This window comes from Streptomyces sp. NPDC001744 (assembly GCF_042892575.1).
Classification (GTDB): domain Bacteria; phylum Actinomycetota; class Actinomycetes; order Streptomycetales; family Streptomycetaceae; genus Streptomyces.
Genome location: NZ_JBIAUG010000006.1, coordinates 173,015 through 230,053 on the forward strand (window position 1 = coordinate 173,015; position 57,039 = coordinate 230,053).

The following is a 57,039-nucleotide window of genomic DNA, read 5'->3' on the forward strand; positions in this document are numbered from 1 at the left end:
ACGTGGGGATGGCCGTGCGGGTCGTCGTAGACGAGGACGATCGAGCCCGGGGTGTGCCCGACGAACCGGCGCGCGGTCAGTTCGACCCGGCCCACCCGCAGCGTGTCGCCGTCCTCGACGGGCACGTCGGTCGGGACCGGGATGCCCTCGGCGTCGTACGCGCCCGCGTAGGTGCGCGCGCCGGTCGCGGCGACCACCTCGGCCAGGGCCTGCCAGTGGTCGCCGTGCCGGTGGGTGGTGACGACGCCGGTGACGCCGTCGTCCCCGATCAGCGTGAGCAGGGTCCCGGCGTCGGCGGCCGCGTCGATCAGCAGCTGCTCGCCGGTCGCGCGGCAGCGCAGGAGGTACGCGTTGTTGTCCATCGGGCCGACCGCGACCTTCGAGATCATCAGGTCCGTCAGTTCGTGCACGTCCGCCGGGCCGCCGACCCTCACCGCTCCGCTGTACGTCATGCGCTCAGCCTATAGCGGGGGGAGGGAGGGGAGTCCGTCGCCGGAGAGCACGGTGAGGCGGGCGCCCTTGTCGCCGCGGCCGGACAGCCAGCCGAGCAGCTCGGGGCCGGTGCCCGCCAGGACCACGGGGGCGCCTTCGCCGCCACCGGTCCGCCAGGTGGTGGCGCCGGACGCGTCGTGGCCGAGGCGGAGCGTCACCGGGGGGACCTCCGGGCGGCCCGCCCAGCGGTCGGCCAGGAACGCGGTCTCCCGCAGGACGAACTCCTCCGGCAGGTCCTCCAGCTCGTAGCCGGCGCCCAGGTCGACGTGGTGCAGGTCCACCTCGGCCCAGCGGCGGAAGGGGACCCGGGCGGCGCTGTCGGTGACGCCGTTGCGCAGCTCGACCGTCCGGCCCCAGTCGGCGGGCTCCTCGCAGACGGCCCGCAGGCGGTCGGCGCTCTCGCGCACGTCGGCGAGCTGGACGTCGAGCGGCCGGCCGGCGTCGCGCTCGATGTCGGCGTCGCGGGTCGCGGCGTCCGGGTACATGGGACGCCCCCGGAGGACGTTCACCAGGGCGTCGGCGTTGCGGGCGACGTGCGCGAGGACGTGGCCGCGGGTCCAGCCGGGGAGCCGTGACGGCTCGGCCGTCGCGGCGTTGTCCCAGGAGGCGGCCGTGGCCAGGAGGCGGTCGGTCGCCTCACACAGGGAAACAAGATCACGCTCGTGGTCGATCATGGCGCCGACCTTAGCGAGCGCCCGCCGGGCCGGACCACTCGTTCGGGTGAAGAGGTCGGCGGAGCGCCAGAAATCGAATGTACGTGCTATAGGCTCGATGGAAGCATCCGTCCTCCTCGGTTGTTGGCATGTAGGCACATCCGCTCTCTCAAGAAAGGTGCGGACCGGCGTGGCCGACCGTCTCATCGTCCGTGGCGCTCGCGAGCACAACCTCAAGAACGTCTCCCTCGACCTCCCGCGTGACTCCCTCATCGTCTTCACCGGGCTGTCGGGGTCGGGCAAGTCCTCCCTCGCGTTCGACACGATCTTCGCCGAGGGGCAGCGCCGGTACGTCGAGTCGCTCTCCTCGTACGCCCGGCAGTTCCTCGGCCAGATGGACAAGCCGGACGTCGACTTCATCGAAGGTCTGTCGCCCGCCGTCTCCATCGACCAGAAGTCGACCTCGCGCAACCCGCGCTCGACGGTCGGCACCATCACGGAGGTCTACGACTACCTCCGCCTGCTTTTCGCGCGCATCGGCAAGCCGCACTGTCCCGAGTGCCGGCGCCCCATTTCGCGCCAGTCGCCGCAGGCCATCGTCGACAGGGTCCTGGAGCTCCCCGAGGGCAGCCGCTTCCAGGTGCTCTCCCCGCTCGTGCGCGAGCGCAAGGGCGAGTTCGTGGACCTCTTCGCCGACCTCCAGACCAAGGGCTACAGCCGCGCCCGGGTCGACGGCGCGACCGTGCAGCTCAGCGAGCCGCCGACGCTGAAGAAGCAGGAGAAGCACACCATCGAGGTGGTCGTCGACCGCCTCACGGTGAAGGACGGTGCCAAGCGCCGGCTCACCGACTCCGTCGAGACCGCGCTCGGCCTCTCCGGCGGCATGGTCGTGCTCGACTTCGTCGACCTCCCCGAGGACGACCCCGAGCGCGAGCGGATGTACTCGGAGCACCTCTACTGCCCGTACGACGACCTCTCCTTCGAGGAGCTGGAGCCGCGCTCCTTCTCCTTCAACTCGCCCTTCGGCGCCTGTCCCGACTGCACCGGCATCGGCACCCGCATGGAGGTCGACCCCGAGCTGGTCGTCCCCGACGAGGACAAGTCCCTCGACGAGGGCGCCATCCACCCCTGGTCGCACGGCCACACCAAGGAGTACTTCGGCCGGCTCATCGGCGGCCTCTCCCAGGCCCTCGGCTTCCGGACGGACATCCCCTACGCGGGACTGCCGCAGCGGGCCAAGAAGGCCCTGATGTACGGCCACAAGACCCAGGTCGAGGTCCGCTACCGGAACCGGTACGGGCGGGAGCGGGCGTACACCACGCCGGCCTTCGAGGGCGCCGTCCCCTTCGTCAAGCGGCGCCACACCGAGGCCGAGAGCGACTCCAGCCGCGAGCGCTTCGAGGGCTACATGCGCGAGGTGCCCTGCCCCACGTGCCGGGGCACCCGACTGAAGCCGATCGTCCTCGCGGTCACGGTCATGGACAAGTCCATCGCCGAGGTCTCGGCGATGTCCATCAGCGACTGCGCCGAGTTCCTGGCCCGCCTCACCCTCAACGACCGCGACAAGAAGATCGCCGAGCGGGTCCTCAAGGAGGTCAACGAGCGGCTGCGGTTCCTCGTGGACGTCGGCCTCGACTACCTCTCGCTCAACCGGGCCGCCGGCACGCTCTCCGGCGGCGAGGCGCAGCGCATCCGGCTCGCCACCCAGATCGGCTCCGGCCTGGTCGGCGTGCTGTACGTGCTGGACGAGCCCTCCATCGGCCTGCACCAGCGCGACAACCACCGGCTGATCGAGACCCTGGTGCGGCTCCGGGACATGGGCAACACGCTCATCGTGGTCGAGCACGACGAGGACACCATCAAGGTGGCGGACTGGGTCGTGGACATCGGCCCCGGCGCGGGCGAGCACGGCGGCAAGGTCGTCCACTCCGGTTCCCTGAAGGAGCTCCTCGACAACGAGGACTCGATGACCGGGCAGTACCTGTCCGGCCGCCGGGCGATCGCCACCCCGGACGTCCGCAGGCCGGTGGACCCCTCGCGCAGCCTCACCGTGCGCGGGGCCAAGGAGAACAACCTGCGGGACATCGACGTCTCCTTCCCGCTGGGCGTCCTCACCGCCGTCACCGGCGTCTCCGGTTCCGGCAAGTCGACCCTGGTCAACGACATCCTCTACACCCACCTGGCGCGCGAGCTGAACGGCGCCAAGTCGGTGCCCGGACGGCACACGCGCGTGGAGGGCGACGACCTCGTGGACAAGGTCGTGCACGTCGACCAGTCCCCGATCGGCCGCACCCCCCGGTCGAACCCGGCGACCTACACCGGTGTCTTCGACCACGTCCGCAGGCTCTTCGCCGAGACGATGGAGGCCAAGGTCCGGGGCTACCTGCCCGGCCGCTTCTCCTTCAACGTCAAGGGCGGCCGCTGCGAGAACTGCTCCGGCGACGGCACGATCAAGATCGAGATGAACTTCCTCCCGGACGTCTACGTCCCGTGCGAGGTCTGCCACGGCGACCGGTACAACCGGGAGACCCTGGAGGTCCACTACAAGGGCAAGTCCATCGCCGAGGTCCTGAACATGCCGATCGAGGAGGCCCTCGACTTCTTCGAGGCCGTCCCGACGATCGCCCGTCACCTGCGCACCCTCAACGAGGTCGGACTGGGCTACGTCCGCCTCGGCCAGTCGGCGCCGACGCTCTCCGGCGGTGAGGCGCAGCGCGTGAAGCTCGCCTCCGAGCTCCAGAAGCGTTCGACCGGCCGCACGGTCTACGTCCTGGACGAGCCGACCACCGGTCTGCACTTCGAGGACATCTCGAAGCTGATCAAGGTCCTCTCCGGCCTGGTCGACAAGGGCAACTCGGTGATCGTCATCGAGCACAACCTCGACGTCATCAAGACGGCGGACTGGGTCGTCGACATGGGCCCCGAAGGTGGCAGCGGCGGCGGCCTGGTGGTCGCCGAGGGCACTCCGGAGCAGGTCGCCTCGGTCCCGGCGAGCCACACCGGCAAGTTCCTCCGCGAGATCCTCGACGCCGACCGGGTCAGCGACGCGGGCGCGGCGGTGCCGGCGGCACGCGGGACGAAGAAGGCGGCGGCGAAGAGGACGGCGCCGAAGAAGGCGGCCGCCGAGGCCACCGCCACCGAGGCCGCGGCTCCCGCGAAGAGGACGGCCGTGAAGAAGGCGGCCGTGAAGAAGACGGCCGCCCCCAAGGCGGCCACGGCCAAGAAGGCGGCCCGCGGCTCCAAGGCCTGACGGCGGGGCGGGCGGGTTCCGCCGCGCCGGCGCCCCACGACGGAGCCCCCCGCCCGGAGGCGGGGGGCTCCGTCGTGCCCGGCCCTCCGCCCCGTGGCTCCATCGGTGTCGCGGGCGCCCGGGACCCGGGTGCCCGCGTACGGGACGGCCCGCCCGTGCCGCGGCCCTTCCCGGCCGCGCCACGGGCTCGCGCACGGCGCCCCGCGTTCCTCGGGGCTCGCGCACGGCGCCCCGCGTTCCTCGGGGCTTGCGCACGGCGCCCCGCCGTTCCCCGGGCCGCGCTCCGGTGCGCCCTGCCGTTCCCCGGGCCCGGCTCCGGTGCCCCCGCTGTTCCCCGGGCCCCGCCCCGGTGTGCCCCGCCCTTCCGCACCCCCGCGACGGCGGGGCCGCGTCCGCCGGTATCGTCGGTTCGGTCACCCCTGGGGTGTCTTGTCCCCGACCTCACCGTGGAGCGCCCATGTCCGGCCAGTCCAGCCGTCGCACCGTACTGAAAGGCGCCGCCCTCGCCGGTGCCGCCGGGCTGGGAGTCGCCGCCTGCTCCACCGAGTCCAAGCTCGGCCACGCCGAGGTGCCGACCCCGACCGCCCCGGTCTCCCTCGGCGCCCCGGACGAGGTGCCGGTCGGCGGCGCCAAGCTCTACCGCGAGCAGCGCCTCGTGGTGAGCTGCCCCGCCAAGGGCCGGTACAAGGCGTTCAGCGCCCAGTGCACCCACGCCGGCTGCGTCCTCGACAAGGTCGAGGGAAACGAGGGCAACTGCCCCTGCCACGGGAGCCGCTTCGACGTGACGACCGGCAAGGCGGTCCGGGGCCCGGCCACCGTCCCGCTCCCCGAGGTCCCCGTCCGGGTCGAGAACGGCACCCTGATCGCCGGCCCCGGGGCCTGACGGAGCCACCGCGGCCGCTCCCGGGCGCCGCCCCTCCCGGGCGCCGCCCCTCCCGGACGCCGCCCCTCCCGGACGCCGCCCCTCCCGGGCGGGCCGCCTCCCGGCACCCGCCCGCCCCCGGACACGAGACCCGTGTCCCCGGGCCCGGCCGCGCCCCCCACCGGTCCCGCTCCCGCCCCGGGAAGCGGCCCACCGGGCCGACGGGCGCGCCGCCGGGGTGTCGGTCCCCGCCAGTAGGGTGGGAAGCATGGCAGACCCCTCCAGCTACCGTCCCGAACCGGGTCAGATCCCCGACTCCCCGGGGGTCTACAAGTTCCGCGACGAGCACCGCCGGGTGATCTACGTCGGGAAGGCGAAGTCCCTGCGCCAGCGGCTGGCCAACTACTTCCAGCCGCTCACGAGCCTGCACCCGCGCACCGCCACCATGGTGACCACGGCCGCCTCCGTGGAGTGGACCGTCGTCTCCACCGAGGTCGAGGCGCTCCAGCTGGAGTACTCCTGGATCAAGGAGTTCGACCCCCGGTTCAACGTGAAGTACCGGGACGACAAGAGCTACCCGTACCTCGCGGTGACCATGAACGAGGAGTTCCCCCGCGTCCAGGTCATGCGCGGCCACAAGAAGAAGGGCGTGCGCTACTTCGGGCCGTACGCGCACGCGTGGGCGATCCGCGAGACCGTCGACCTCATGCTGCGGGTCTTCCCCGTCCGCACCTGCTCGGCCGGCGTCTTCCGGAACGCCGCCTCGGCCGGCCGGCCCTGCCTCCTCGGCTACATCGACAAGTGCTCGGCGCCCTGCGTCGGCCGGGTCACGCCCGAGGAGCACCGCGAACTGGCCGAGGAGTTCAGCGACTTCATGGCCGGCCGCACCGGTACGTACATCCGCCGCCTCGAGAAGCAGATGATGATCGCGGCCGAGGACATGGAGTACGAGAAGGCCGCCCGGCTCCGCGACGACGTGGGGGCCCTGCGCCGGGCCATGGAGAAGAACGCGGTCGTCCTCGCCGACGCCACCGACGCCGACCTCATCGCCCTCGCCGAGGACGAGCTGGAGGCCGCCGTCCAGATCTTCCACGTGCGCGGCGGACGCGTCCGGGGCCAGCGCGGCTGGGTCACCGACAAGGTCGAGGCCGTCGACACGGCCGGACTCGTCGAGCACGCCCTCCAGCAGCTGTACGGCGAGGAGACCGGCGAGGCGGTCCCCAAGGAGGTCCTGGTCCCGGCGCTCCCCGAGGACGCCGACGCCGTCTCCGCGTGGCTCTCCGGCCGCCGGGGCTCCCTCGTCTCGCTGCGCGTGCCGCAGCGCGGCGACAAGAGGTCCCTGATGGAGACCGTCGCCCGCAACGCCCAGCAGGCCCTCGTCCTGCACAAGACCAGGCGGGCCAGCGACCTCACCACCCGCTCCCGGGCCCTGGAGGAGATCGCCGGGGCCCTGGGCCTGGACTCGGCGCCGCTGCGGATCGAGTGCTTCGACATCTCCCACCTCCAGGGCGAGGACGTGGTGGCGTCCATGGTCGTCTTCGAGGACGGCCTGCCCCGCAAGAGCGAGTACCGCCGCTTCCAGATCAAGGGCTTCGAGGGGCAGGACGACGTCCGGTCCATGCACGAGGTGATCGGCCGCCGCTTCAGGCGCTACCTCGCCGAGAAGGAGCGCACGGGGGAGTGGGTCGACGGCGAGGTCCCGGCCGGGGACCCCGAGGACGACGGGCGGCCCAAGCGGTTCGCGTACCCGCCGCAGCTCGTCGTGGTCGACGGCGGGCAGCCCCAGGTGGCCGCCGCGCAGCGCGCCCTGGACGAGCTGGGCATCGACGACGTCGCGGTCTGCGGCCTCGCCAAGCGGCTGGAGGAGGTCTGGCTGCCCGGCGACGACGACCCGGTGGTGCTGCCCCGCTCCAGCGAGGGGCTCTACCTCCTCCAGCGGGTGCGCGACACCGCCCACGACTTCGCCATCCGCTACCAGCGCTCCAAGCGGAGCAAACGCATCCGTACGGGCCCCCTGGACGCCGTCCCCGGGCTCGGCGAGACCCGCAAGCAGGCGCTGATCAAGCACTTCGGCTCTGTCAAACGGCTCCGGCAGGCGACGATCGAGCAGATCTGCGAGGTTCCCGGCATGGGACGGAAGACCGCGGAGGCGGTCGTCGCGACCCTCGCCCGGACGGTCCCGGCCGCCCCCGCCGTCAACATGGCGACGGGCGAGATCCTGGAGGACGACGTGCCCTCCGCCGCGCTCCCCGGGGACGCGGCGGGGGCGACCATGGAGGACGACGGGCCCCCCGCCCCGCCCGCGCCCGCCGCGCACACGGCGGCAGGGGGGATCATGGAGGACGACGGGGACGGCGCGGCACGACCGCGCGCGAACGGCACCACGAGCACCACCGAGAAGACGGAGCAGGACACGTGAGTACGGGCACCATGGAGACCCCCGGCGGCAGCGGCGCCGAGGCGGCCATCCCCGAGCTGGTGATCATCTCCGGCATGTCCGGGGCCGGCCGGTCCACCGCCGCGAAGTGTCTGGAGGACCTGGGCTGGTTCGTGGTGGACAACCTGCCGCCCGCGCTGATCCCCACCATGGTGGAGCTCGGCGCCCGCTCCCAGGGCAACGTCGCCCGGATCGCGGTCGTCGTGGACGTCCGCGGCCGGCAGTTCTTCGACAACCTGCGCGAGTCCCTCGCCGACCTGGACGCCAAGCGGGTCACCCGCCGGATCGTCTTCCTGGAGTCCTCCGACGAGGCCCTGGTCCGGCGCTTCGAGTCGGTCCGCAGGCCGCACCCGCTCCAGGGCGACGGCCGCATCACCGACGGCATCGCCGCCGAGCGCGACCTGCTGCGCGAGCTGCGCGGCGACGCCGACCTGGTGATCGACACCTCCAGCCTCAACGTCCACGAGCTGCGCGCCAAGATGGACGCCCAGTTCGCCGGCGACGAGGAGCCCGAGCTCCGGGCCACCGTGATGTCCTTCGGCTTCAAGTACGGCCTGCCGGTCGACGCCGACCTCGTCGTGGACATGCGCTTCCTGCCGAACCCGCACTGGGTCCCGGAGCTGCGCCCCTTCACCGGCCTCAACGAGGAGGTGTCGAACTACGTCTACAACCAGCCCGGCGCCAAGGAGTTCCTGGACCGCTACACCGAGCTGCTCCAGCTGATCGCCGCGGGCTACCGCCGCGAGGGCAAGCGGTACGTGACGATCGCGGTCGGCTGTACGGGCGGCAAGCACCGCTCCGTGGCCACCGCCGAGCGCCTCGCCGCCCGCCTCGCCTCCGAAGGGGTCGAGACCGTCGTCGTGCACCGGGACATGGGGCGCGAGTGAAGCCGTACCGCCGGCGTGCCTCCACCCTCACGGTGCGGCGTACGCTCCGCAGACGCGGCGCCCAGCCGAAGGTCGTCGCGCTGGGCGGGGGCATGGGCCTCTCGGCCTCCCTCGCCGCCCTCCGCCGGATCACCGGCGACCTCACCGCCGTCGTCACCGTCGCCGACGACGGGGGCTCCAGCGGCCGGCTCCGGGAGGAGCTGGGCGTCCTGCCCCCCGGCGACCTGCGCAAGGCGCTCGCCGCGCTCTGCGGCGACGACGACTGGGGCCAGACCTGGGCCCGGGTGATCCAGCACCGCTTCCAGTCCAAGGGAGAGATCAACGGCCACGCCGTCGGCAACCTGCTGATCGTCGCCCTCTGGGAACAGCTCGGCGACCCCGTCCAGGCCCTGGACCTGGTCGGACTGCTGCTCGGTGCCCAGGGCCGGGTGCTCCCCATGTCCGCCGTGCCCCTGGAGCTCCAGGCCCTGGTCAGAGGCCATGACCCGGAGCGCCCGGACGACGTGGACACCGTGGCCGGCCAGGCCACCGTGGCGCTCACCCCCGGCGAGGTGCAGTCCGTGCACCTCGTGCCGAACGACCCGCCGGCCGTCCCCGAGGCGGTCGCCGCCGTCCTGGACGCCGACTGGGTCGTCCTGGGCCCCGGCTCCTGGTTCTCGTCGGTGATCCCGCACCTCCTGGTGCCCGAACTCCTCGACGCCCTGGCCGGGACCAAGGCCCGCAAGGTGCTCTCCCTGAACCTCGCGCCGCAGCCCGGAGAAACCGACGGCTTCTCCCCGCAGCGTCATTTGGAGGTTTTGGGGCGACACGCCCCTAAACTCGCCCTGGACGTGGTGCTGGCCGACGAGGCCGCCGTGCCCGACCGCGACTCCCTCGCCGACGCCGCCAAGCGGCTCGGCGCCGCGGTCGAGCTGGCGCCGGTGGCCGGGTCCGACGGCTCCGCGAAGCACGACCCGGAGCTGCTGGCCGCCGCGTACGACCGTATTTTTCGGATGCATGGAAGGATCGGCCCATGGCGATGACGGCAGCGGTGAAGGACGAGATCTCCCGGCTTCCCGTCACCCGGACCTGCTGCAGGAAGGCAGAGGTCTCGTCGATCCTGCGGTTCGCGGGCGGGCTGCACCTGGTGAGCGGCCGCATCGTGATCGAGGCGGAGCTGGACACGGCGATGGCGGCCCGCCGCCTGAAGCGGGACATCCTGGAGATCTTCGGACACAGTTCCGAACTGATCGTGATGGCCCCCGGCGGGCTGCGGCGCGGCTCGCGCTTCGTGGTGCGGGTGGTCGCCGGCGGCGACCAGCTGGCCCGCCAGACGGGCCTCGTGGACGGCCGGGGCCGCCCCATCCGGGGCCTCCCCCCGCAGGTGGTCTCCGGGGCCACCTGTGACGCGGAGGCCGCCTGGCGCGGCGCCTTCCTCGCCCACGGCTCGCTGACCGAGCCCGGCCGGTCCTCCTCCCTGGAGGTCACCTGCCCGGGGCCCGAGGCCGCCCTCGCCCTCGTCGGCGCCGCCCGCCGGCTCTCCATCGCGGCGAAGGCCCGCGAGGTGCGGGGAGTGGACCGGGTCGTCGTCCGCGACGGCGACGCGATCGGAGCCCTGCTCACCCGGCTCGGCGCGCACGAGTCGGTGCTCGCCTGGGAGGAGCGGCGGATGCGGCGCGAGGTCCGCGCCACCGCCAACCGCCTGGCCAACTTCGACGACGCCAACCTGCGCCGCTCGGCCCGTGCCGCGGTCGCCGCCGGGGCCCGGGTGCAGCGCGCCCTGGAGATCCTGGGCGAGGAGGTGCCCGAGCACCTCGCCGCCGCCGGCCGGCTCCGCATGGAGCACAAGCAGGCGTCCCTGGAGGAGCTGGGCGCGCTCGCCGACCCGCCGCTGACCAAGGACGCGGTGGCCGGCCGGATCCGCCGGCTGCTCGCCATGGCCGACAAGCGGGCCCAGGACCTGGGCATCCCCGGGACCGAGTCCAACCTGGCCGAGGAGCTGGACGACAGCCTGGTCGGCTGACCCGTACGGAATCCCCAACTCCGCGCTGCCGGTGCCTTTCTGAGGCACCGGCAGCTTTTTCGTGGCCCCGCGCGGCGGCCTTGACAGGCTCATGGTCGCCCATGAGCCTGGCGTCTGTTCACCCGCGAGACCGTTCCACCTTCGAGGCAGACGACACAAGGGGAGCTCATGAGACGCAGAGCGAGATCGATCCTCGCCGCGGCTTCACTGCTGATCGCCGGAGTGGCGGTGGCACCCGCCGCCGGGGCGCAGCCGAACGACCGGCACGGCGGTGACGCCCTCTCCGTGTGGCGTGCCGAGGTCACCCGGGAACAGGTCCCGCTCCTCCTCGAAGCCGGCGCCGACGCGCACGAACTGACCGAACAGGTGCCCGCGAAGGGCACCGCCGCGGTCGAGCTCTTCCTCACCGGCGCGCAGGCCGGGCAGCTGCGCGGCAAGGGCGTCGAACTCACCGAGCACCGGTTGCCGGCCGGGGCCGAGAAGCGGGTCGCCACCGCGGGCGACGGCGTCTTCCGCCCGTACGGCGGCCCCGGCGGCCTCAAGCAGGAGATCCTGGACACCGCCCGGACCCACCCCGGACTCACCAAGGTCGTCTCCATCGGCAAGACCCTCGGGGGCCAGGACATCCTCGCCCTCAAGGTGAGCAAGGGCGCCCGGCACACCGGAGACGGTTCGAAACCGGCCACGCTGTACATGTCCAACCAGCACGCGCGCGAGTGGATCACCCCCGAGATGACCCGGCGGCTGATGCACCTCTATCTCGACGGCTACGGCAAGGACGAGCGGATCACCCGGATCGTCGACTCCACCGAGCTGTGGTTCGTGCTCTCCGCCAACCCCGACGGCTACGACTACACGCACGCCGACCCCGCCAACCGGCAGTGGCGCAAGAACCTCCGCGACAACGACGGCGACGGCGCGATCGGCCCCGGCGACGGCGTCGACCTCAACCGCAACTTCGCCTACAAGTGGGGCTACGACAACGAGGGCTCGTCCCCCGACCCGGCCGACGAGACCTTCCGCGGCAAGGGCCCCATGTCGGAGCCCGAGACCAGGGCCCTCGACGCCTTCCAGAAGCGCGTCGGCTTCGCGTACGGCATCAACTACCACTCGGCCGCCCAGCTCCTGCTGTACGGCGTCGGCTGGCAGGTCGCCACCGGCACCCCCGACGACGTCGCCCTCAAGGCCCTCGCCGGCACCCCCGAGAACTCCGCCGTGCCCGGCTACCGGCCGCAGGTCTCCTCCGAGCTGTACATCACCAACGGCGAGGCGGACGGGCACGCCGCCAACGTCAACGGGATGCAGATGTTCACCCCGGAGATGTCGACCTGCGCCACCGCCTCCCGGCTCGACCCGAACGACGCCTGGAACCCGGCCGACTGCGCCTCCGTCTTCACCTTCCCGGACGACGAGAAGCTGATCCAGGCGGAGTTCGCCAAGAACGTGCCCTTCGCGCTCGCCGTCGCCGAGACCGCCGCCCACCCGGACCGGCCCGTCTCCCCGGTCGGCATCGAGGCCCCCGACTTCACGCCGAAGACCTTCACCACCTCCTACGCCCGCGGCGGGGAGCAGGAGGTCGCCGTCACCGCCCGCAAGTCGCTGCGCGGCAAGACCCTCGCGTACCGCGTCAACGGCGGCCGCGTCCGCACCGGGCAGCTCCGCGCCTGGAAGGGCGGCGAGACCTACGGCGGGGAGGACAACCTCTACTTCGACGAGTACCGGGGCGTGGTCGAGGGCGCCCGGCCCGGCGACTCGGTCCAGGTCTGGTTCACCGCCCGCACCCGCGAGGGCCGGGCCACCGCCTCCACCCCCTTCACGTACCGGGTGGCCGAGCGGCCCCGCGGTGACGTCCTCGTCCTCGCCGACGAGGGCGGCACCACCGCCGGGCGCCACGCCGCCGCGTACGTGAAGGCGCTCGCCGACAACGGCCGCCGGGCCGTCGTCTGGGACGCCGCCGCCCAGGGAGCCCCGGACGCCCTCGGTGTCCTCTCCCACTTCGGCGCCGTCGTCTGGTACACCGGCGCGGGCAGCCCCTCCGGCGCCGCCGAGCTCGCCGTCCGCTCCTACCTCAACGAGGGCGGCAAGCTGATCAACGCCGGCGAGAAGGCCGGCGGGCTCACCCGGGTCGGACCCGCCGAGACCAACGACTTCGCGCAGTACTACCTCGGCGCCTACCACCGCGCCGGCCTGAAGACCCCGCCCGCCTTCGCCGGCACCGGCGCCTTCGCGGGCGTCCGCGCCGGCCTCACCGGCACCGCCGACAACCCGCTGGACGACGCCGGCGCGTACACCGTCACCTCGGACACCCTGAAGCCGAAGGACTTCCCGCAGTTCGCGAGCAGCGCCTCCGCCGGCGACTACCCGGGCGTCCGCACCCCCTTCGAGCCCGCCGAGGGCACCTCCTTCGCCGCGCTCCGGCACGCCGACGACACCTGGGCCCGGCTCAGCAGGACCGTCGACCTCACCGGTGTCGGGGCGGACGCGAAGCCCCGCCTGGACTTCCAGGTCAGCCACGACACCGAACCCGGCTACGACAACCTCGTCGTCGAGGCCCACACCGTCGGCCAGGACGACTGGACGACCCTCCCCGACGCCAACGGCGGCACCTCCGCCGAACCGCCGGCCGACTGCGGCGAGGGCTACTACGTCCGGGGCCACCCCTTCCTCGCCCACTACCTCACCGTCGGCGAGGACGGCTGCGCCGCCACCGGCACCACCGGCTCGTGGAACGCCTTCACCGGCCCCTCCAACGGCTGGCGGCAGGCGTCCGTCGACCTGAGCGCCTGGGCGGGCAGGAAGGTCGAGCTCTCGATCTCGTACGTCTCCGACCCCGGTACGGGCGGGACGGGCGCCTTCGTCGACGACACCCGGCTCGTCACCGGTGCCACCACCGAGGCCGAGGGGTTCGAGACCTCCCTCGGCGCCTGGTCCACGCCGGGCGCCCCGGCCGGCAGCCCCGGCAACGGCGCCGACTGGACGCGCTCCGCCGCGCTCTTCCACTCGTGGGCGGCCGTCACCACCCGGGACACCGTCCTCCTCGGTTACGGCCTGGAGCACGTGTCCGGGGCGGCGGAACGGGCGCGGCTCGTCGGCCGCGCCCTGCGGGTCCTCCACCGCTGACACGCCGCGGCGGACACTCGCCATAATTGACGGAGAGTAGTCGGGACAAAAGACCCACGGCGGCCCTTACCTGTCGGTAGGTACGGGCCGCCGGCCCTTCTTCCTCACTATCCGGGCTCACCCGGATGCGCTCGATGTCACTCCCGGGGGTCCGGAGGGGTAGGGTCGTAGGTGGTCGGGGACATCCCAAAAACAAGAATCTCGCCGGCGTCGAACACACCGGCGTACCTAACGAGGAGATCGGTTCGTGACGATCCGCGTAGGCATCAACGGCTTTGGCCGCATCGGCCGGAACTACTTCCGCGCGCTCCTTGAGCAGGGTGCCGACATCGAGATCGTGGCTGTCAATGACCTGGGTGACACCGCGACCACGGCCCACCTGCTGAAGTACGACACCATCCTGGGACGCCTCAAGGCCGAGGTGACCCACACCGAGAACACCATCACCGTCGACGGCCACACCATCAAGGTGCTGTCCGAGCGGGACCCGGCCGACCTCCCCTGGGGTGAACTGGGCGTCGACGTCGTCATCGAGTCGACCGGCATCTTCACCAAGAAGGCCGACGCCGAGAAGCACATCGCCGGCGGCGCCAAGAAGGTCCTCATCTCGGCTCCGGCCAAGGACGAGGACATCACCATCGTCATGGGCGTCAACCAGGACAAGTACGACCCGGCGAACCACCACGTCATCTCCAACGCGTCCTGCACCACCAACTGCGTGGCGCCGATGGCCAAGGTCCTCGACGAGAACTTCGGCATCGTCAGGGGCCTGATGACCACGGTCCACGCGTACACCAACGACCAGCGCATCCTGGACTTCCCGCACAAGGACCTGCGCCGCGCCCGTGCCGCCGCGGAGAACATCATCCCGACCACGACCGGTGCCGCGAAGGCCACCGCCCTGGTCCTCCCGCAGCTCAAGGGCAAGCTCGACGGCATCGCGATGCGCGTCCCGGTCCCCACCGGCTCCGCCACCGACCTGGTCGTCACCCTGGACCGCGAGGTCACCCGGGACGAGGTCAACGCCGCGTTCAAGAAGGCCGCCGAGGACGGCGACCTCAAGGGCTTCCTGTTCTACACCGAGGACCCGATCGTCTCCTCCGACATCGTGGGCGACCCGGCGTCCTGCACCTTCGACGCCTCCCTGACCATGGTCCAGGACGGCAAGTCGGTCAAGATCCTCGGCTGGTACGACAACGAGTGGGGCTACTCCAACCGTCTCGTCGACCTCACCGTCTTCGTCGGCGGCCGGCTCTAAGCTTCAGGGCGGGCCTCCGATGTGAGCAGGGCTCGGGCAGCGCAACGACGCGCTGCGCGAGCCCTGTTCGTGTGCTCCACCGCGTACCAAGGAGTCAGGTAACAGATGAAGACGATCGACGAGCTCCTCCACGAGGGCGTCGAAGGCAAGCGGGTGTTCGTCCGCGCCGACCTCAACGTGCCGCTCGACGGCACCGCCATCACCGACGACGGACGCATCCGCGCCGTCGTCCCCACCGTCAGGGCGCTCGCGGACGCCGGTGCCCGGGTCGTGGTCGCCTCGCACCTGGGCCGCCCCAAGGGCGAGCCCGACCCGGCGTTCTCCCTCGCGCCGGCCGCCGCGCGCCTCGGTGAACTGCTCGGCACCGACGTGGCGTTCGCGACCGACACGGTCGGCGACTCCGCCGCCGCGACCGTCGCGGGCCTGGAGAACGGCCGGGTCGCCGTCCTGGAGAACCTCCGCTTCAACCCCGGAGAGACCTCCAAGGACGACGCCGAGCGCGGCGCCTTCGCCGACCGGCTCGCCGCCCTCGCCGACCTGTACGTCGGCGACGGCTTCGGCGCCGTGCACCGCAAGCACGCCTCGGTCTACGACCTCCCGGCCCGCCTCCCGCACGCCGCCGGCTACCTCATCGCCACCGAGGTCGGCGTCCTGAAGAAGCTGACCGACGACGTCAGGCGCCCGTACACCGTCGTCCTCGGCGGCGCCAAGGTCTCCGACAAGCTCGCCGTCATCGACGAGCTGCTCGGCAAGGCCGACCGCCTCCTGATCGGCGGCGGCATGGCGTACACCTTCCTCAGGGCCAAGGGGTACGAGGTCGGCATCTCCCTCCTCCAGGAGGACCAGATCCCGGTCGTCACCGAGTACATGGAGCGCGCCGAGAAGAACGGCGTCGAGCTGGTCCTCCCGGTCGACGTGCTGGTCTCCACGGAGTTCCCCGACCTCAAGACCAAGGCGCCGGCCGAGTACGAGACGGTCGACGCCGACAAGATCCCCGCGGACAAGGAGGGCCTCGACATCGGCCCCCGGACCCGCGAGCTGTTCGCCTCGAAGATCACCGACGCGGAGACCGTCTTCTGGAACGGCCCCGTCGGCGTCGCCGAGCACCCCGACTACGCGAAGGGCACCGGCGCGGTCGCGCAGGCGCTCATCGACAGCAAGGGCTTCACCGTGGTCGGCGGCGGCGACTCCGCCGCGGCCGTCCGCAACCTGGGCTTCGACGAGACGAAGTTCGGCCACATTTCGACCGGCGGCGGCGCCTCCCTCGAATACCTCGAGGGCAAGACGCTTCCCGGCCTCGCCGCACTGGAGGACTGAACACCCGTGAGCACCCGCACCCCGCTGATGGCGGGCAACTGGAAGATGAACCTCAACCACCTCGAGGCCATCGCCCACGTCCAGAAGCTCGCCTTCGCCCTGACCGACAAGGACTACGACGCCGTCGAGGTCGCCGTCCTGGTCCCCTTCACCGACCTGCGGTCCGTCCAGACCCTGGTCGACGGCGACAAGCTGAAGATCAAGTACGGCGCCCAGGACATCTCGGCCCACGACTCCGGCGCCTACACCGGCGAGGTCTCGGGCCTGATGCTGTCCAAGCTGAAGTGCTCCTACGTGGCGGTCGGCCACTCCGAGCGCCGCCAGTACCACGCCGAGGACGACGAGGTCTGCAACGCCAAGGTGAAGGCCGCCTTCCGGCACGGCGTGACCCCGATCCTCTGCGTCGGCGAGGGCCTGGAGGTCCGCAGGGCCGGACAGCAGGTCGAGCACACCCTCGCCCAGCTCGACGGCGGCCTGAAGGACGTCCCCGCCGAGCAGGCCGAGACGATCGTGATCGCGTACGAGCCGGTGTGGGCCATCGGCACAGGCGAGGTCGCCACCCCCGAGGACGCGCAGGAGGTCTGCGGCGCGATCCGCGGCCGGCTCGCCGAGCTGTACTCCCAGGAGCTGGCCGACAAGGTCCGCATCCAGTACGGCGGCTCGGTCAAGTCGGGCAACGTCGCCGCCATCATGGCGCAGCCGGACGTCGACGGCGCCCTGGTGGGCGGCGCGGCGCTGGACGACGCGGAGTTCGTCAGGATCGTTCGCTTCCGCGACCAGTGAGTATGCGGTAGCGGAGTTACGTCGTACCCTTGCGGGGGTCGGGCAGGCGCCCGGCCCCCGTCCGTATAAGTCCGAGGAAGTTGGTCCAGCCGTGGTTATGGGGTTCTCGATCGCCCTGATCGTCTTCAGCGCGCTGCTGATGCTGCTCGTGCTGATGCACAAGGGGAAGGGTGGCGGCCTCTCCGACATGTTCGGTGGCGGCATGCAGTCCTCCGTCGGCGGCTCCTCGGTCGCCGAGCGCAACCTGGACCGGATCACCGTCGTGGTCGGTCTGCTCTGGTTCGCCTGCATTGTGGTGCTCGGTCTGCTGATGAAGCTGGACGGGTGACTCCAACCACTGGACGCGCGTTGGGCCTTACGTAGACTGGGGCATCTTCGAGCACCATCACGCAGGGAGTTACGACCGTGGCAAGTGGCAACGCGATCCGGGGAAGCCGGGTCGGAGCGGGGCCGATGGGCGAGGCCGAGCGGGGCGAGTCGGCGCCGCGCCTCCGCATCTCCTTCTGGTGCTCGAACGGGCACGAGACACAGCCGAGCTTCGCCAGCGACGCACAGGTCCCGGAGACCTGGGACTGCCCGCGCTGCGGCTTCCCGGCCGGCCAGGACCGGGACAACCCGCCGGACCCGCCGCGCACGGAGCCGTACAAGACCCATCTCGCGTACGTGCGCGAACGGCGCAGCGACGCGGACGGCGAGGCGATCCTCGCCGAGGCCCTCGCCAAACTGCGCGGCGAGATCTGAACGGCGTGACGGTGTGACGGAAGGGCCTTGTCCGCGAACTCGGTTCGCGGACAAGGCCCTTCCGCCGTTCCCGCCCCCTTCCGGACCGCCGTTGTCAGTGGCGTCCCCTACTGTCGGCCGGACGGGGAAGCACCGGGCCGAGGGGGGGTCATGGCAGCGACGACGGCGGTGGGCGACAGGGCCGCGCCCACCTGGCGGGGCGGCTTCGGGCGCCTGTGGACGGCCGCCGTCGTCTCCCGCTTCGGCGACTCCCTGCGCACCGCCGCGCTCCCCCTCCTCGCCGTCTCCCTCACCGACGACCCCCTCCTCATCGCCTCCGTCACCGCCTGCGGCTTCCTGCCCTGGCTGCTCTTCGGGCTCGTCGGCGGAGCCGTCGCCGATCGGGTGGACCAGCGGCGGGCCATGTGGACCGTCGACCTCGTCCGCGCCGGACTCATGGCCGCCTTCGCCGCCGCCGTCGCGCTGGGCCACGCCGGCATCGCCCTGCTGCTCGTCCTCGCCTTCGCCCTCACCACCCTGCAGACCCTCTTCGACAACGCGGCCACCGCCCTGCTCCCCGCCCTCGTCCCCGCCTGCGCCCTGGCCGGGGCCAACGCGCGCCTGACGACCGGTCAGCAGCTCGCGGGGGGCCTCCTCGCCGCGCCCCTGGTGCCCCTCCTGCTCCTCGCCGGCCCCGCCGTGCCGTACGCGGCCGACGCCGCCACCTACGTCCTGGCCGCGCTCCTCATCGCCTCGCTGCGGACCGCCCCGCCCGCCCGGCCGCCCCGCCCGGCAGGGTCCACCCTGCGGACCGAGACGGCCGAGGGGATCGCCGTCCTGCGCGCGGACCGGACCCTGCGGTGGCTCTGCGCCGCCACCACCCTCTGCAACACCGGGATGGGCGCCCTCATCGCCACCCTCGTCGTCCACGTCACCGACGGCCTGCGCGCCGGACAGACGGGCTACGCGGCGACGGTCACCGCCTACGCGGCCGGCGGCGTCGCGGGCGGCTTCCTCGCCCGGCGGATCGGCGCCCGGACCGGGCGGACGCGCGCGGTGCTCCTCGCCGGGACGGTCCAGACCGGCTGCCTGGTCCTGATGGGGACGGTGCCCCTCCTGGCGGTGTCCGCCGGGGCCATGGCGGTGTTCGGCTTCATGGGGACCGTGTGGAACGTCCAGCAGACCACCCTCATGCAGGAGAGGACCCCGGAGGGGCTGCTCGGCCGGGTCGCCGCGGCCTTCCGCACCCTCGCCGTCGCGGGCGCGCCGCTCGGCGCCCTCCTCGGCGGCGCCGCGGCCGCCGGCTGGGGACCGCACGCGCCCGTCCTCGTCGCGGCGGCGCTGTTCGCGCTCGCCGTCGCGTCGTTGACGCCTCTGATCAATTAGGTTGGAAGGGCAGCGGGGCAGACACGTACGAGAAGAAGTGGGCGATGTCCGAGATGAAGAACGAAGGCCGTACCAGGCTCAACCGGCTGCCCGAGTGGGCGGCCCTCGGCAAGCACCGTGAGCAGCTGGGCGAACCCCGTCTGCGCGACCTGTTCGCCGCCGACCCGACGCGCGGCACCGACCTCACCCTGCGGGTCGGCGACCTCTACCTGGACTATTCCAAGCACCTCGTCACCGGCGAGACGCTGACCCTGCTGCGGGAGCTGGCGGCCGCCACCGGCGTGGCCGAGCTGCGCGACGCCATGTTCCGCGGCGAGAAGATCAACACCACCGAGGACCGCGCGGTCCTCCACACCGCGCTGCGCGCCCCCCGCGACGCCGTGATCGAGGTCGACGGGGAGAACGTCGTCCCCGCCGTCCACGCCGTCCTCGACCGGATGGGCGCCTTCTCCGACAAGATCCACTCGGGGGAGTGGACCGGTTACACCGGCAAGCCGATCAAGAACATCGTGAACATCGGCATCGGCGGCTCCGACCTCGGCCCCGCCATGGCCTACGAGGCCCTGCGCGCCTACACGCAGCGGGACCTGACGTTCCGTTTCGTCTCCAACGTCGACGGCGCCGACCTGCACGAGGCCGTCCACGACCTCGACCCCGCCGAGACGCTGTTCATCGTCGCCTCGAAGACCTTCACCACCATCGAGACGATCACCAACGCCACCTCCGCCCGCGACTGGCTCCTCACCGGCCTCCGGGCCGGCCAGAGCGCCGTCGCCAAGCACTTCGTGGCCCTCTCGACCAACGCCGGCAAGGTCGAGGAGTTCGGCATCGACACCGCGAACATGTTCGAGTTCTGGGACTGGGTCGGCGGCCGCTACTCCTTCGACTCCGCCATCGGCCTCTCCGTGATGATCGCCATCGGCCCGGAGCGCTTCCGCCAGATGCTCGACGGCTTCCACCTCGTCGACGAGCACTTCCGCACCGCCCCGCCCGAGGAGAACGCCCCGCTCCTCCTCGGCCTCCTCGGCGTCTGGTACGGCGACTTCTTCGACGCCCAGTCGCACGCCGTCCTGCCGTACTCGCACTACCTGTCGAAGTTCACCGCCTACCTCCAGCAGCTCGACATGGAGTCCAACGGCAAGTCGGTGGACCGCGAGGGCGACCGGGTCGACTGGCAGACCGGACCCGTGGTCTGGGGCACCCCCGGGACCAACGGCCAGCACGCGTACTACCAGCTGATCCACCAGGGGACCAAGCTGATCCCGGCCGACTTCATCGGCTTCGCCCGCCCCGTGGACGACCTGGCGCCCGGCCTCGCCGCCCAGCACGACCTGCTCATGGCGAACTTCTTCGCCCAGACCCAGGCGCTCGCCTTCGGCAAGACGCCCGAGGAGGTCCGGGCCGAGGGCGTCCCCGAGGAGCTGGTCCCGCACAAGACCTTCCGGGGCGACCACCCCACCACCACGATCCTCGCCGACGCGCTCACCCCGTCCGTCCTCGGACAGCTGATCGCGCTCTACGAGCACAAGGTCTTCGTCCAGGGCGCGATCTGGAACATCGACTCCTTCGACCAGTGGGGCGTCGAGCTGGGCAAGGTCCTCGCCAAGCGGATCGAACCGGTCCTGACGGGAGACGGAGAGACCGGAGCGGCCGGAGGGCTCGACAGCTCGACCGCCGGACTGGTCGCCGCCTACCGCTCGGTGCGCGGCCGGTAACGACGCGAGGGGGAGAGCACGGTACGGGGCCGGCCTTTCACCGCCCGGGCCGTACCGGGCCTCCCCGCGTCCTTCCCGGCACCGGCGGACGCGCCGGAGGCCCGGCCCACCGGGGGGTGGGCCGGGCCTCCGGGACGTACGGTCAGGCCGTGGCCGACGGGTACAGGCTCCGCGGCAGCTCCGAGGCCGCCGCCGCGTCGAGCAGCCACAGCGTGCGCGACCGGCCGCGGGCGCCGGCCGCCGGGGCCTGCACCTCGCCCGCGCCGGACAGCGCGATCGCCGCGGCCTTCGCCTTGTCCTCGCCGGCCGCGAGCAGCCAGACCTCGGCCGCCGACCGGATCGCCGGAAGCGTCAGCGAGATCCGCAGCGGCGGCGGCTTCGGCGCGCCGTGCACCCCGACCACCGTCCGCTCCGTCTCGCGCACCGCGGGCAGCTCCGGGAAGAGCGAGGCCACGTGCGTGTCCGGGCCGACGCCCAGCATCAGCACGTCGAAGGCCGGCACCTGCCCGCCGGGGCCCGCCGCAGCGGCCAGCTCCTCCGCGTAGGCGGCCGCGGCGGTGTCGACGTCGTCGTACGGTCCGTCCGAGGCCGGCATGGCGTGCACCCGCGCGGGGTCCAGCGGCACCCGGTCGAGCAGGGCCTCACGGGCCTGGGTGACGTTCCGCTCGGGGTCGCCCCCGGGCAGGAAGCGCTCGTCGCCCCACCACAGGTCGAGGCGCGACCAGTCGATCGCGTCCCGGGCGGGCGCCGCGCCCAGCGCCGACAGCAGGCCGTTGCCGTTGCGTCCGCCGGTCAGCACCACCGAGGCGGAGCCGCGGGTGGCCTGGGCGTCCACGATCCGGGTGATCAGCCGGGCCGCGGCGGCCTGCGCCATCAGCTCCTTGTCGCGGTGGACGACCAGCTCGGGGGTGCTCACTTGTTCGCCGCCTTCTTGGCCGGGGCCTTCTTCGCGGCGGGAGCGGGAGCGGCGGGAGCCGAGGGAGCGGCCCCGGCCTCCTCGGCACCGGTCCCGGCGTCCGCGGTCTTCCCGTCCGGTGCGGGCGCGGTGACGGCCGCCCGCTCGTCGAGCCGTCCCACACCGAACCGGAGCGCCGCGGCGTAGGTGTCGTCCGGGTCGAGCCGGCGCAGCTCCTCCGCGATCAGCTCGGCCGTGTCGCGGCGCTTGAGCGCCACCCCGCGGTCGGGCTGCCCCTGGATGCAGAGCGTCGCGAGCGAGCCGTCCGGCCGGTCGAGCACGATCGGCCCGGAGGTGGTCTCCAGGCGTACGGAGGTGAGCCCCGGGCCCGCCGACTTCGTGCGGCGCACCGGCACCTTCAGCCGGTCCGCCACCCACATCGCCAGCAGTTCGACGCTCGGGTTGAACTCCTCGCCCTCCACCTCGGCGGAGGTGACCTCGCACGCCACCTGGTCGAGCGCGGCGGCGAGCATCGAACGCCACGGGGTGATCCGGGTCCACGACAGGTCCGTGTCGCCCGGGGTGTACGACTCCGCCAGCGCCGTCAGCGCCTCGACGGGCTGCACGGCGGCGTAGGTGTCGGTCACCCGGCGTTGGGCGAGCGCGCCCAGCGGGTCCTTCGCCGGGTTGCTCGGCGCGTCCACCGGCCACCAGACGACCACGGGCGCGTCGGGGAGGAGCAGCGGCAGCACCACCGACTGGGCGTGGTCGACGACCTCGCCGTACAGCCGGAGCACCACCGTCTCGCCGGTGGTGGCGTCGGCGCCGAGGCGGACCTCGGCGTCGAGCCGCGCCGTGGCGCGGTCCCGCGGCGAGCGCGAGACCCTCTTGATGACGACGAGGGTCCGCGAGGGGTGCTCGCGGGACGCCTCGTTGGCCGCCTTGAGCGCGTCGTAGGCGTTCTCCTCGTCGGTGACGATGACGAGGGTGAGCACCATGCCGACGGCCGGCGCCCCGATCGCCCGCCGCCCGAGCACCAGCGCCTTGTTGATCTTGGAGGACGTGGTGTCCGTCAGGTCGGTCTTCATGGCCGGCGCCAGCTCCTGCCGTCTCGTGCGAGCATCTCGTCCGCCTCGACCGGGCCCCAGGTCCCGGCCTGGTACTGCGCGGGCGTGCCGTGCTCGTCCCAGAACCTCTCGATCGGGTCGAGGATCTTCCAGGACAGCTCGACCTCCTCGACCCTCGGGAAGAGGTTCGAGTCGCCGAGCAGGACATCGAGGATGAGCCGCTCGTACGCCTCCGGGCTGGACTCCGTGAAGGACTCGCCGTACGCGAAGTCCATCGACACGTCCCGGATCTCCATCTGGGTGCCGGGCACCTTGGAGCCGAACCGCACCGTCACGCCCTCGTCCGGCTGGACCCGGATGACGATGGCGTTGCGCCCGAGCTCCTCGGTCGCCGTGTGGTCGAAGGGGGAGTGCGGGGCGCGCTGGAAGACGACCGCGATCTCGGTGACGCGGCGGCCCAGGCGCTTGCCGGTGCGCAGGTAGAAGGGGACGCCCGCCCAGCGGCGGTTGTCGATCTCCAGCTTCACGGCCGCGTAGGTGTCGGTCTTCGACTTCGGGTCGATGCCGTCTTCCTGGAGGTAGCCGACGGCCTTCTCGCCGCCCTGCCACCCGGCCGCGTACTGGCCGCGGACCGTGGTCGCCGCCAGGTCCCCGGGCAGCTTCACCGCGCCGAGGACCTTGGTCTTCTCGGCGGCCAGCGCGTCGGCGTCGAAGGAGGCGGGCTCCTCCATCGCGGTCAGCGCGAGCAGCTGGAGCAGGTGGTTCTGGATGACGTCACGGGCGGCGCCGATGCCGTCGTAGTAGCCGGCGCGGCCGCCGATGCCGATGTCCTCGGCCATGGTGATCTGCACGTGGTCGACGTACGACCGGTTCCAGATCGGCTCGAAGAGGGTGTTGGCGAAGCGGAGCGCCAGGATGTTCTGGACGGTCTCCTTGCCGAGGTAGTGGTCGATCCGGAAGACCTCGTGCGGCGGGAAGACCTCGTGGACGACCTCGTTGAGCTCCTTGGCGGAGGCCAGGTCGTGCCCGAAGGGCTTCTCGATGACCGCGCGGCGCCAGGAACCGTTCTTCTGGTCGGCGAGCCCGTGCTTCTTGAGCTGCTGGACGACCTTGGGGAAGAACTTCGGCGGGACCGACAGGTAGAAGGCGAAGTTGCCGCCGGTTCCCTGGGCCTTGTCCAGCTCCTCGACGGTGGTCTTCAGCTGCTCGAACGCCTCGTCGTCGTCGAAGTCGCCCTGGACGAACCGCATCCCCTGGATCAGCTGCTGCCATACCTCCTCGCGGAACGGGGTGCGCGAGTGCTGCTTGACGGCCTCGTAGACCTCCTGGGCGAAGTCCTCGTCCTGCCACTCGCGCCGGGCGAAGCCGACGAGCGAGAAGCCCGGCGGCAGCAGGCCGCGGTTGGCCAGGTCGTAGACGGCAGGCATCAGCTTCTTACGGGACAAATCGCCCGTGACGCCGAAGATCACCAGACCCGACGGCCCCGCGATGCGCGGGAGCCGTCGGTCTGCGGCGTCACGGAGCGGGTTGGCTCCGTGGACTGCGCTCAAAGTGCTTACGCCTCCGAAGGTGCGAGGCGCTTCAGCTCCGCCTCGGTGGACTTGAGCAGGTCGTTCCAGGCCGCCTCGAACTTCTGGACGCCCTCGTCCTCCAGGAGCTGGACGACCTCGTCGTAGCCGATGCCCAGCTTCGCCACGGCCTCCAGGACCTCGCGGGACGCGTCGTACGTGCCGCGGATCGTGTCGCCGGTGACCTCGCCGTGGTCGGCGGTGGCCTCCAGGGTGGCCTCCGGCATGGTGTTGACCGTGCCGGGGGCGACCAGGTCCACCACGTACAGGGTGTCCTTGTACGCCGGGTCCTTGACGCCGGTCGAGGCCCACAGCGGGCGCTGCTTGTTGGCGTGCGCCTTGTCGAGGGCCTCCCAGCGCTCGCCGGAGAAGACCTCCTCGTACGCCTCGTAGGCCAGACGGGCGTTGGCCAGGGCGGCCTTGCCCTTGAGCGCCTTGGCCTCGTCGGTGCCGATGCCGTCCAGGCGCTTGTCGACCTCCGTGTCCACGCGGGAGACGAAGAAGGAGGCCACCGAGTGGATCTCGGAGAGGTCCAGGCCGCGCTCGCGGGCCTTCTCCAGACCCGCCAGGTAGGCGTCCATGACCAGGCGGTAGCGCTCCAGGGAGAAGATCAGCGTGACGTTGACGCTGATGCCGAGGCCGATGACCTCGGTGATCGCCGGCAGGCCCGCCTCGGTGGCCGGGATCTTGATCAGCGCGTTGGGCCGGTCGACCAGCCAGGCGAGCTGCTTGGCCTCGGCGACGGTGGCCTTGGTGTCGTGGGCCAGCCGGGGGTCCACCTCGATGGAGACCCGGCCGTCCTGGCCGTCCGTCGCGTCGAAGACCGGGCGCAGGATGTCGGCGGCGTCCCGGACGTCCGCCGTCGTGATCATGCGGATGGCCTCCTCGACGGTCACCCGGCGGGCGGCGAGGTCGGAGAGCTGCTGGTCGTAGCCGTGGCCCTCGGAGATGGCCTTCTGGAAGATGGACGGGTTGGTGGTGACCCCGACCACGTGGCTCTGGTCGATCAGCTCGGCCAGGTTGCCGGAGGTGATCCGCTGGCGCGAGAGGTCGTCCAGCCAGATCGCGACGCCTTCGTCGGAGAGGCGCTTGAGAGCGTCTGTCATGGGAATTGCATCTCCACTAAGTCGTACGTATTCGGTGTCAGCGCGCGGCGGCGTCGATCGATTCCCGGGCGGCGGCGACGATCGCCTCGGGCGTGAACCCGAACTCGCGGAAGAGGACCTTCGCGTCCGCCGAGGCGCCGAAGTGCTCCAGGGAGACGATCCGGCCGGCGTCACCGACGTACTTGTGCCAGGTCAGGCCGATGCCGGCCTCGACCGCGACCCGGGCGCGGACCGACGGCGGCAGGACGGAGTCCCGGTACGCCGGGTCCTGCTCCTCGAACCACTCCACGGACGGCATCGACACCACCCGGGTGGGCGTACCGGCGGCCTGGAGCTGCTCGCGGGCCTCGACGGCCAGGTGCACCTCGGAACCGGTCGCGATCAGGACCACCTCGGGCTCCGTGCTCTGCCCGGAGGGTCCCTCGGCGTCGAACAGCACGTAGCCGCCCTTGACCGTGTCCTCGTTCGGCGCGTACGTCGGCACGCCCTGGCGGGTGAGCGCCAGACCGTGCGGGGCGCCCTTGCCGAAGACCTTGGTGTGGCGCTGCATGATCTCGCGCCACGCCAGGGCGGTCTCGTTGGCGTCGGCCGGACGGACCAGGTTCAGACCCGGGATCGCGCGCAGCGAGGCCAGGTGCTCCACCGGCTGGTGCGTCGGGCCGTCCTCGCCCAGACCGATCGAGTCGTGGGTCCAGACGTACGTCACGGGCAGGTGCATCAGGGCCGACAGGCGCACCGCGTTGCGCATGTAGTCGGAGAACACCAGGAAGGTGCCGCCGTAGATCCGCGTGTTGCCGTGCAGCGCGATGCCGTTCATCTCGGCGGCCATCGAGTGCTCGCGGATGCCGAAGTGGATCGTGCGGCCGTACGGGTCGGCCTCCGGCAGCGGGTTGCCCGCGGGCAGGAACGACGAGTCCTTGTCGATCGTCGTGTTGTTCGAGCCGGCCAGGTCGGCCGAGCCGCCCCACAGCTCGGGGATGACCGCGCCGAGCGCCTTGAGCACCTGGCCCGAGGCGGCGCGGGTGGCGACGCCCTTGCCCGGCTCGAAGACCGGCAGCTTCTCCGTCCAGCCCTTGGGCAGCTCGTTCGACTCGATGCGGTCGAACTCCGCCGCCCGCTCCGGGTTGGCCGTACGCCACGCGGCGAAGGACTTCTCCCAGGCGGCGCGGGCCTCGCGGCCCCGGTCGCCGAGCGCGCGGGTGTGCGCGATGACCTCGTCGGAGACCTCGAAGGTCTTCTCCGGGTCGAAGCCCAGGACGCGCTTGGTGGCCGCGACCTCGTCGTCGCCGAGCGCCGAGCCGTGCGCGGCCTCGGTGTTCTGCGCGTTCGGGGCGGGCCAGGCGATGATCGAACGCATCGCGATGAACGACGGGCGCTCGGTCTCGGCCTCGGCCGCGCGGATCGCCGCGTACAGCGCGACCGGGTCCAGGTCGCCGTTCTCCTGCGGCTCGACGCGCTGCACGTGCCAGCCGTACGCCTCGTACCGCTTCGTCGTCTCCTCGGAGACGGCCGTCTCGGTGTCGCCCTCGATCGAGATGTGGTTGTCGTCCCACAGCAGGATCAGGTTGCCGAGCTTCTGGTGGCCGGCGAGCGAGGACGCCTCCGCGGAGATGCCCTCCTGGAGGCAGCCGTCGCCGGCGATCGCGTAGATGTGGTGGTCGAACGGGGAGGTGCCGGCCGGCGCCTCCGGGTCGAAGAGACCGCGCTCGAAGCGGGCGGCCATCGCCATGCCCACGGCGTTGGCGACACCCTGGCCCAGCGGGCCGGTGGTCGTCTCCACGCCGGCGGTGTGGCCGTACTCCGGGTGGCCGGGGGTCTTCGAGCCCCAGGTCCGGAACGCCTTGAGGTCGTCCAGTTCGAGACCGAAGCCACCCAGGTACAGCTGGGTGTAGAGGGTCAGGGACGAGTGGCCGGCGGAGAGCACGAAGCGGTCGCGCCCGACCCACGAGGGGTCGGCCGGGTCGTGGCGCATCACCTTCTGGAAGAGGGTGTACGCGACGGGCGCCAGGCTCATCGCCGTACCGGGATGGCCGTTGCCGACCTTCTGTACGGCGTCCGCTGCCAGGACGCGGGCGGTGTCAACGGCCCGCTGGTCCAAATCGGTCCACTCGAGGTCTGTGGTGGTCGGCTTAGTGCTCACCCTGGGTCAGGGCTCCTCTCCACATGTCTGAAGCCGGTGACGGAGGGTGTACCGGCGGTGTCGAGCCTACCCCCGCCGGACGGCCCTCCCCCCTTGCTCGTGCCCCTCAAATGAGCGGATACGACAAGACTGCCGGTGGCCGTGCGACTTCGCCTCCCGAGGGCCGTCCGTCCCTCGGACATACCCCTTCAACACGACCCCACCCCCGCGAAGATCGGCGTCTGGGCAACGTCTACAGTGGCGTGGTACGCGCAAGCCCCGCCCCGTCCCATGCGGAGGGGCTTGCTGGGAAATTCTCTGTCAGGGGTGTGCGTGACGGCCGTCGAGTCCCGACCCGCAGGGGTCGTCTTGACTCCCAGCCCGGGGGGCCATCGGCCGTTCGGGGCCCGCGTCAAGGCGTTCGTGGCGCTGACCAAGCCGCGAATCATCGAGCTGCTGCTCATCACCACCGTTCCGGTGATGTTCCTCGCCGAGCAGGGCGTGCCGAACCTCTGGCTGGTGCTCGCCACCTGCTTCGGCGGCTACCTCTCGGCGGGCGGCGCGAACGCGCTGAACATGTACATCGACCGCGACATCGACGCCCTGATGGACCGCACGTCCCAGCGTCCCCTGGTCACCGGAATGGTCTCGCCGCGCGAGGGCCTGGTCTTCGGCCTCACCCTCGCGGTGGTCTCCACCCTCTGGTTCGGGCTGCTCGTCAACTGGCTCTCCGCCTGGCTGTCGCTCGGCGCGCTGCTCTTCTACGTCGTCGTCTACACGATGATCCTCAAGCGGCGGACCGCGCAGAACATCGTCTGGGGCGGCATCGCCGGCTGCATGCCGGTGCTCATCGGCTGGTCGTCGGTCACGAACTCGATGTCCTGGGCCGCGGTCGTCCTCTTCCTGGTCATCTTCTTCTGGACGCCGCCGCACTACTGGCCGCTGTCGATGAAGGTCAAGGACGACTACGCGCGCGTGGGCGTGCCCATGCTCCCGGTGATCGCCTCCAACAAGGTCGTCGCCAAGCAGATCGTGCTCTACAGCTGGGTCATGGTCGGCGTCTCGCTGCTGCTCACCCCGATGGGCTACACGGGCTGGTTCTACACCGCCGTGGCGCTGCTCACCGGCGGCTGGTGGCTCTGGGAGGCGCACGGGCTGCTGAACCGGGCCAAGGACGGCGCCACGGGCGGCAAGCTCAAGGAGATGCGCCTCTTCCACTGGTCCATCACCTACGTGTCGCTGCTCTTCGTGGCCGTCGCGGTGGACCCCTTCCTCCGCTAGCGCCTCCGGCGGGCGTCCGAAACGCGCTCATATGATCGACTGAAAACGGCCGGGCCGCGGGGGGAAAACCACGCGGCCCGGCCGTCGCCAGTAGATCTACCCGTCGGTAGCATCCCTGTCATGGCAGACACGAAGGCAGACACGAAGAAGGACGAGCGCAGGGCGGCCCGGCTCGCACGGCAGATCCAGGCGTTCTCCAAGGAGCACGGCGGCTCCGAGGGGCACCTGGAGCACATCGGCCAGGCGGGCACCCGGATCGTCCTCGTCGGCGCGGACGGCCTCTGGGGCGACCTGGTGGCCCCGACCCACCCGGTCGCGCGCCAGGCCGCCGAGAAGGCCGGCCTCACCCTCCACGAGGAGTTCGACGGCGAGTTCGCCGCCAAGGTCGTCACGGGCCCGTACGAGTGGTCCCGGATGGCCGGCATCCAGATCGGCGGCCCCTCCGACCGCTGAGCCGGCGGCGGGCGCGTACGCGCGAAGGGCCCACCGGCTCGCGGGGAACCGGTGGGCCCTTCGTGCGGTACGGGCGGGGCCGGGCGGATCAGGCCCTCGCGAGCTCCGGGTCCGTCCGGGCCGGGGCCTCCGGGGCGTCCGACGGGCGCTCGCGCATGCTCAGGGCGAGCCGCAGGACCGCGATCCACATCAGCGAGGAGCCGAGCATGTGGGCGCCGACCAGGAGCTCCGGGACCCCCGTGAAGTACTGGACGTAGCCGATCGCGCCCTGCGCGAGCAGCACGACCAGCAGGTCGCGGGCGCGGGCCCGGGTGTCGTCCGGGGCGTCCACCACGCGCAGCACCAGCCACATGGCCAGGGCGAGGGCGCAGACGATCCAGGCGGAGACGGCGTGGACGTGCGCGGCGTTCGTCCAGTCCCAGGGCATGCGCGGCACGTCGCTGCTGTCGCCGGCGTGCTTGCCGGAGCCGGTCACCGTCGTGCCGAGCGCGATCAGCAGGCCCGAGACGACCGTGAGCGCCCGGGACAGCCCGCGGACCGGGCGCGGCACGCGCGGGCGGGGGGCGCCGTCGCCCTCGCCGGTCCGGTGCCAGGTGATCACGGCGACCGTGAGCAGGGCGTTCGCGGCGAGGAAGTGGCCGGCGACCGTCCACGGGTTGAGGCCCATCCACACCGTGATGCCGCCGAGGACGGCGTTGCTCATCACGATCCAGAACTGGGCCCAGGCGAGCCGGGTGAGGCCGCGCCGCCGGGGCTTGGCCGCGCGCGCGGCGACGATGGTCCAGCCGACGGCCGCCGACAGGACGTACGTCAGCATCCGGTTGCCGAACTCGATGGCGCCGTGGAGGCCCTGCTCGGGCGTGGCGAAGAGGCTGTCGTCCGTGCACTTGGGCCAGGTGTCGCAGCCGAGACCGGAACCGGTCAGCCTGACCGCGCCACCGGTGACGATGATGAGCACGCTCATCACGACGGCGGAGAGCGCGGCGCGCCGGAGCGTCCGGGGGGACGGGGTCCAGCGCCGGGCGATGGAGGCGAGGGGGGTCAGCACGCGCCCTATCGTAGGACGGCGCTTGTGCGCGCTTTCACGAGGGGGGCGTATGCGGCCGAACGGAACCTCTCGGTTACTCCCATCGGAAGAACCGCGCCGCCGCGCCGAGGCCGAGGACGGCCCAGACCGCGAGGGTCAGCGCGTCGCCCCAGGGGAAGGCCGCGCCGTCCTGCAGGACGCTCCGCAGGCCGTCGGAGAGGGCGGAGATCGGGAGCAGCTCCAGCACCGTCCGGGCCGCGTCCGGGAACTTCTCCAGCGGCACGATCACCCCGCCGCCGACCAGGAGCAGCAGGAAGACCAGGTTGGCGGCGGCCAGGGTGGCCTCGGCCTTCAGGGTGCCGGCCATCAGCAGGCCGAGGCCGGAGAAGGCGGCCGTGCCGAGGACCAGGAGCAGCAGGACCGGGAACGGGTTCCCGTGCGGGGACCAGCCCAGCGCCAGCGCGATCGCCGTCAGGAGCGCGACCTGGAGGACCTCGGTGACGAGGACGGAGAGCGTCTTGGCGGTCATCAGGGCCCAGCGGGGGAGCGGGGAGGCCCCCAGGCGCTTGAGCACCCCGTACCGGCGCTCGAAGCCGGTCGCGATGGCCTGGCCGGTGAAGGCGGTGGACATCACGGCGAGGGCGAGGACGCCGGGGGTGAGGAAGTCGACGGCCCTCCCGGCGCCGGTGTCGATGATGTCGACCGTGGAGAACAGCACCAGGAGCAGCGAGGGGATGACGACCGTCAGGAGGAGCTGCTCGCCGTTGCGCAGCAGCATCCTGGTCTCCAGGGCGGTCTGCGCGGCGATCATCCGCCCGACGGGCGCCGCCCCGGGCCTCGGGGCGTAGGTGCCCGTACCGGGGGCGCGGGTGTCCGTGCTCATGACCTCAGCTCCTTGCCGGTGAGCTCCAGGAAGACGTCTTCCAGGGTGTGGCGTTCGACGGAGATCCCGCCGGGCATGACGCCGTGCTGGGCGCACCAGCTGGTCACCGTGGCGAGCAGCTGCGGGTCGATGTCGCCGGTGACGCGGTACGTGCCCGGAAGGGTCTCCGCCGCGGCCGTGCCGTCCGGCAGCGCCTTGAGCAGGGAGCCCAGGTCGAGGTGGGGGCGGCCGGTGAAGCGCAGGGTGTTCTCGGCCCCGCCCCGGCACAGCTCCTCGGGGCTGCCCTGGGCGGCGATCCGGCCCGCGTCCACGATGGCGACGTCGTCGGCCAGCTCCTCGGCCTCCTGCATGAAGTGTGTGGTGAGGACGGTGGTCACCCCGTCGGCGCGCAGCTCGCGGACCAGCTCCCAGGTGGCCCGGCGGGCCTGCGGGTCGAGCCCCGCGGTGGGTTCGTCGAGGAAGACCAGCTCCGGGCGGCCGACGACGGCCATGGCGAGCGCGAGGCGCTGCTGCTGGCCCCCGGAGAGGCGCCGGTAGGAGGTGCGGCCGCAGGAGCCGAGGCCGAGGCGCTCGATCAGGGCGTCCACGTCCAGCGGGTGGGCGTGCAGCTTCGCCATGTGGCGGAGCATCTCGTCGGCGCGGGCGCCGGAGTAGACGCCACCCGACTGGAGCATGACGCCGATCCGGGGGCGCAGGGCGGACGCGTCGGCGACCGGGTCGAGGCCGAGGACCCGGACGGTGCCGGCGTCGGCCCCGCGGTAGCCCTCGCAGATCTCGACCGTGGTGGTCTTGCCGGCCCCGTTGGGACCGAGGACGGCGGTGACGGTGCCCGCCCGCACGTCCAGGTCGAGGCCGTCGACGGCGGTCTTGGACCCGTATCGTTTGACCAGGCCACGGACCTGGACGACGGACTCGCTCGTTCTGGACTCACCGCGCATGCCGGGAAGTCTAGAGAGCGTCCGGGGGGCCTCCGGTCCCGGGGCCCGGGGAGCGGCCGGATTCATCCCACGAATGATCGTTTTCGCAGGTCAGGTAAGCCTTACCTGAGTGACGCACGGCACCGCCGCCGCCGCCCGGCCCGGCTTGTCACCGCCCGATTAATTACGCAACAATGGTGTTGTGAAAAACGTTGGCGCGGCTCCCGTGGAGGAACTCGCGACCCGGGAGCGTTCGACTCGCAACCGGGTGGCGCGGTCGATCCTGGACCACGGACCGTCGACCGTCTCCGACCTGGCCGACCGGCTCGGCCTCACCCAGGCCGCGGTCCGCCGCCACCTCGACTCGCTGGTCGCGGAGAACGTCGTCGAGGCCCGCGAGAAGCGCGTCTACGGCGCCCGCGGCCGCGGCCGCCCCGCGAAGGTCTTCGCGCTCACCGACTGCGGCCGGGACGCCTTCGACCAGTCGTACGACTCGCTCGCCGTCGAGGCGCTCCGGTGGATCGAACGCAACGCCGGAGGAGAGGCGGCCGTCGCCGCCTTCGCCCGGGACCGGATCGAGAGCCAGGGGAGCGCGTACCGCGAGGCCGTCGAGGCGGCCGAGCCCGCGCGGCGGACCGAGGCGCTCGCCAGGGCCCTCACGGCGGACGGGTACGCTGCCACCGCGCGGAACGCGCCGGTCGGCGAGCAGCTCTGCCAGCACCACTGCCCGGTCGCCCACGTCGCCGAGCAGTACCCCCAGCTGTGCGAGGCGGAGACGGAGTTCTTCTCCCGTCTCCTGGGAACGCACGTCCAGCGTCTGGCCACCATCGCCCATGGTGACGGCGTCTGCACCACGTTCATCCCGCACGGCGCCCCACAGACCACCGCATCATCCGACAGCACGGCCGGGAGGAACCCCGCATGACCACCGAGATCAGCCACCCCGAGCTTGAGGGCCTGGGTCGGTACGAGTACGGCTGGGCCGACTCCGACGCCGCCGGTGCCACCGCCAAGCGCGGTCTGAACGAAGACGTCGTCCGCGACATCTCCGCGAAGAAGAACGAGCCCGAGTGGATGCTGAAGCTGCGTCTCAAGGGTCTGCGCCTCTTCGGCAAGAAGCCCATGCCGACCTGGGGCTCCGACCTCTCCGGCATCGACTTCGACAACATCAAGTACTTCGTCCGGTCCACCGAGAAGCAGGCCGAGTCCTGGGAGGACCTGCCGGAGGACATCAAGAACACGTACGACAAGCTCGGCATCCCCGAGGCCGAGAAGCAGCGCCTCGTCGCCGGCGTCGCCGCCCAGTACGAGTCCGAGGTCGTCTACCACCAGATCCGCGAGGACCTGGAGGAGCAGGGCGTGATCTTCGTCGACACCGACACCGCGCTGAAGGAGCACGAGGAACTCTTCAAGGAGTACTTCGGCACCGTCATCCCGGTCGGCGACAACAAGTTCGCCTCCCTGAACACGGCCGTGTGGTCCGGCGGCTCCTTCATCTACGTGCCGAAGGGCGTGCACGTCGAGATCCCGCTCCAGGCGTACTTCCGCATCAACACGGAGAACATGGGCCAGTTCGAGCGGACGCTGATCGTCGTGGACGAGGACGCCTACGTCCACTACGTCGAGGGCTGCACCGCCCCGATCTACTCCTCGGACTCGCTGCACAGCGCCGTCGTGGAGATCATCGTCAAGAAGGGCGGCCGCTGCCGCTACACGACCATCCAGAACTGGTCGAACAACGTCTACAACCTGGTGACCAAGCGCGCCGTCGCCTACGAGGGCGCCACCATGGAGTGGGTCGACGGCAACATCGGCTCCAAGGTCACCATGAAGTACCCGGCCGTCTACCTCATGGGCGAGCACGCCAGGGGCGAGACCCTGTCCATCGCCTTCGCGGGCGAGGGCCAGCACCAGGACGCGGGCGCCAAGATGGTCCACATGGCCCCGAACACCTCCTCCAACATCGTCTCCAAGTCGGTGGCGCGGGGCGGCGGCCGCACCTCCTACCGCGGTCTCATCGAGATCGGCGAGGGCGCTCCGGGCTCCAAGTCCAACGTGCTCTGCGACGCGCTGCTGGTGGACACCATCTCCCGCTCGGACACGTACCCCTACGTGGACGTGCGCGAGGACGACGTCTCCATGGGCCACGAGGCCACCGTCTCCAAGGTCTCCGAGGACCAGCTCTTCTACCTGATGAGCCGCGGCCTCACGGAGTTCGAGGCCATGGCGATGATCGTCCGCGGCTTCGTCGAGCCCATCGCCAAGGAGCTGCCCATGGAGTACGCCCTGGAGCTCAACCGGCTGATCGAGCTGCAGATGGAGGGCGCGGTCGGCTGACGCCGCCCCGCCGTCCCGTACCGCCCCGTTCTTACGCAGGAAGAGAGCAACACGACAGCCATGGCTGAGGCTCAGAACATCCCGGCAGGTTCGACCACTGCCGGCTCGATCGCGGTGGCCGCCGAGTCCACCGTCGCCACGCGCATGAGCGCGCCCCCCTCCTTCGACGTCGCGGACTTCCCCGTCCCGCACGGCCGCGAGGAGGAGTGGCGGTTCACCCCGCTGGAGCGCCTGCGCGGTCTGCACGACGGCACCGCCGTCGCGACCGGTGAGGGCGTCAAGGTCGACATCGAGGCCCCCGAGGGCGTCACCGTGGAGACCGTCGGCCGTGACGACGAGCGCCTCGGCCGGGCCGGCAGGCCCGTCGACCGGGTCGCCGCCCAGGCGTACTCCTCGTTCGAGAAGGCGTCGGTCGTCACCGTCGCCAAGGACACCGTCCTGACCGAGCCGATCCGCGTCGCCGTCCACGGCAACGGCGGGGTCGCCTTCGGCCACCAGGTGATCGAGCTCGGGGCCTTCGCCGAGGCCGTCGTGGTCATCGACCACACCGGCGACGCCGTCCTCGCCGCCAACGTCGACTACGTCCTCGGCGACGGCGCCAAGCTCACGGTCGTCTCCGTCCAGGACTGGGACGAGAACGCCGTCCACGTCGCCCAGCACAACGCCCTCGTCGGCCGCGACGCCTCCTTCAAGTCGGTCGTCGTCACCTTCGGCGGCGACGTCGTCCGCCTCCACCCGCGCGTGGCGTACGCGGCCCCCGGCGGCGAGGCCGAGCTGTTCGGCCTGTACTTCACCGACGCGGGCCAGCACCAGGAGCACCGCCTCCTGGTGGACCACAACACCCCGCACTGCAAGTCCAACGTGGCCTACAAGGGCGCGCTCCAGGGCCAGGACGCGCACGCCGTCTGGATCGGCGACGTGCTCATCCGGGCCGCCGCCGAGGGCACCGACACGTACGAGCTGAACCGGAACCTGGTCCTCACGGACGGCGCCCGGGTCGACTCCGTGCCGAACCTGGAGATCGAGACCGGCGAGATCGCCGGCGCCGGCCACGCCTCGGCCACCGGCCGCTTCGACGACGAGCAGCTCTTCTACCTGATGGCCCGCGGCATCCCGGAGATCGAGGCCCGCCGCCTCGTCGTCCGCGGCTTCTTCGCCGAACTGGTCCAGCAGATCGGCCTGCCCGACGTCCAGGAGCGCCTGCTCGCCAAGATCGAGGCCGAGCTGGAGGCGTCCGTCTGATGGCCTTCGTCCGAGTCTGCGCACTGGGCGAGCTGGAGGCCGACACCCCGAAGCGGGTCGAGGTCGACGGCACCCCGGTGTCGGTCGTGCGCACCGAGGGCGAGGTGTTCGCGATCAACGACATCTGCTCGCACGCGAACGTCTCCCTCTCGGAGGGCGAGGTCGAGGACTGCGCCATCGAGTGCTGGCTGCACGGCTCCAGCTTCGACCTGCGCACCGGCAAGCCCTCCGGCCTTCCCGCGACGCGTCCCGTCCCCGTTTACCCCGTAAAGATCGAAGGGGACGATGTGCTCGTCTCCGTCACCCAGGAGTCCTGAGTCACCCATGGCTACGCTTGAAATCCACGACCTGCACGTCTCCGTCGAGGCGGAGAACGGCCCCCGCGAGATCCTCAAGGGCGTCGACCTGACCATCAAGCAGGGCGAGACCCACGCCGTCATGGGCCCCAACGGCTCCGGCAAGTCCACCCTGGCGTACTCGCTGGCCGGCCACCCGAAGTACACCGTCACCGGCGGCACCGTCACCCTCGACGGCGAGGACGTCCTGGAGATGTCGGTCGACGAGCGCGCCCGCGCTGGCGTCTTCCTGGCCATGCAGTACCCGGTCGAGGTCCCCGGCGTCTCGGTCTCCAACTTCCTGCGCACCTCCGCCACCGCCGTCCGCGGCGAGGCCCCCAAGCTGCGCACCTGGGTGAAGGAGGTCAAGTCCGCGATGGAGCAGCTCCAGATGGATCCGGCCTTCGCCGAGCGCAACGTCAACGAGGGCTTCTCCGGCGGCGAGAAGAAGCGCCACGAGATCCTCCAGCTGGAGCTCCTCAAGCCGAAGATCGCGATCCTCGACGAGACCGACTCCGGCCTCGACGTCGACGCCCTGCGCATCGTCTCCGAGGGCGTCAACCGCGTCCGCGAGACCGGTGAGGTCGGCACCCTGCTGATCACCCACTACACGCGCATCCTGCGCTACATCAAGCCCGACTTCGTGCACGTGTTCGCGAACGGCCGCATCGCCGAGTCCGGCGGCGCCGAGCTCGCCGACCAGCTGGAGAACGAGGGCTACGACAAGTACGTGAAGGGTGGCGCGTCCGCGTGACTTCTGCCCATCAGGGGCTCTCCGGCCTCCTCGACACCGAGGCGATCCGCAAGGACTTCCCGCTCCTGGACCGCGTGGTCCACGACGGCAAGAAGATCGTGTACCTCGACTCCGCGGCGACCTCGCAGAAGCCGCGCCAGGTCCTCGACGCGCTCAACCAGTACTACGAGCGCCACAACGCCAACGTCCACCGCGGCGTCTACACGGTGGCCGAGGAGGCGACGGCGCTCTACGAAGGCGCCCGCGACAAGGTGGCGGCCTTCATCAACGCGCCGAGCCGTGACGAGGTGATCTTCACCAAGAACGCCTCCGAGTCGCTCAACCTCGTGGCCAACATGCTGGGCTGGGCCGACGAGCCCTACCGCGTGGACCACGAGACCGAGATCGCCATCACGGAGATGGAGCACCACTCCAACATCGTGCCGTGGCAGCTGCTCTCGCAGCGCACGGGCGCGAAGCTGAAGTGGTTCGGCCTCACCGACGACGGCCGTCTCGACCTCTCGAACATCGAGGAGGTCATCACCGAGAAGACCAAGATCGTCTCGTTCACCCTGGTGTCGAACCTGCTCGGTACGCACAACCCGGTCGAGACGATCATCCGCCGCGCCCAGCAGGTCGGCGCGCTGGTCTGCATCGACGCCTCCCAGGCGGCCCCGCACATGGTCCTGGACGTGCAGGCGCTCCAGGCCGACTTCGTGGCCTTCACCGGCCACAAGATGTGCGGCCCGACCGGCATCGGCGTGCTGTGGGGACGGCAGGAACTCCTGGAGGACCTGCCGCCCTTCCTCGGCGGCGGCGAGATGATCGAGACCGTCTCGATGCACTCCTCGACGTACGCGCCCGCCCCGCACAAGTTCGAGGCGGGCACGCCCCCGATCGCGCAGGCCGTCGGCCTCGGCGCGGCCGTGGACTACCTGTCCGCGATCGGCATGGAGAACATCGCGCGCCACGAGCACGCGATCACCGAGTACGCCGTCCGGCGCCTCCAGGAGGTCCCGGACCTGCGGATCATCGGCCCCACCACGGCCGAGGGCCGCGGCGCGGCGATCTCCTTCACGCTCGGCGACATCCACCCGCACGACGTGGGCCAGGTCCTCGACGAGGAGGGCATCGCGGTCCGGGTCGGCCACCACTGCGCGCGGCCGGTCTGCCTCCGCTACGGAGTTCCCGCGACCACGCGGGCGTCGTTCTATCTGTACTCCACTCCGGCCGAGGTCGACGCCCTGGTCGACGGGCTGGAGCACGTACGGAACTTCTTCGGCTAGGGGACGGGCTCGTGAAGCTGGATTCGATGTACCAGGACGTCATCCTGGACCACTACAAGCACCCGCACGGGCGCGGTCTGCGGGACGGCGACGCCGAGGTGCACCACGTGAACCCCACGTGCGGCGACGAGATCACGCTCCGCGTGAAGTACGACGGCTCGCGCGTCGAGGACGTGTCGTACGAGGGCCAGGGCTGCTCCATCAGCCAGGCGTCGGCCTCCGTCCTCAACGAGCTGCTCGTCGGCAAGGAGCTGGACGAGGCGCGGAAGATCCAGGGCACCTTCCTGGAGCTGATGCAGTCCAAGGGCCAGCTCGAGCCGGACGACGCGATGGAGGAGGTCCTGGAGGACGCGGTCGCGTTCGCCGGGGTCTCCAAGTACCCGGCCCGTGTGAAGTGCGCGCTGCTCAGCTGGATGGCGTGGAAGGACGCGACCGCCCAGGCTCTGGGGGACGACGACGAGGCAGTGAGGAAGTCTGCATGACCGAGAACGCCGGGGCCACCATGAAGCCGGCCTCCGAGGAAGAAGTCCGCGAGGCGCTGTACGACGTCGTCGACCCCGAACTGGGCATCGACGTCGTCAACCTGGGCCTGATCTACGGCATCCACATCGACGACTCCAACGTCGCGACGCTGGACATGACCCTGACGTCGGCGGCCTGCCCGCTGACCGACGTGATCGAGGACCAGGCGAAGTCCGCCACGGACGGCATCGTCAGCGAGCTGAAGATCAACTGGGTCTGGATGCCGCCGTGGGGCCCGGACAAGATCACGGACGACGGGCGCGAGCAGCTCCGCGCGCTCGGCTTCAACGTCTGAGCGGTCCCCTCGTACGAACGGCCGTGCTCCCCGTCCGCCGGGGAGCACGGCCGTTCGCGCGTACCACCTCGCCGTCGACGCGGCGGCCGCTCACGGGCCGAAGTGCGGCACCCCCGCGGCCCGGGCCAGCTCCGGGGCCAGGTTCTCCTTGCGGATGCGCTGGTCCACGTAGAGCAGGGAGGTGACCAGCGGCGGGAAGACGGAGACGAGTGCCTGGCCGACCAGCTGCCCCAGGAGCAGGAGGACGAAGAGGACGACGAAGGTGGCGATCACCGACGCCGGGCTGTCGGTGGAGGGGTCGAAACCCATCATGGGCACCATCATGAGGAACGAGAGCCCCTGCTGGATCGCCCCGTTCACCACGGCGGCCATGACGGCGGCGAGGAGCGTGCAGCCGAACACGCGCCACCAGGAGTCGCGGACCAGGAGCGAGGAGCGGCGCAGCGAGGCGACCGCGCCCTGACCCTCCATCACCACCGCCGCCTGGGACAGGCAGAACTTCACCCAGAGCCAGACCGTGAGCGGCGCGGTGACCAGCGCGCCCAGCAGCCCCAGGACCGGCAGGATCAGCACGTCGGTGGGGGACGTCCCGTCGCGCGCGGCCGTGATCAGCCCCGCCATCATGCCGGCGAAGCCCCCGAAGAAGCAGAGGGCCGGGAGCAGGGCCGCCAGGCCCGACAGGAACACCGAGCCGAGGACGGCCGGCAGCCGGGTCCAGGACCGGCGCCAGACCGCGCCGAAGGTGGTGGACCGGCCCAGGACCGCCTCCTGGACCACGGCGGGACAGGCTGCCGCGACCAAGCCGTTCGTACAGAACATGACAATCAGGGCGAAGAGCCAGACGCAGGCGAAGGCGATCAGGAGCGGGCGGATGTCCTCCCAGTCCGGCTCCTGTCCGGCGGGCAGGTCGAACACCCGGGGAAGGTGGTCGCCGACGGCCGCGTACGCGACGCCGAGCGCCGCCCCGAAGAGCAGCAGCGCGATGCCGTAGGCGGCGCCCGTCACGCCGAGCAGCTGCCGCCAGTGGCGTCCGAAGGTGGCGAAGGCGCCGCTCAGGACCGCGCCGAAGTCCAGCGGCGCCAGGGGTATCACGCCGGGCTTCGGCGGTGGCGGAGGCGGTGGCGGGTAGGCGTGGCCGCCGTAACCGTAACCGTGGGGATGCGGAGGAGTCGTCATGCGGCACACGGTATCCGGTGGTGTTGTGTACGGTCGTACACATGGGTTACGGACTGCTGGCGGGCGCCATCGCGGCGGAGATCCTCGCCACCACCTCGATGAAGTACAGCGACGGGTTCACCCGGCTCTGGCCCTCGCTCGTCACCGGAGTGGGCTACCTGGTCGCCTTCGCGCTCCTGGCGCAGGCCCTCAGGACGCTCCAGGTCGGCACCGCGTACGCCATCTGGTCCGGGGTCGGCACCGCCGCCGTCGCCACCATCGGCGTCCTCTTCCTCGGCGAGACGCTCGGCCCCGCCAAGATCGCCGGAGTCGTCCTCATCGTCGCCGGGGTCGCCGTCCTCCACCTCGGCGGCGCCCACTGATGGCCCGTGCCCGCCGCCACGACCCCGGGCGCCGCGAACGCATCGTGGACGCGGCCCTCCGGGTCGTCGGACGGGCCGGCATCGCCGGGCTGAGCCACCGGGCGGTGGCCGCCGAGGCGGACGTGCCGCTCGGCTCCACCACCTACCACTTCGCCTCCCTCGACGAGCTCCTCGTCGCGGCCCTGCGCCGGGCCGGCGAGGGCTTCGGCCGGGCGGTCCGCGAGAGCCCCGCCCTCGCGGACCCGGACGCCGACCTCGCCACCGCGCTCGCCCGGCTCCTGGGGGAGTGGCTGGAGGCCGACCCCGCCGGCGCGGAGCTGGAGTACGAGCTCTACCTCGCCGCCCTCCGCCGCCCCGCCCTGCGCCCGGTCGTCGCCGAGTGGACCGGTGCCGTCGCCGCCGCCCTGGCCCGCCGCACCGACCCCGCGACCGCCCGCGCCCTGGTCGCCCTCATGGACGGCGTCTGCCTGCGCGTCCTCCTCACCGGCGACGCGTACGAGGAGGGGGAGACACGCGCGATGCTGGGGCGGGTGCTGCGCCCCGGAACCCCGGACGGGGCCCCGGACGGAGCGCCGTGACCCGTTCGGTCGTGACCCCCCCCGGCCCTGACCCGCCCGGAACGCGGAGCGTTCTCGCGGGGCCGGTCCGGACCGGTGGAGTGCCCTCCGGGGCCGGTCCGGACCACCGCTCCTCCCCTCCGGAGCCGGTCCGGGCCGCCGACGCGCCCGCCCGGCACCCGAGACCGGTTGGCCCGGGCGGGGGCCCGCCGGTTAGGTTTTCCGTCATGACCACTGCTCCTCGCACCACCGGCGCCGTCGCCGCCGGCCTCGCCACCGTCGCCGGCGACGGCACCGTCCTCGACACCTGGTTCCCCGCCCCCGAGCTGACCGGGGCGCCCGGCCCCGCCGGCACCGAACGGCTCTCCCCCGACGAGGCCGTGAACGCCCTCGGGGCGGGCGCCGCCAAGGCCCTCGGCGTGGACGCCCGCCGCGGCGTCGAGGTGGTCGCCGTCCGCACCGTCATCGCCTCGCTCGACGAGAAGCCGCTCGACGCCCATGACGCGTACCTGCGCCTGCACCTCCTCAGCCACCGGCTCGTCAAGCCGCACGGCCAGAACCTGGACGGCCTCTTCGGCCTCCTCGCCAACGTCGCCTGGACCTCGCTCGGCCCGGTCGCCGTGGACGACGTCGAGAAGGTCCGCCTCAACGCGCGCGCCGAGGGCCTGCACCTCCAGGTGACCTCGATCGACAAGTTCCCCCGCATGACCGACTACGTCGCGCCCGCCGGGGTCCGCATCGCCGACGCCGACCGCGTCCGCCTCGGCGCCCACCTCGCCGCCGGCACCACCGTCATGCACGAGGGCTTCGTCAACTTCAACGCCGGCACCCTCGGCACCTCGATGGTCGAGGGCCGGATCTCCGCCGGCGTCGTCGTCGGCGACGGTTCCGACATCGGCGGCGGCGCCTCCACCATGGGCACCCTCTCCGGCGGCGGCAACGTCGTCATCTCGATCGGCGAGCGCTGCCTGATCGGCGCCGAGGCGGGCGTCGGCATCGCGCTGGGCGACGAGTGCGTGGTCGAGGCCGGTCTGTACGTCACCGCCGGCACCCGGATCACCCTGCCCGACGGCCAGATCGTGAAGGCCCGCGAGCTCTCCGGCGCCTCGAACATCCTCTTCCGCCGCAACTCGGTGACCGGCGCCGTCGAGGCCCGCCCGAACAACGCGGTCTGGGGCGGACTCAACGAGGTCCTGCACAGCCACAACTGAGCCGCCGACAGGACGGCACCGGCCGCCCCGCCCCGTCCTCAGACGGCCGGCAGGGCGGTCAGCCGCTTTCCGTGGAGGGCCGCGAGGCGCTTGCCCGAGGCCACCACGTACCACTGCTCGACCGAGCCCGTACCGTCGTTGTACGTCCAGCGGTGCTTCCCGTCGCGGGCGTCGAAGGCGACGATCCCGCCCTTGTCGTCGAGTTCCGTCGCCCCGTAGAGGGTGTCTCCCACCATGGCGAACTGCCAGGGGATCGCGACGTCGAGCAGCTTCTCGTTGCGCCAGCGTTCCCTGCCCGTCGAGGGGTCCACCGCGCGCAGGACGTGCGCGGAGTCGGAGACGTGGAGCACGCCGTCCAGGACGGCGGGGCCGTGGAAACGGGTGAACTCCTCGGAGGCGAGCGACCAGCGTTCCCGTCCGTCCGCCAGCGCGAAGGCGCGGAGGCGCTGCCCGTCGGCGACGATCACCAGGTCCTGGTGGACGGCGAGCCGCTCGCTGTTGGAACGGCCGATCTTCTTCGTCCACACCTGACGGCCCGTGGCCGCGTCACGGACCGTCAGGTTCTCCCGGTAGTCGGTGTAGGCGAGGTACCGGCCCGCGAGCGTGGCGGTGATGCCGTGCTCCTGGGTGCCCGTGTCGCGCCGCTCCTGCCACACCACCTTGCCGGAGGCGATGTCGAGGGCCGCGATCACGTTGTTCCTGACGCTGAAGTCCTTCTCCAGGACGCCGGCGAGGACGTACACCCGGTGCTCGTCGGTGGCGAGGGTGCGCGGGTGGGCGTACTTCTCGCCGCCGAGCCTGCTGCGCCAGGTCTCCTCGCCGGTCGCCGGGTCGAGACCGACCACGTCCCCGTCGTACTGGGCGCTGGCCAGGTAGAGGGTGCCGCCACTGACGAGCAGGGGCGCGCCCGGCGTGGCCACCTCCTTCCGCGACCAGACCTCCTCGCCGGTGGTGAGCGAACGGCCCACCAGCGGGTCGCCGGAGACCAGGACCACGTCGCCGGCGACGGCGAGCGCGCCCTTCGCGCCGAACGCCCCGGACGCCGCGGGGGCCTGCCACAGCGGGCGCGGGGCGGTGCCCGGCGGCGGGGTGGTGAAGGCGCTGCCGGGGGTGGCGGACGCGCCCTTCCCGGGAGCGGTGGCGCCGGGGACGGGCTCCTCCGCCGGGCCGCAGCCCCACGCGCCCGCGCCGAGCGCCGCCAGGCCGAGGCCGCTCCCGGCCAGACGGAGCACGCGTCTGCGGGACGGTCCGTTCTTCCCGGCGTCCACCGGCCCCGTCGTGCTTCCTCCGCGTATCGGCATCCGTCGGCTCCCCGTCGTTCGTTCCGTTCCACTGCCGGGCGGCGCCCGGAGCGGGCCCAGGCTAACCACGGTTCCGCGCCCTTCCGGGGGCCGGGACGCAACGGGGACAGTGCCGTGAAGCTCCTGTCACACGGTGACGGGGACGGTGACGCCCGGGTCCGGCCGGAGCAGCTCCTCGTACAGCGCGCGCAGCCCGTCGGCGTCCTCCCGGCCGGCGGGCAGCAGCGGTTCCCGCACCGGGCCGCCGAGGAGCGCCTTGACGGTCACCGTGCCCGGCAGGCCGGACGCCGTCATCCGCTCGGCGAGCGGCAGCAGCCGGGCGTGGAGGCGGGCGGCCCCGGCGGTGTCGCCCGCGTCGAAGGCGTCGAGCACCGCGCGCGCGTGACGGGGCACCACGTTCGCCACCGTGCTCACGTAACCGGCGCCTCCCACCGCGTACAGCGGCAGGTTCAGCTCCTCGCAGCCCGAGTAGTACGCGAGCCCGGTCTCCGCGATCAGCCGCGCCGAACCGAGCAGGTCGCAGGAGCAGTCCTTCACCGCGACGATCCGCGGGTGCGCGGCGAGCCGCCGCATCGTCGCGGGCTCGACGCGGACGCCGGTGCGGCCGGGGATGTCGTACACCATCACCGGCAGGCCGGTCGCGTCCGCGACCTTCAGGAAGTGCGCCTCGACGGCCGCCTGCGGGGGACGGCTGTAGTACGGGGCGACGACGAGCAGCCCGTCCGCCCCCGCCTCCTCGGCCGCGCGGGCCAGCGCGGCGCTGTGCCGGGTGTCGGCGGTGCCCACGCCCGCGAGGACCGAGGGCCCGGGCCCGACGGCCTCCCGGACGGCGCGTACGAGCGCGGTCTTCTCGGCGTCGGTGGTGGTCGGGGACTCGCCCGTGGTCCCGTTGAGGACCAGTCCGTCGCAGCCCTCCGCCACGAGCCGGGCGGCGAGCGCGCCCGGCTCGTGGCGGGGTCGAGCGCGCCGGAGGAGGCGAACGGGGTGACCATCGCGCAGAGCGCGCGGCCGAAGGGCGGGGCGGGGGAGGGCGTGGTGGTCATGCCGGAAGTCTGGGCGCGACGGACGGTGAAGGTCCACTTAGATCTCCTTGTCCCGAAGAGCAAGGAGCGCTGAAGGGTCCTGGGTGGGACCCTTTCCGCCGCGGTCCCTTGACCTCAACCATGGTCGAGGCGGAACGGTGGAGCCGTCCGGACGACCCGGAGTCCCAGGAACAGGAGACCACCCCCATGAAGGCCGTCGCGCACCCGCACGCCCGTCCCGACCTCTACCGTCCCGGCGTCGGCGCCGTTCTCGTCAGCACCTGGCGGGTCGGCACCCCCGCACGGCAGCGGGCCGCCGTCGAAGCCGTCCGCGCGGTCTGGGAGCGCCGGGAGTGGCCCGATCCGGGACTGCTCTCGTACACCGTCCACACCGGCGCCGACGGGGACACGCTGCTCCACTACTCGCAGTGGACCGACGAGGCGGTCTACGAGGACTTCGTCCGCACCCACCGCGACGACCGGAACGCCGAGATCGACGCGGCCGTGCCCGGCGTCGAACGGGTGGTCCTGCACCGCTACGCGCCGCCCCGTCCGGTCGCCGCCCCCGGAACCGCGGACGGGCCGCCCGGGGCGCTCTCGGTCGTCGAGGCCGACTTCGGGGGACCGGGCGCCGGGCGCCGTGAGGGTCCGGAGGAGGTCGTGGACGCCGTCCTGGCCGGCGACCCGGCGACCCGGCTCGCGCCCGGCAGGATCGGCACGCACGTCCACCGGTCCACGGACGGCACCCGCGTCCTCGTCCTCACCGAGTGGGAGAGCGAGCGGGCCCTCGCCGGCTGGCGGGCGGAGTACGCCCCGCCCGGCGGAGCCCGGAGGCCGGCGCGCGAACTCCCCGGGCTCACCGGCGTCCGGGTGCGGTGGTACACGCCCGCGCTGAGCCTCGGCGCGGGCACGTGATCCGCCGGCGCCTCCCGGGGGACGCGGCCTCCCGGGAGGCGCCGGTCTCCTTCGAGGGTGTTACGGGCGGAAGCGCAGCACCTGCGGGTCGTGGTCGCTGTTCTGGTCCGCGAACTCCGCGTTGATGTGGACGCTGTCGTACGCGAAGTGGTGCACGCCCGGGCTGGTCAGGATCTGGTCGAGGACCTGGCTGTTGCCCTGGTACACGTACGAGTAGCGCTCCTCGCGCGGCAGCGACTTCACGGCCGGGTACAGCGCGCCGCCGTCCGTCAGCGCCTTCGTCGTGCCGGAGAACTCGAAGTCGTTGATGTCGCCGACCACCAGCACGTCGGCCTGCTTCTCGACCGCGAGGAGCTGCTTCACGAAGCCGTTGACGGCCTGGGCCTGGAGCAGGCGCTTGGCCTCGGAGGAACGGTTCGGCGGCTGGTGGTGCGAGACGATCGACTCGTCTCCGCCCTTCGAGCCGAAGTGGTTCGCGATCACGAAGACCGTACGGCCCCGGAAGACGAACTCGCCCGCGAGCGGCTTGCGGCTGTCCTGCCAGGCGGCGTTCGCCGGGTCGATCCGGCCGGGGGAGAGGGTCAGCTCGGCGCGGCCCTTGCGGCCGGTGACGCCGGTCGCGGTGGTGGCGTCGCCGCCCGGACGGTCCGTGAAGGAGACCCGCTCCGGGTTGAAGAGGAAGACCTGACGGATGTTGCCGCCGGGCTCGCCGCCGTCCTTGTCGTCCTCCGGGTCGATCGAACGCCAGTCGTACGCCGGACCGCCGGCCGCCACGATCGCGTCGGTGAACTTCTTCACCGTCACGTCGGCGGCGACCGTGCCGTCCTTCTTGGCGCCGTTGTTGTCCTGGATCTCCTCCAGGGCGATGACGTCCGGCGAGGCGAGGTTCGTCACGACCGCCTTCGCGAGCGCGTCGAACTTCTCCTGCGGGTCGGTCGGGTCCAGGTTCTCGACGTTGTACGTCGCCACGGCCAGCTCGTTCTTGTGCTGCCTGTCCGTGGTCTCGCGCTCCAGGCCCCGGTCCACGACCGTGCCGAGGGTACGGGCCGTCAGGGTGTAGCCGCCGTACTGGTTGAAGTCGAGCGGACCCTCGGTGGCGCCGGTGAGCACGTCGCCGACGTCGGCCCTGGGGAACGGCTGCTGGGCGAGCGGGACCAGCGACTGGACCTGGATCCGGCCGGTGTTCTGGTCCTCGTAGGAGCCGTAGACCGTGCCGCCGCGCCGGTTGGCGTTCTCCCACGGCTTCACCGTGACCCACAGCTCGGCGTGCGGGTCGGTGGCGCCGACCACCCGCGAGGAGTCGATCCGGACGTTGGTGCCCTCCAGGGACTCGTAGTAGTCCAGGGCGTACGTCCGGGGCTCCAGCGTCAGGCCGTTGATCGAGCCGCCCGCGGCCGGGTCGCCCTCCGGCGCGTACGCGTCGGGGACGGACGAGGACGAGATCGTCACCGGGGCCGGCACCGGGTTGCCCCGCGAGACGACGGTGACGACGGGCTTGGAGAGCTGCGTCAGCGACTGGTTGCCGGAGGACAGGCCGCCGGGAACGTACTCGGTGACCGTGCCCTTCACGCTGACCGCGTCGCCGACGGCGACGGTCGGGACGGAACCGGTGAAGACGAAGAGGCCCTCACTGGTGGCCGGGTCCGCGTCGGGGGTGGGGTCCTGGATCCAGAAGCCGCGCGAGCCGTAGGTGCGGACGCCCGTGACGATGCCCGTGACCCCGGTGACCTGCTGTCCGGCGAGGGGCGAGACGCGGGTCGTGCCCTGGATGTCGTGGACGCGGACGCCGGCGCCGTCCTCGGCGGACGCGCTCGCCGAACCGGCGAGCAGCCCGGCGGCCAGGGCGGCGGACACGACGGCGGCGACGGCCGCGGATCTCGGTATGGAGGAAGACATCGGGGACTCCGGGGGTGCTGGGAGGAACGGCAGGTGCATCTACGCGCGTCAATCTCTTGGCAGAGCACCCCCCTTGTCAAGGGCCGACGGGTGTACGGGGACCGACGGGTCCGTGAACCGGCGGACGGCCTCCCGGATGCGTCTACGCTGGGACGGCTCCGCGAGGTCTTCACCTCCCCGAGCCCTTTGACCCGCTCGCCCCGTACGCGCCGAGGAGACCCACCAGATGTCAGCGGAGCACCCCACCCTTCCCCCCGTTCGGCTGCGTGCGGACGCGGAGCTGGCGCGGGACGCCCTGGCCGCCCCCCTCCTCGCCGACGCGGCGAGGCTCGCCCGCTGGGCGGGGCCCGGCACCCGGGTGGACGCGGGCGGCGACCTGCTCGACGAGCAGCTCCCGGCGGCGGTCGGGGCCCTGGGCCTCGACGCGGACGAGGAGGGCGCGTTCCGCGCGGGCGACGCCTGGCGGCTCGCGGTCGACACCGGCCTCGTGGAGATCGAGGACGGCGAGGGCGAGGACGCCCCCGGAACGGCCGCGCCCGGCGAGAACCTGGCGCTCCTCACCGGCGGTTCGCCCCGGGACGTCCTCGCGCTCTGGCTGGACGGCTTCGAGGCGGTGTTCGTGGAGGCCGTCGCCCCCGTCCTGGACGACTTCGACGACCTCGTCGGGGAGGACGGCGAGATCGACATCGACGCCCTCGACTGGGACCCCGAGGCCGAGGCCGAGTTCCTGGAGGGCGTGCTCGGCAACCTCTACCTGCTGACGGTCAGCGAGGGCGGGGCCGGCGAGGGACCGGTGCCGCTGCCCGCCCTCGCCGCCTCGATGGTCGTCCCCGACGACATGGGCGAGCCCACCGACGACGTGCTGGAGCAGGTCTCGGACGCGATGATGCGGCTGGACGAGCAGTTCCGGCTCCTGGAGCCGATCGGGCTCGTGGAGTACCAGCCCCTGGACGAGGCCCTGATGGCCGAGGAGGGCGAGGAGTCCGCGCCGCCCGTGGACGACGAGGACGTCACCCGGTACGGCATGGTCCGGCTCACCCCGCTCGGCCTGTACGGCATCCGGGCCCGGATGCTGGAGGCCGGCGTCGACGCGCCCGCCGTCGGCGACCTGGCGGACAAGGGCGCCGACGCGCTCCTCGACGGGATCGCCGGCTACCCCGAGGCCGCGGCGCGGGAGGAGACCGCCGCCTGGCTGGCCGGCCGGGACGCGGTCGGCGCGGCCCGGGAGCTGCTGCACGCGGCCCGGGGCTCCGACGCGGGCTCCCCGCTCCGCCGCCTCCACTGCCAGCAGACGCTCTCCCTGGTGGGCCCGGAGGCGGAGCCCGCGGTGCGGGAGGTCCTGGACGACGCGGAACTCGGCGGCCTGGCGCGGGTCTGGCTCGCGGAGCGGGGCGCGGCCGACGTGCCCGCGCCGCCGGAGTCGATGATCTTCTGGCTGGCGATCGACACCATCGCGGCCCAGCTCGAAGCGGAGGGCGACCTGGAGGAGCTCCAGGAGCTGATCGAGGGCCTCACCGGGCGGCACGGCGGCTTCTTCGAGGCCGCCTGGCGGGTGGAGCACCCGGCGACGGCGGAGGTCCTGGAGGCGATGGGCCGTCTGCACCGGGACAAGGCCACGGCGAAGGAGGCCCGCAAGGCCGCCTTCAAGGCCCGCTCGCGGGCCGGTTCCTGACGGACCCGGGGCTTCCCCCGGCGGCTCCGGGGCTTCCGGCGGTTTTCCGCGCCCCTCGCCCGTTTCCGGGCGTTTCCCGCCGCTCCGGGCCGCTCCGGGCCGCTCCGGGCCGCTGTCGGCCGTTCCCGGCGGGACGGGTGCCGGGTGGCCGGGGGACGGATGCCCGCCGGTGTTCCCGTGGTGTTCAGACGCCGTTCGCGCGGACCCGCGAGGGTGACCAGCGAGATCCGGCCACCACAGGGAGAACCCATCACCATGCCGCTCAACCGCAGAGAGTTCGCCAAGCAGTCCGCCGCCACCGGTGCGGGGCTCGCCCTCACCGGTGTCGTCGGGGCTCTCGCCACCGCCCCCGAGGCGCTCGCGTCCGACGAGCCGGAGGCGTACGGAACCGGCCATGGACACGGTCGCGACCACGATCGCGGTCACGGGCACGCCCTCGGGTACGGGCCGCTGGTCGCGGACCCGAAGGGGGTGCTCGCGCTGCCGGCCGGCTTCTCGTACCGCGTCGTCACCCACAGCGGGGTGACCCGCCTGGAGTCGGGCGAGTTCACGCCCTCCAACCACGACGGCACCGCCGCCTTCGCCGGTCCGCGCGGCACCACGTACCTGGTCAACAACCACGAGCTGAAGGGTCCCCGCGCCAAGTGGGAGCACCCGGTCCCGCTCACCGAGGGCCTCGTCTACGACCCGGCCGCGGCCGGTGGCTGCACGGTCGTGGAGGTGCACCGCGACGGCACCGTGGCCGAGTGGGTCGGCCTCGCCGGCACCTCCACCAACTGCGCGGGCGGCCGCACCGAGTGGGGCACCTGGCTGACCGGCGAGGAGAACTCCGACCTCGCCGGCGTCAACGGCATGACCAGGGACCACGGGTACGTCTTCGAGGTCGATCCGCGCGACCGCCGGGCCAACCGCGCCCCGAAGCCGGTCAAGGCGTTCGGCCGGTACGACCACGAGGCCGTCGTCATCGACCCCCGGCACGGCCACGCCTACCTCACCGAGGACGCCTCCAACCCCAACGGGCTCCTCTTCCGCTGGGTGCCGCCGAAGGGCTTCGAGCACGGGCGCGGGAAGCTCCGCACCCTCGCCGACGACGCCGGTGTGCTCCAGGCCGCCAAGTGCGTCGACTCCTCCGGCCGCTTCGTCGACGACCTCTCCCGCGCCACCCGGATCGGCACCGTCTACGGCGTGGACTGGGTCGACGTCCCCGACCGCGACGCCCGCACCACCCCCGTCCGCAAGCAGTTCGCCGCCGGGCAGGTCACCCGCGGCCGCAAGCTGGAGGGCATGTGGTGGGCCGACGGCGGCGCCTACGTCGTCTCCTCCTTCGCGCGCGCCGAGAGCCCCGGCGCCGCGCACGACGGCCAGGTCTGGTTCTACGACCCGAAGCGCCGCACCCTCACCCTCAAGGTGCTGTTCGGCGTGAACGCGAACCCCGACGAGGACGGCGCCTTCGACGGCCCCGACAACATCACCGTCTCCCCGTACGGCGGGCTCGTCATCGCGGAGGACGGCGAGGGGGTCCAGCACCTCTTCGGCGCCACCGACTCCGGCCGTACGTACCCGATCGCCCGCAACGACCTCAACGACAGCGAGTTCACCGGCGTCGTCTTCTCGCCGGACGGCGACACGCTGTTCGCCAACATCCAGACCCCCGGCATCATGGTCGCGATCACCGGCCCCTGGCGCCGCCAGCCCCGCCGCTGAACCCGGCGCCACGGCCCGGCACCCGACGTGCCGGGCCGTGGACGCGCCGCGGTCCGCGGGCCGGCCGTCAGAGTGCCTGGGCGGCCGGCTTCACCATGCCCCGGACGGTCCGCGACTTCACGAACTCGCCCATCGCCGTCATCTCCCACTCGCCGGAGAACTGCCTGATCAGCTTCGCCATCATCACGCCGGTCTGGGGTTCGGCGGTGGTCAGGTCGAAGCGGACCAGCTCCTCGCCGGTCGCCGCGTCGAGCAGCCGGCAGTACGCCTTGGCGACCTCGGTGAACTTCTGGCCGGAGAAGGAGTTCACCGTGAAGACGAGACCGGTGACCTCGGCCGGCAGCCGGCCCAGGTCGACGGTGATCACCTCGTCGTCGCCCGCGCCCTCGCCGGTGAGGTTGTCGCCGGAGTGCTTGACCGAGCCGTTCAGGATGGCCAGCTTGCCGAAGTAGCAGCTGTCCAGGTGGTTGCGCTGCGGGCCGTACGCGATGACGGAGGCGTCCAGGTCGATGTCCTTGCCCCGGTAGGCGGGCTCCCAACCGAGGCCCATTTTGACCTGGGAGAGCAGCGGACGGCCGCCCTTGACCAGGGACACCGTCTGGTTCTTCTGGAGACTGACCCGGCCCTTGTCGAGGTTGATCTTGCCGGTGGGCGCGGGCGCGGGGGCGACGGGCGGCGCGGACGGGGCCGGGGGCGCGAGCCGGGGGTCCACCGGGGCGGCCGGCGGCGCGGGCGGGACGGGCGGCGCGACGGGAGCCGGGGCGGCGGGCGCGGCGACCGCCGGCTCCTCGTCCACCGAGACGCCGAAGTCGGTCGCGATGCCGGCGAGCCCGTTCGCGTAGCCCTGGCCCACGGCGCGGGCCTTCCACGCGCCGTTGCGCAGGTAGATCTCGACGACCACGAGGGCCGTCTCCGTGGACAGCCGGGGCGGGGTGAAGGTGGCGAGCACGCCGCCGTCCGCGTCGCGGATCGTCGCCGTGGGTTCGATGCCCTGGAAGGTCTGGCCCGCGGCGTCCGGGCTCGCCGTGACGACGATCCTCTCGACACCGGCCGGCAGCGCGCCGGTGTCGACCAGGATCGCGTCGGGCGCGGTCCCGCCGCCGGAGCGGTAGGTGACACCGGGGCCGGCGGGCTGGTTGTAGAAGATGAAGTCGTCGTCCGAGCGGACCTTGCCGTTGGCGCCGAGCAGCAGGCCCGAGACGTCGAGCCGCACCGGGGCGGCGACGTCCACCGCCACGCGCGCGGCGGTGAGAGGGATGTTCGAGCCGGGGGTCATAGCGGTCATGCCAGGGGTAACGATCAGGGCCCCTTTGCCGTTCCCTTACCTTCGCCGGGTTCGGCCACACCGGTGACGGGGGCGCTCTCCGGCCCCCGTCCGCCGCCGAAGCGGTACGGGCCGGTCCGGCGGGCCGTGACCGGCCGGGCGCCGCCCGGCCCCACCCCGGCATGTGCCTATCCTTTCGATCATGGGTGCGGTGGGGGCCGGGGGTGCGGTGGACGCGGTGGCGACGACGGGGCCGGCGGGACGGGTGGGACCGGCGGGCGGGAGTTCGTTCCGGACGGAGGACGTGGACGCGGCGCGCGAGGAGCTCGGCGTGCGGTACTACGAGAACCGCATGGACCTCGTCGAACGGGGGTCGCGCCCCTTCGCGGCGCGGTTCGACACCGTCGCCCTCGGGCCGCTGGTCATCGGTGACCTCAGTTGCGGGGCCGACGTCCGGATGAGCTTCGGGGAGCTGGGCGCCTATCACCTGAACGCCCCCCTGAGCGGCACGATGGAGGTGCGCCAGGGCGGCGGGCCGCCGCTCGTCGCCACGGCCGCCGAGGCGCTGCTGCTCGACCCGGCCGGGGACACCGTCCTGGACCGCTGGAGCGGCGACTGCCGGACCCTGGCGGTGAAGATCGGGGCGGCCGCGCTCCGCGACCGCCTCGAACAGCTGCTGGGCCGGCCGCCGCGCGGTCCGTTCGCCCTCGGGCCCCGGCTGGACATCACGCGGGGGCCCGGCCTGAGCTGGGTGCGCTTCGCCCGGCGGGTCGCGTGCGAGGCGCTCGCCGGGGAGGGGCTCGCCCACCACGAACTGGTGGCCGCGCCCCTCCAGGAGGCGCTGCTCAACGGGCTGCTCCTGGCCGCCGAGCACCCCTGGCGCGACGCGCTGGCCCACCCCGGGGAGGCCCGGCGCCCGGCGCCGGTCAAGCGGGTGATGGACGCGGTGCGGGAGCGCCCGGAGCACCCCTTCACGACCACCGAGCTCGCCGCCCTGGCCCGGGTGAGCGTGCGCCGCCTCCAGGAGTCCTTCCGGGAGTACGTGGGGACGTCCCCGATGGCGTACGTGCGGGAGGTCCGGCTCGACCGGGTCCGCGAGGAGCTGCGGGCCGCCGTCCCGGAGGAGGTGAGCGTGAGCGAGGTGGCCTGGCGCTGGGGCTTCGGCCACCAGGGCAGGTTCGCGGCGCGCTACCGGGAGAGGTTCGGCGAGCCGCCGTCCCGGACCCTGAGGGCGGGCCGCTGACCGGGGCTCCCCGGACGGCCCGCCGGCCGGGGCCCTGAGGGCGGGGTCGCCGATCGGGACCCTGCGACCGGGTCCGCCCGGTCCGCCGCGCGTTCCGGACAGGCGCCGCGTTCCGCGGCTCGCGGCGGTCACCGGCCGGGCCCTACGGTGGGCGGGTCCGGTCCGCAGGCGCGCACCGTGACCCGGGCCCCGGCCGGCTCCCCCGTATCAGTCCGGCCGGGTCCTGCGTATCCCCGCCGTCAGCGGGACGGGGGCGGCGGGTCCCCGCAGAAGCGGCCGCCCAGGTAGAGGGCGTCGGGACTGTCCTCGGGCAAGGGGCCCTGCTCCGCGAGGAGTTCCGCCGCGAAGACCTCCGCGTCGTCCTGCGGCGCGTAGCCGAGCGCCCGGGCCGTGGAGAGGTCCCATCGCAGACGGGTGTTGGCGGAGGAGCCGTACGCCACGGTGTGGCCGACGGACCCGGCGGTGAGCGAGGCGTGCAGGAGCCGGGCGCAGTCGCCGGGGCTGAGCCACAGCGAGAGCATCCGCACCGTGGTGGGCGCGGGGTAGCAGGAGCCGATGCGCAGGGAGACGGTCTCGACGCCGTGCCGGTCCCAGTAGAGCTGGGCCAGGTCCTCGCCGAAGCACTTGGAGAGTCCGTAGAAGGTGTCGGGCCGGTGCGGGACGTCGGCGGGGAGGAGCGGTTCTCCCTCGCGCGGAAGCGGGGTGAAGCCGACCGCGTGGTTGCTGGAGGCGAAGACCACGCGCCGGACGCCCTCCTCGCGGACGGCCTCGTAGAGGTGGTGGAGCCCGGTGACGTTGGCGGCCACGATCCTGTCGAAGTCGGACTCCAGGGAGATGCCCGCGAGGTGCACGACCGCGTCGACCCCCCGCACCGCCTCGCGCAGCGCCGCCCGGTCCGCGAGGTCCGCGACGATCGCGTCCGGCGCCCCGGGGACGGGGACGGCGTCCAGGAGGCGGAGTTCGTGGCCGTACGGGGGCAGCAGCTCCCGCATCAGGGTGCCGATGCCCCCGGCGGCGCCGGTGAGCAGGACGGTGCGGGGTGCGGTCATGGAACGGCTCCTCCATCGGGACGTGCGGGACGTGCGGGGCGTGCGGGTCCGGCGGGACGGCGGTCCGGGCCGGCCTGCCCGTGCGGTGCGGTGCGGGCGGGTCCGTCCGGGCGGCCGGATCCGGTCGGTTCGTTCATCTGTCCTGCATTCACAACCGTGGACACGCTAAGGAGCCGTCGGAGGAGCGTCAAGAAGGGGTGTGACGCCGTGTCGGACGCCTTGACCGGCGCCTCGGCGCTGGCCTAGCGTGCGGGGCAGTCTCGTTCAAGGATGTGGACGAGATTCATGAACATGCACACCGCTCATGACCGTGCACGACGGACTTCGCTGGGAGCGCCCGTGACCACCGCCCCGCTCGCCACCCGCCTCGACGGCCTGCTGTTCTTCCCCGTCACCGCCTTCGCGCCGGACGGCTCCCCCGACCTCGCCGCCTTCCGCGCGCACGTCCGCGCCGGGATCGACGCGGGCGCCGGGGCCGTGTTCGCCTGCTGCGGCACCGGCGAGTTCCACGCCCTCGCCCCCGAGGAGTTCCGGGACTGCGTCGCCGCCGCCGTGGAGGAGGCCGCCGGCCGCGTCCCCGTCGTCGCCGGCACCGGCTACGGCACCGCCCTCGCGATCCACCACGCCCGCCTCGCGGAGGAGGCCGGCGCGGACGGCCTCCTCGCCCTGCCCCCGTACCTCGTCGTCGCCGACCAGGCCGGACTGCTCCGCCACTACACCGAACTGGCCGCCGCCACCGCGCTCGACGTCATCGTCTACCAGCGCGACAACGCGGTCCTCACCCCCGACACCGCCGTCGCCCTCGCCCGCACCGACGGGATCATCGGCCTCAAGGACGGGCTCGGCGACCTCGGCCTGATGCAGCGGATCGTCAGCGCCGTCCGCGCCGAAGGTCTCGACCTGCTCTACTTCAACGGCCTGCCGACCGCCGAACTCACCGCCGCCGCCTACCGGGGCATCGGCGTCACCCTCTACTCCTCCGCCGCCTTCTGCTTCGCCCCCGACATCGCCCTCGCCCACCACCGCGCCCTCGCCGCCGGCGACGACGCCACCACGGACCTGCTCGTCGACGTCTTCTTCCGGCCGCTCGTCGAACTCCGTTCCCTGGGACGGGGATACGCCGTCTCGCTCGTCAAGGCGGCGGTCCGCGCGGGAGGCCAGGACGTGGGCGAGGTGCGACCGCCGCTGAGCGAGCCCGACCCCGCGCACGTCGGGGAACTGCTCCGGCTGGTCGACCGGGCCCGCGCCCTCCTGAAGGAGGCCGGGGCGTGAGCACGGGCCTGCGGGCGGGCGCCTTCGTCTATCCCTGGGACGTCGACGGCGACCCCGCCGCGCCCGGCCTCCTCGCGGACCTGGGGCTCGCCCGGGTGACGCTCGCCGCCGCCTACCACTCCGTACGGGCCCCGACCCCCCGGCACCCGGCCCACCGGATCGTCACCGCCGGGCACGCCGCCGTGCTCTACCCGCCGGACCCGGACCGCTGGGCGGGCCGCGCGCTCCGCCCGTACCCGGCGGGGGAGTGGGCCCCCGGCGACGCCTACGGACGCGCCGCCGGGGCCCTGGCCGCCGCCGGTCTGGAGGTGCACAGCTGGGTCGTCCTCGCGCACAACTCCCGCCTCGGCGCCGAACACCCGGAGACCTCCGTCGTCAACGCCTACGGGGACCGCTACCCCTGGGCCCCCTGCGTCGCCCGTTCCGACGTCCGCGACCTCCTCGTCGGCCTGGCCGCCGAGGCCGCCGTGCGCCCCGGCGCCGCCGGCACCGAACTGGAGTCCTGCGGCTGGTACGGCCTCGCCCACCTGCACGCCCACGACAAGACCGGCGGCGCGCTCCCGGGGGAGCGCGCGGAACTCCTGATGTCCCTCTGCTTCTGCCCCGTCTGCCGGGAGGGGTACGGGGCCCGGGGGGCCGACCCCGGCGAACTGGCCGCCGCGGTGCGCGCCGCCCTGGAGCCCGTCTGGGCCGGGACCGGCCCGGCGGGCGGGCTCGGCCGCCTGGAGGCCCCCGCCCTGGCCTGGCGCGCCGGGACCGCCCGCGCCTTCCAGGAGGCCGCCGTGGCCGCCGTGCGGGCCGCCGCCCCGCCCGGCTTCCGCGTCCTGCTGCACGCCGACCCCGACCCGTACCGCTGCGGCGCCGACACCGGCACGGACCCCGCCCACGTCCTGGGCCACGCGGACGGCGTCGTCGCCCGCCCGCCGAAGGTGGCCGCCTTCGCGGCCCACGCCCGCCCCGGCACCGTCCTCGCCGCCAACCTCCCCGTCGTCACCGGCCTGGGCGGCGACCCCGGGCGCCTGGCCCGCGACGCGGACCGGGCGCGCGCGGCGGGCGCGACCGAACTGCGGCTCTACCACGCCGGTCTGGCCTCGGACGAGGACCTGGCGGCGGTCCGCAGGGCGCTGCGGGGCACCGGTCCGGACGGTGCGCCACCGGCGCCGTGACCGGCCGGACGGGCAGGGCCCCGGGGAGGTCCGGAGGGACGCGCCGGGGCGCGCGGCGGCTCGGCGGCGCGGCCGCCCGGCCGCCGCCCGGACGCGCCGCCGGAAGGCCCTCACCAGGCCAGGTCCTCCAGCGCGTCCAGGTCCGGCATCACCGCCGCCGGACCGGCGTCGTCCGTGCTCACCCGCAGTTCGGCCCAGATCGTCTTGCCGCGCCGGCCGTACCGCGTGCCCCAGCGCTCCGCGTACCGCGCGACCAGGTACAGGCCCCGCCCGCCCTCGTC

The 57,039-nt window shown here is 72.6% G+C and carries 50 protein-coding genes and 1 pseudogene (2 of these 51 only partly in view); 34 read left to right on the forward strand and 17 right to left on the reverse strand.

Going from position 1 to position 57,039, the window contains the following annotated elements; translation table 11 throughout:
• A protein-coding gene (locus tag ACFYZY_RS10105; RefSeq protein WP_388691714.1) for an MBL fold metallo-hydrolase crosses the window boundary here: on the reverse strand, positions 1-452 show its 5' portion. It extends 205 nt beyond the left edge of the window; 452 of the gene's 657 nt are visible here — the first part of the coding sequence; its start codon is at positions 450-452; its stop codon lies beyond the left edge, outside the window.
• Between the two features lie 9 nt (positions 453-461).
• A complete protein-coding gene (locus ACFYZY_RS10110; RefSeq protein WP_388691716.1) occupies positions 462-1,166 on the reverse strand; it encodes a maleylpyruvate isomerase family mycothiol-dependent enzyme in 705 nt (234 codons plus the stop codon).
• A 169-nt stretch (positions 1,167-1,335) separates the two neighbouring features.
• On the opposite strand from ACFYZY_RS10110, the gene uvrA reads away from it, so the two are divergent.
• From uvrA to pgi, 14 genes are all read left to right on the forward strand, one after another.
• Entirely contained in the window at positions 1,336-4,395 is a 3,060-nt protein-coding gene (gene uvrA / locus ACFYZY_RS10115) for an excinuclease ABC subunit UvrA (RefSeq protein WP_388691719.1), read from the forward strand.
• Positions 4,396-4,852: 457 nt separating this feature from the next.
• Positions 4,853-5,278, forward strand: a complete 426-nt coding sequence (locus tag ACFYZY_RS10120; protein ID WP_388691721.1) for a Rieske (2Fe-2S) protein — start codon at positions 4,853-4,855, stop codon at positions 5,276-5,278.
• Between the two features lie 247 nt (positions 5,279-5,525).
• Positions 5,526-7,676 (forward strand): excinuclease ABC subunit UvrC, encoded by a 2,151-nt coding sequence (gene uvrC, locus ACFYZY_RS10125; RefSeq protein ID WP_388691724.1) that lies wholly within the window; start codon positions 5,526-5,528, stop codon positions 7,674-7,676.
• Between the two features lie 11 nt (positions 7,677-7,687).
• The gene (gene rapZ / locus ACFYZY_RS10130) at positions 7,688-8,581 is read left to right on the forward strand and encodes an RNase adapter RapZ (protein ID WP_388691959.1); all 894 of its coding nucleotides are present in this window, start codon (positions 7,688-7,690) and stop codon (positions 8,579-8,581) included.
• The gene (gene yvcK, locus ACFYZY_RS10135; RefSeq protein WP_388691727.1) at positions 8,578-9,603 is read left to right on the forward strand and encodes a uridine diphosphate-N-acetylglucosamine-binding protein YvcK; all 1,026 of its coding nucleotides are present in this window, start codon (positions 8,578-8,580) and stop codon (positions 9,601-9,603) included. Before rapZ ends, yvcK begins: the two co-directional genes overlap by 4 nt.
• The gene (gene whiA, locus ACFYZY_RS10140; RefSeq protein ID WP_388691728.1) at positions 9,594-10,583 is read left to right on the forward strand and encodes a DNA-binding protein WhiA; all 990 of its coding nucleotides are present in this window, start codon (positions 9,594-9,596) and stop codon (positions 10,581-10,583) included. The genes yvcK and whiA overlap by 10 nt, the downstream gene beginning before the upstream one ends.
• Before the next feature lie 168 nt (positions 10,584-10,751).
• Complete coding sequence (locus ACFYZY_RS10145; RefSeq protein WP_388691730.1) at positions 10,752-13,703, forward strand: M14 family zinc carboxypeptidase; 2,952 nt, start codon at positions 10,752-10,754, stop codon at positions 13,701-13,703.
• Positions 13,704-13,950: 247 nt separating this feature from the next.
• Positions 13,951-14,961 (forward strand): type I glyceraldehyde-3-phosphate dehydrogenase, encoded by a 1,011-nt coding sequence (gene gap, locus ACFYZY_RS10150; protein ID WP_388691732.1) that lies wholly within the window; start codon positions 13,951-13,953, stop codon positions 14,959-14,961.
• 105 nt (positions 14,962-15,066) lie between these two features.
• Positions 15,067-16,278: a phosphoglycerate kinase gene (locus ACFYZY_RS10155; RefSeq protein WP_388691735.1), complete on the forward strand. Its 1,212-nt coding sequence runs from the start codon at positions 15,067-15,069 to the stop codon at positions 16,276-16,278.
• Positions 16,279-16,284: 6 nt separating this feature from the next.
• Positions 16,285-17,061, forward strand: coding sequence for a triose-phosphate isomerase (gene tpiA / locus ACFYZY_RS10160; protein ID WP_388691737.1), 777 nt, complete (start codon positions 16,285-16,287; stop codon positions 17,059-17,061).
• Positions 17,062-17,158: 97 nt separating this feature from the next.
• Positions 17,159-17,389, forward strand: coding sequence for a preprotein translocase subunit SecG (gene secG, locus ACFYZY_RS10165; RefSeq protein WP_030205174.1), 231 nt, complete (start codon positions 17,159-17,161; stop codon positions 17,387-17,389).
• Between the two features lie 77 nt (positions 17,390-17,466).
• Positions 17,467-17,802 carry an RNA polymerase-binding protein RbpA gene (locus ACFYZY_RS10170; RefSeq protein ID WP_003976875.1) on the forward strand — a complete coding sequence of 112 codons (336 nt, stop codon included), beginning with the start codon at positions 17,467-17,469 and terminating at the stop codon, positions 17,800-17,802.
• Positions 17,803-17,952: 150 nt separating this feature from the next.
• The gene (locus tag ACFYZY_RS10175) at positions 17,953-19,167 is read left to right on the forward strand and encodes an MFS transporter (protein WP_388691740.1); all 1,215 of its coding nucleotides are present in this window, start codon (positions 17,953-17,955) and stop codon (positions 19,165-19,167) included.
• Between the two features lie 44 nt (positions 19,168-19,211).
• The gene (gene pgi / locus ACFYZY_RS10180; protein WP_388691743.1) at positions 19,212-20,882 is read left to right on the forward strand and encodes a glucose-6-phosphate isomerase; all 1,671 of its coding nucleotides are present in this window, start codon (positions 19,212-19,214) and stop codon (positions 20,880-20,882) included.
• Between the two features lie 142 nt (positions 20,883-21,024).
• On the opposite strand, the gene pgl is transcribed toward pgi, so the two are convergent.
• Genes pgl through tkt form a run of 5 tightly spaced genes read right to left on the reverse strand, consistent with a single transcriptional unit; the run spans position 21,025 to position 27,658 of the window.
• Positions 21,025-21,798, reverse strand: a complete 774-nt coding sequence (gene pgl / locus ACFYZY_RS10185) for a 6-phosphogluconolactonase (protein WP_388691745.1) — start codon at positions 21,796-21,798, stop codon at positions 21,025-21,027.
• Entirely contained in the window at positions 21,795-22,865 is a 1,071-nt protein-coding gene (gene opcA / locus ACFYZY_RS10190; protein WP_388691748.1) for a glucose-6-phosphate dehydrogenase assembly protein OpcA, read from the reverse strand. The genes pgl and opcA overlap by 4 nt, the downstream gene beginning before the upstream one ends.
• Positions 22,862-24,394 (reverse strand): glucose-6-phosphate dehydrogenase, encoded by a 1,533-nt coding sequence (zwf, locus tag ACFYZY_RS10195; RefSeq protein WP_388691749.1) that lies wholly within the window; start codon positions 24,392-24,394, stop codon positions 22,862-22,864. Before zwf ends, opcA begins: the two co-directional genes overlap by 4 nt.
• A 5-nt stretch (positions 24,395-24,399) precedes the next feature.
• A complete protein-coding gene (gene tal / locus ACFYZY_RS10200; protein ID WP_388691752.1) occupies positions 24,400-25,518 on the reverse strand; it encodes a transaldolase in 1,119 nt (372 codons plus the stop codon).
• 37 nt (positions 25,519-25,555) lie between these two features.
• A complete protein-coding gene (gene tkt, locus ACFYZY_RS10205; protein ID WP_388691754.1) occupies positions 25,556-27,658 on the reverse strand; it encodes a transketolase in 2,103 nt (700 codons plus the stop codon).
• A gap of 312 nt (positions 27,659-27,970) precedes the next feature.
• On the opposite strand from tkt, the gene ACFYZY_RS10210 reads away from it, so the two are divergent.
• Positions 27,971-28,918 (forward strand): heme o synthase, encoded by a 948-nt coding sequence (locus ACFYZY_RS10210; protein WP_388691757.1) that lies wholly within the window; start codon positions 27,971-27,973, stop codon positions 28,916-28,918.
• A 120-nt stretch (positions 28,919-29,038) separates the two neighbouring features.
• On the forward strand, positions 29,039-29,371 hold the full coding sequence (locus ACFYZY_RS10215; protein WP_388691759.1) for a hypothetical protein: 333 nt from the start codon (positions 29,039-29,041) through the stop codon (positions 29,369-29,371).
• An 88-nt stretch (positions 29,372-29,459) separates the two neighbouring features.
• Here ACFYZY_RS10215 and ACFYZY_RS10220 read toward each other — a convergent pair whose 3' ends face one another.
• The 3 genes from ACFYZY_RS10220 to ACFYZY_RS10230 all read right to left on the reverse strand — a co-directional run bounded on the left by ACFYZY_RS10220 (position 29,460) and on the right by ACFYZY_RS10230 (position 32,219).
• A complete protein-coding gene (locus tag ACFYZY_RS10220; protein WP_388691961.1) occupies positions 29,460-30,428 on the reverse strand; it encodes a heme A synthase in 969 nt (322 codons plus the stop codon).
• A 64-nt stretch (positions 30,429-30,492) separates the two neighbouring features.
• The gene (locus ACFYZY_RS10225; protein WP_388691761.1) at positions 30,493-31,281 is read right to left on the reverse strand and encodes an ABC transporter permease; all 789 of its coding nucleotides are present in this window, start codon (positions 31,279-31,281) and stop codon (positions 30,493-30,495) included.
• Positions 31,278-32,219, reverse strand: a complete 942-nt coding sequence (locus tag ACFYZY_RS10230; protein ID WP_388691762.1) for an ABC transporter ATP-binding protein — start codon at positions 32,217-32,219, stop codon at positions 31,278-31,280. The genes ACFYZY_RS10225 and ACFYZY_RS10230 overlap by 4 nt, the downstream gene beginning before the upstream one ends.
• Before the next feature lie 181 nt (positions 32,220-32,400).
• Between ACFYZY_RS10230 and ACFYZY_RS10235 the strand changes: the two genes are divergently transcribed.
• From ACFYZY_RS10235 to ACFYZY_RS10270, 8 genes are read left to right on the forward strand one after another with little or no spacing between them, the layout of a single operon-like run.
• The gene (locus ACFYZY_RS10235; protein ID WP_388691765.1) at positions 32,401-33,123 is read left to right on the forward strand and encodes a helix-turn-helix transcriptional regulator; all 723 of its coding nucleotides are present in this window, start codon (positions 32,401-32,403) and stop codon (positions 33,121-33,123) included.
• Positions 33,120-34,535 carry a Fe-S cluster assembly protein SufB gene (sufB, locus tag ACFYZY_RS10240; protein WP_388691766.1) on the forward strand — a complete coding sequence of 472 codons (1,416 nt, stop codon included), beginning with the start codon at positions 33,120-33,122 and terminating at the stop codon, positions 34,533-34,535. The genes ACFYZY_RS10235 and sufB overlap by 4 nt, the downstream gene beginning before the upstream one ends.
• A 60-nt stretch (positions 34,536-34,595) precedes the next feature.
• The gene (gene sufD, locus ACFYZY_RS10245) at positions 34,596-35,777 is read left to right on the forward strand and encodes a Fe-S cluster assembly protein SufD (protein WP_388691767.1); all 1,182 of its coding nucleotides are present in this window, start codon (positions 34,596-34,598) and stop codon (positions 35,775-35,777) included.
• Positions 35,777-36,094 (forward strand): bifunctional 3-phenylpropionate/cinnamic acid dioxygenase ferredoxin subunit, encoded by a 318-nt coding sequence (locus ACFYZY_RS10250; protein WP_388691770.1) that lies wholly within the window; start codon positions 35,777-35,779, stop codon positions 36,092-36,094. Before sufD ends, ACFYZY_RS10250 begins: the two co-directional genes overlap by 1 nt.
• A gap of 7 nt (positions 36,095-36,101) precedes the next feature.
• Complete coding sequence (gene sufC, locus ACFYZY_RS10255; RefSeq protein ID WP_017238623.1) at positions 36,102-36,866, forward strand: Fe-S cluster assembly ATPase SufC; 765 nt, start codon at positions 36,102-36,104, stop codon at positions 36,864-36,866.
• Entirely contained in the window at positions 36,863-38,131 is a 1,269-nt protein-coding gene (locus tag ACFYZY_RS10260; RefSeq protein WP_388691773.1) for a cysteine desulfurase, read from the forward strand. Before sufC ends, ACFYZY_RS10260 begins: the two co-directional genes overlap by 4 nt.
• A gap of 11 nt (positions 38,132-38,142) precedes the next feature.
• The gene (gene sufU, locus ACFYZY_RS10265) at positions 38,143-38,613 is read left to right on the forward strand and encodes a Fe-S cluster assembly sulfur transfer protein SufU (protein WP_388691776.1); all 471 of its coding nucleotides are present in this window, start codon (positions 38,143-38,145) and stop codon (positions 38,611-38,613) included.
• Positions 38,610-38,948, forward strand: a complete 339-nt coding sequence (locus ACFYZY_RS10270) for a metal-sulfur cluster assembly factor (protein ID WP_055644196.1) — start codon at positions 38,610-38,612, stop codon at positions 38,946-38,948. The genes sufU and ACFYZY_RS10270 overlap by 4 nt, the downstream gene beginning before the upstream one ends.
• Positions 38,949-39,038: 90 nt before the next feature.
• On the opposite strand, the gene ACFYZY_RS10275 is transcribed toward ACFYZY_RS10270, so the two are convergent.
• A complete protein-coding gene (locus ACFYZY_RS10275) occupies positions 39,039-40,124 on the reverse strand; it encodes an oxidoreductase (RefSeq protein WP_388691779.1) in 1,086 nt (361 codons plus the stop codon).
• Between the two features lie 41 nt (positions 40,125-40,165).
• On the opposite strand from ACFYZY_RS10275, the gene ACFYZY_RS10280 reads away from it, so the two are divergent.
• The 3 genes from ACFYZY_RS10280 (at position 40,166) to dapD (ending at position 42,254) form a co-directional block, all read left to right on the forward strand.
• Positions 40,166-40,486 carry a DMT family transporter gene (locus ACFYZY_RS10280; protein ID WP_388691781.1) on the forward strand — a complete coding sequence of 107 codons (321 nt, stop codon included), beginning with the start codon at positions 40,166-40,168 and terminating at the stop codon, positions 40,484-40,486.
• The gene (locus ACFYZY_RS10285) at positions 40,486-41,064 is read left to right on the forward strand and encodes a TetR/AcrR family transcriptional regulator (RefSeq protein WP_388691784.1); all 579 of its coding nucleotides are present in this window, start codon (positions 40,486-40,488) and stop codon (positions 41,062-41,064) included. Before ACFYZY_RS10280 ends, ACFYZY_RS10285 begins: the two co-directional genes overlap by 1 nt.
• Positions 41,065-41,270: 206 nt before the next feature.
• Entirely contained in the window at positions 41,271-42,254 is a 984-nt protein-coding gene (dapD, locus tag ACFYZY_RS10290; RefSeq protein ID WP_388691787.1) for a 2,3,4,5-tetrahydropyridine-2,6-dicarboxylate N-succinyltransferase, read from the forward strand.
• 38 nt (positions 42,255-42,292) lie between these two features.
• On the opposite strand, the gene ACFYZY_RS10295 is transcribed toward dapD, so the two are convergent.
• Positions 42,293-43,555 carry a PQQ-binding-like beta-propeller repeat protein gene (locus ACFYZY_RS10295; protein WP_388691790.1) on the reverse strand — a complete coding sequence of 421 codons (1,263 nt, stop codon included), beginning with the start codon at positions 43,553-43,555 and terminating at the stop codon, positions 42,293-42,295.
• A 126-nt stretch (positions 43,556-43,681) separates the two neighbouring features.
• Positions 43,682-44,547 (reverse strand): annotated as a pseudogene (gene dapA, locus ACFYZY_RS10300) (4-hydroxy-tetrahydrodipicolinate synthase).
• On the opposite strand from dapA, the gene ACFYZY_RS10305 reads away from it, so the two are divergent.
• Together ACFYZY_RS10305 and ACFYZY_RS10310 are read left to right on the forward strand one after the other, a co-directional pair.
• On the forward strand, positions 44,540-44,671 hold the full coding sequence (locus tag ACFYZY_RS10305) for a hypothetical protein (RefSeq protein ID WP_388691972.1): 132 nt from the start codon (positions 44,540-44,542) through the stop codon (positions 44,669-44,671). The pseudogene dapA and the gene ACFYZY_RS10305 overlap by 8 nt on opposite strands.
• Positions 44,672-44,706: 35 nt before the next feature.
• Complete coding sequence (locus ACFYZY_RS10310) at positions 44,707-45,492, forward strand: antibiotic biosynthesis monooxygenase family protein (RefSeq protein ID WP_388691792.1); 786 nt, start codon at positions 44,707-44,709, stop codon at positions 45,490-45,492.
• A gap of 60 nt (positions 45,493-45,552) precedes the next feature.
• Here ACFYZY_RS10310 and ACFYZY_RS10315 read toward each other — a convergent pair whose 3' ends face one another.
• Entirely contained in the window at positions 45,553-47,388 is a 1,836-nt protein-coding gene (locus tag ACFYZY_RS10315; RefSeq protein ID WP_388691795.1) for an endonuclease/exonuclease/phosphatase family protein, read from the reverse strand.
• Positions 47,389-47,614: 226 nt separating this feature from the next.
• Between ACFYZY_RS10315 and ACFYZY_RS10320 the strand changes: the two genes are divergently transcribed.
• Together ACFYZY_RS10320 and ACFYZY_RS10325 are read left to right on the forward strand one after the other, a co-directional pair.
• On the forward strand, positions 47,615-49,060 hold the full coding sequence (locus ACFYZY_RS10320; RefSeq protein ID WP_388691797.1) for a hypothetical protein: 1,446 nt from the start codon (positions 47,615-47,617) through the stop codon (positions 49,058-49,060).
• 255 nt (positions 49,061-49,315) lie between these two features.
• The gene (locus tag ACFYZY_RS10325; RefSeq protein WP_388691799.1) at positions 49,316-50,764 is read left to right on the forward strand and encodes an alkaline phosphatase PhoX; all 1,449 of its coding nucleotides are present in this window, start codon (positions 49,316-49,318) and stop codon (positions 50,762-50,764) included.
• A gap of 67 nt (positions 50,765-50,831) precedes the next feature.
• Here the strand turns inward: ACFYZY_RS10325 and ACFYZY_RS10330 are convergent, their stop codons facing one another.
• The gene (locus ACFYZY_RS10330) at positions 50,832-52,049 is read right to left on the reverse strand and encodes a TerD family protein (RefSeq protein WP_388691802.1); all 1,218 of its coding nucleotides are present in this window, start codon (positions 52,047-52,049) and stop codon (positions 50,832-50,834) included.
• A 181-nt stretch (positions 52,050-52,230) separates the two neighbouring features.
• On the opposite strand from ACFYZY_RS10330, the gene ACFYZY_RS10335 reads away from it, so the two are divergent.
• On the forward strand, positions 52,231-53,271 hold the full coding sequence (locus ACFYZY_RS10335) for an AraC family transcriptional regulator (RefSeq protein ID WP_388691804.1): 1,041 nt from the start codon (positions 52,231-52,233) through the stop codon (positions 53,269-53,271).
• A gap of 239 nt (positions 53,272-53,510) precedes the next feature.
• Here the strand turns inward: ACFYZY_RS10335 and ACFYZY_RS10340 are convergent, their stop codons facing one another.
• Positions 53,511-54,320 (reverse strand): NAD-dependent epimerase/dehydratase family protein, encoded by an 810-nt coding sequence (locus ACFYZY_RS10340; RefSeq protein ID WP_388691807.1) that lies wholly within the window; start codon positions 54,318-54,320, stop codon positions 53,511-53,513.
• Between the two features lie 339 nt (positions 54,321-54,659).
• Between ACFYZY_RS10340 and ACFYZY_RS10345 the strand changes: the two genes are divergently transcribed.
• Positions 54,660-55,592, forward strand: coding sequence for a 5-dehydro-4-deoxyglucarate dehydratase (locus ACFYZY_RS10345; RefSeq protein WP_388691810.1), 933 nt, complete (start codon positions 54,660-54,662; stop codon positions 55,590-55,592).
• A gap of 8 nt (positions 55,593-55,600) precedes the next feature.
• Positions 55,601-56,758: a hypothetical protein gene (locus ACFYZY_RS10350; RefSeq protein WP_388691964.1), complete on the forward strand. Its 1,158-nt coding sequence runs from the start codon at positions 55,601-55,603 to the stop codon at positions 56,756-56,758.
• A gap of 110 nt (positions 56,759-56,868) precedes the next feature.
• Here ACFYZY_RS10350 and ACFYZY_RS10355 read toward each other — a convergent pair whose 3' ends face one another.
• Positions 56,869-57,039 carry the 3' end of a SpoIIE family protein phosphatase gene (locus tag ACFYZY_RS10355; RefSeq protein ID WP_388691812.1) on the reverse strand. Its footprint extends 2,622 nt past the window's final position, so 171 of the gene's 2,793 nt are visible here — the last part of the coding sequence; its start codon lies off the right edge, out of view; the stop codon is at positions 56,869-56,871.

Bases quoted from the DNA above. Each gene is read 5' to 3' on its own strand.
- ACFYZY_RS10145 (WP_388691730.1), top strand. From the start codon at position 10,752: ATGAGACGCAGAGCGAGATCGATCCTCGCCGCGGCTTCACTGCTGATC.
- rapZ (WP_388691959.1), top strand. From the start codon at position 7,688: ATGGAGACCCCCGGCGGCAGCGGCGCCGAGGCGGCCATCCCCGAGCTG.
- ACFYZY_RS10320 (WP_388691797.1), top strand. From the start codon at position 47,615: ATGTCAGCGGAGCACCCCACCCTTCCCCCCGTTCGGCTGCGTGCGGAC.
- ACFYZY_RS10335 (WP_388691804.1), top strand. From the start codon at position 52,231: ATGGGTGCGGTGGGGGCCGGGGGTGCGGTGGACGCGGTGGCGACGACG.
- ACFYZY_RS10325 (WP_388691799.1), top strand. From the start codon at position 49,316: ATGCCGCTCAACCGCAGAGAGTTCGCCAAGCAGTCCGCCGCCACCGGT.
- ACFYZY_RS10120 (WP_388691721.1), top strand. From the start codon at position 4,853: ATGTCCGGCCAGTCCAGCCGTCGCACCGTACTGAAAGGCGCCGCCCTC.
- dapD (WP_388691787.1), top strand. From the start codon at position 41,271: ATGACCACTGCTCCTCGCACCACCGGCGCCGTCGCCGCCGGCCTCGCC.
- ACFYZY_RS10270 (WP_055644196.1), top strand. From the start codon at position 38,610: ATGACCGAGAACGCCGGGGCCACCATGAAGCCGGCCTCCGAGGAAGAA.
- ACFYZY_RS10330 (WP_388691802.1), bottom strand. From the start codon at position 52,049: ATGACCGCTATGACCCCCGGCTCGAACATCCCTCTCACCGCCGCGCGC.
- ACFYZY_RS10285 (WP_388691784.1), top strand. From the start codon at position 40,486: ATGGCCCGTGCCCGCCGCCACGACCCCGGGCGCCGCGAACGCATCGTG.
- ACFYZY_RS10280 (WP_388691781.1), top strand. From the start codon at position 40,166: ATGGGTTACGGACTGCTGGCGGGCGCCATCGCGGCGGAGATCCTCGCC.
- ACFYZY_RS10275 (WP_388691779.1), bottom strand. From the start codon at position 40,124: ATGACGACTCCTCCGCATCCCCACGGTTACGGTTACGGCGGCCACGCC.
- sufD (WP_388691767.1), top strand. From the start codon at position 34,596: ATGGCTGAGGCTCAGAACATCCCGGCAGGTTCGACCACTGCCGGCTCG.
- tal (WP_388691752.1), bottom strand. From the start codon at position 25,518: ATGACAGACGCTCTCAAGCGCCTCTCCGACGAAGGCGTCGCGATCTGG.
- ACFYZY_RS10215 (WP_388691759.1), top strand. From the start codon at position 29,039: ATGGCAGACACGAAGGCAGACACGAAGAAGGACGAGCGCAGGGCGGCC.
- ACFYZY_RS10250 (WP_388691770.1), top strand. From the start codon at position 35,777: ATGGCCTTCGTCCGAGTCTGCGCACTGGGCGAGCTGGAGGCCGACACC.
- secG (WP_030205174.1), top strand. From the start codon at position 17,159: ATGGGGTTCTCGATCGCCCTGATCGTCTTCAGCGCGCTGCTGATGCTG.
- ACFYZY_RS10175 (WP_388691740.1), top strand. From the start codon at position 17,953: ATGGCAGCGACGACGGCGGTGGGCGACAGGGCCGCGCCCACCTGGCGG.
- ACFYZY_RS10295 (WP_388691790.1), bottom strand. From the start codon at position 43,555: ATGCCGATACGCGGAGGAAGCACGACGGGGCCGGTGGACGCCGGGAAG.
- ACFYZY_RS10225 (WP_388691761.1), bottom strand. From the start codon at position 31,281: ATGAGCACGGACACCCGCGCCCCCGGTACGGGCACCTACGCCCCGAGG.
- ACFYZY_RS10230 (WP_388691762.1), bottom strand. From the start codon at position 32,219: ATGCGCGGTGAGTCCAGAACGAGCGAGTCCGTCGTCCAGGTCCGTGGC.
- ACFYZY_RS10110 (WP_388691716.1), bottom strand. From the start codon at position 1,166: ATGATCGACCACGAGCGTGATCTTGTTTCCCTGTGTGAGGCGACCGAC.
- ACFYZY_RS10315 (WP_388691795.1), bottom strand. From the start codon at position 47,388: ATGTCTTCCTCCATACCGAGATCCGCGGCCGTCGCCGCCGTCGTGTCC.
- sufB (WP_388691766.1), top strand. From the start codon at position 33,120: ATGACCACCGAGATCAGCCACCCCGAGCTTGAGGGCCTGGGTCGGTAC.
- pgi (WP_388691743.1), top strand. From the start codon at position 19,212: ATGTCCGAGATGAAGAACGAAGGCCGTACCAGGCTCAACCGGCTGCCC.
- opcA (WP_388691748.1), bottom strand. From the start codon at position 22,865: ATGAAGACCGACCTGACGGACACCACGTCCTCCAAGATCAACAAGGCG.
- sufC (WP_017238623.1), top strand. From the start codon at position 36,102: ATGGCTACGCTTGAAATCCACGACCTGCACGTCTCCGTCGAGGCGGAG.
- uvrC (WP_388691724.1), top strand. From the start codon at position 5,526: ATGGCAGACCCCTCCAGCTACCGTCCCGAACCGGGTCAGATCCCCGAC.
- whiA (WP_388691728.1), top strand. From the start codon at position 9,594: ATGGCGATGACGGCAGCGGTGAAGGACGAGATCTCCCGGCTTCCCGTC.
- ACFYZY_RS10155 (WP_388691735.1), top strand. From the start codon at position 15,067: ATGAAGACGATCGACGAGCTCCTCCACGAGGGCGTCGAAGGCAAGCGG.
- ACFYZY_RS10340 (WP_388691807.1), bottom strand. From the start codon at position 54,320: ATGACCGCACCCCGCACCGTCCTGCTCACCGGCGCCGCCGGGGGCATC.